At 49.7% G+C, this 41,262-nt stretch carries 36 protein-coding genes, 1 tRNA gene and 3 pseudogenes; 28 read left to right on the top strand and 12 right to left on the bottom strand.

The window, feature by feature from the left end:
- The 3 genes and pseudogenes from HMPREF2890_RS00605 to HMPREF2890_RS00595 all read right to left on the bottom strand — a co-directional run.
- Positions 1 to 1,240, bottom strand: a pseudogene (locus HMPREF2890_RS00605) (YWFCY domain-containing protein); the annotation flags it as partial.
- Positions 1,241 to 1,553: 313 nt separating this feature from the next.
- Entirely contained in the window at positions 1,554 to 2,837 is a 1,284-nt protein-coding gene (mobB, locus tag HMPREF2890_RS00600; protein WP_070463972.1) for a conjugal transfer protein MobB, read from the bottom strand.
- Complete coding sequence (locus HMPREF2890_RS00595; protein ID WP_025883348.1) at positions 2,837 to 3,214, bottom strand: plasmid mobilization protein; 378 nt, start codon at positions 3,212 to 3,214, stop codon at positions 2,837 to 2,839. Before HMPREF2890_RS00595 ends, mobB begins: the two co-directional genes overlap by 1 nt.
- A 584-nt stretch (positions 3,215 to 3,798) precedes the next feature.
- Here HMPREF2890_RS00595 and HMPREF2890_RS00590 point away from each other — a divergent pair.
- From HMPREF2890_RS00590 to HMPREF2890_RS00495, 20 genes and pseudogenes are all read left to right on the top strand, one after another.
- Complete coding sequence (locus HMPREF2890_RS00590; RefSeq protein WP_004330929.1) at positions 3,799 to 4,590, top strand: ParA family protein; 792 nt, start codon at positions 3,799 to 3,801, stop codon at positions 4,588 to 4,590.
- On the top strand, positions 4,587 to 5,114 hold the full coding sequence (locus HMPREF2890_RS00585; protein ID WP_004330935.1) for a DUF3408 domain-containing protein: 528 nt from the start codon (positions 4,587 to 4,589) through the stop codon (positions 5,112 to 5,114). Before HMPREF2890_RS00590 ends, HMPREF2890_RS00585 begins: the two co-directional genes overlap by 4 nt.
- Positions 5,111 to 5,866: a hypothetical protein gene (locus tag HMPREF2890_RS00580; protein ID WP_004330932.1), complete on the top strand. Its 756-nt coding sequence runs from the start codon at positions 5,111 to 5,113 to the stop codon at positions 5,864 to 5,866. The genes HMPREF2890_RS00585 and HMPREF2890_RS00580 overlap by 4 nt, the downstream gene beginning before the upstream one ends.
- A 66-nt stretch (positions 5,867 to 5,932) precedes the next feature.
- Positions 5,933 to 6,238: a DUF4134 domain-containing protein gene (locus tag HMPREF2890_RS00575; RefSeq protein ID WP_004330933.1), complete on the top strand. Its 306-nt coding sequence runs from the start codon at positions 5,933 to 5,935 to the stop codon at positions 6,236 to 6,238.
- Complete coding sequence (locus tag HMPREF2890_RS00570) at positions 6,238 to 6,564, top strand: DUF4133 domain-containing protein (RefSeq protein ID WP_013760809.1); 327 nt, start codon at positions 6,238 to 6,240, stop codon at positions 6,562 to 6,564. The genes HMPREF2890_RS00575 and HMPREF2890_RS00570 overlap by 1 nt, the downstream gene beginning before the upstream one ends.
- The gene (locus tag HMPREF2890_RS00565; protein ID WP_070464006.1) at positions 6,564 to 9,080 is read left to right on the top strand and encodes a TraG family conjugative transposon ATPase; all 2,517 of its coding nucleotides are present in this window, start codon (positions 6,564 to 6,566) and stop codon (positions 9,078 to 9,080) included. Before HMPREF2890_RS00570 ends, HMPREF2890_RS00565 begins: the two co-directional genes overlap by 1 nt.
- 26 nt (positions 9,081 to 9,106) lie before the next feature.
- On the top strand, positions 9,107 to 9,736 hold the full coding sequence (locus HMPREF2890_RS00560) for a DUF4141 domain-containing protein (protein ID WP_004330928.1): 630 nt from the start codon (positions 9,107 to 9,109) through the stop codon (positions 9,734 to 9,736).
- A 32-nt stretch (positions 9,737 to 9,768) separates the two neighbouring features.
- Positions 9,769 to 10,806 carry a conjugative transposon protein TraJ gene (gene traJ / locus HMPREF2890_RS00555; protein WP_025884381.1) on the top strand — a complete coding sequence of 346 codons (1,038 nt, stop codon included), beginning with the start codon at positions 9,769 to 9,771 and terminating at the stop codon, positions 10,804 to 10,806.
- 362 nt (positions 10,807 to 11,168) lie between these two features.
- A complete protein-coding gene (traK, locus tag HMPREF2890_RS00550) occupies positions 11,169 to 11,792 on the top strand; it encodes a conjugative transposon protein TraK (protein ID WP_004330615.1) in 624 nt (207 codons plus the stop codon).
- Positions 11,793 to 11,796: 4 nt separating this feature from the next.
- Positions 11,797 to 12,084, top strand: a complete 288-nt coding sequence (locus tag HMPREF2890_RS00545) for a hypothetical protein (protein ID WP_025884388.1) — start codon at positions 11,797 to 11,799, stop codon at positions 12,082 to 12,084.
- Complete coding sequence (gene traM, locus HMPREF2890_RS00540) at positions 12,074 to 13,321, top strand: conjugative transposon protein TraM (protein WP_070463970.1); 1,248 nt, start codon at positions 12,074 to 12,076, stop codon at positions 13,319 to 13,321. The genes HMPREF2890_RS00545 and traM overlap by 11 nt, the downstream gene beginning before the upstream one ends.
- Positions 13,322 to 13,411: 90 nt before the next feature.
- A pseudogene (locus HMPREF2890_RS00535) lies at positions 13,412 to 13,717 on the top strand (DUF4138 domain-containing protein); the annotation flags it as partial.
- Between the two features lie 561 nt (positions 13,718 to 14,278).
- Complete coding sequence (locus HMPREF2890_RS00530) at positions 14,279 to 16,090, top strand: reverse transcriptase/maturase family protein (protein ID WP_070463969.1); 1,812 nt, start codon at positions 14,279 to 14,281, stop codon at positions 16,088 to 16,090.
- Between the two features lie 106 nt (positions 16,091 to 16,196).
- Positions 16,197 to 16,787, top strand: a pseudogene (traN, locus tag HMPREF2890_RS00525) (conjugative transposon protein TraN); the annotation flags it as partial.
- Positions 16,787 to 17,368, top strand: a complete 582-nt coding sequence (locus HMPREF2890_RS00520; protein ID WP_070463967.1) for a conjugal transfer protein TraO — start codon at positions 16,787 to 16,789, stop codon at positions 17,366 to 17,368. The pseudogene traN and the gene HMPREF2890_RS00520, both read left to right, overlap by 1 nt.
- 12 nt (positions 17,369 to 17,380) lie before the next feature.
- The gene (locus tag HMPREF2890_RS00515) at positions 17,381 to 17,827 is read left to right on the top strand and encodes a DUF3872 domain-containing protein (protein ID WP_044244442.1); all 447 of its coding nucleotides are present in this window, start codon (positions 17,381 to 17,383) and stop codon (positions 17,825 to 17,827) included.
- A gap of 153 nt (positions 17,828 to 17,980) precedes the next feature.
- Positions 17,981 to 18,421 (top strand): hypothetical protein, encoded by a 441-nt coding sequence (locus HMPREF2890_RS00510; protein WP_070463965.1) that lies wholly within the window; start codon positions 17,981 to 17,983, stop codon positions 18,419 to 18,421.
- Between the two features lie 9 nt (positions 18,422 to 18,430).
- On the top strand, positions 18,431 to 18,880 hold the full coding sequence (locus HMPREF2890_RS09135) for a hypothetical protein (protein WP_070463963.1): 450 nt from the start codon (positions 18,431 to 18,433) through the stop codon (positions 18,878 to 18,880).
- 93 nt (positions 18,881 to 18,973) lie between these two features.
- The gene (locus HMPREF2890_RS00500) at positions 18,974 to 19,600 is read left to right on the top strand and encodes a TetR/AcrR family transcriptional regulator (protein WP_044244435.1); all 627 of its coding nucleotides are present in this window, start codon (positions 18,974 to 18,976) and stop codon (positions 19,598 to 19,600) included.
- Between the two features lie 374 nt (positions 19,601 to 19,974).
- A complete protein-coding gene (locus tag HMPREF2890_RS00495; protein ID WP_070463961.1) occupies positions 19,975 to 20,511 on the top strand; it encodes a ClbS/DfsB family four-helix bundle protein in 537 nt (178 codons plus the stop codon).
- 38 nt (positions 20,512 to 20,549) lie between these two features.
- Here the strand turns inward: HMPREF2890_RS00495 and HMPREF2890_RS00490 are convergent, their stop codons facing one another.
- The 9 genes from HMPREF2890_RS00490 to HMPREF2890_RS00450 all read right to left on the bottom strand — a co-directional run bounded on the left by HMPREF2890_RS00490 (position 20,550) and on the right by HMPREF2890_RS00450 (position 27,944).
- Positions 20,550 to 21,815, bottom strand: a complete 1,266-nt coding sequence (locus tag HMPREF2890_RS00490) for a PcfJ domain-containing protein (protein ID WP_070463959.1) — start codon at positions 21,813 to 21,815, stop codon at positions 20,550 to 20,552.
- A complete protein-coding gene (locus HMPREF2890_RS00485; protein WP_070463957.1) occupies positions 21,812 to 22,252 on the bottom strand; it encodes a PcfK-like family protein in 441 nt (146 codons plus the stop codon). The genes HMPREF2890_RS00490 and HMPREF2890_RS00485 overlap by 4 nt, the downstream gene beginning before the upstream one ends.
- A 22-nt stretch (positions 22,253 to 22,274) precedes the next feature.
- The gene (locus tag HMPREF2890_RS09395; protein WP_371325787.1) at positions 22,275 to 22,943 is read right to left on the bottom strand and encodes a hypothetical protein; all 669 of its coding nucleotides are present in this window, start codon (positions 22,941 to 22,943) and stop codon (positions 22,275 to 22,277) included.
- Positions 22,944 to 23,570: 627 nt separating this feature from the next.
- Entirely contained in the window at positions 23,571 to 24,044 is a 474-nt protein-coding gene (locus tag HMPREF2890_RS00470; protein WP_070463951.1) for a DUF1896 domain-containing protein, read from the bottom strand.
- A 27-nt stretch (positions 24,045 to 24,071) separates the two neighbouring features.
- Positions 24,072 to 25,313 carry a site-specific integrase gene (locus tag HMPREF2890_RS00465; protein WP_210394716.1) on the bottom strand — a complete coding sequence of 414 codons (1,242 nt, stop codon included), beginning with the start codon at positions 25,311 to 25,313 and terminating at the stop codon, positions 24,072 to 24,074.
- Positions 25,314 to 25,673: 360 nt separating this feature from the next.
- A tRNA-Ser gene (locus tag HMPREF2890_RS00460) sits at positions 25,674 to 25,758 on the bottom strand.
- Positions 25,759 to 25,836: 78 nt separating this feature from the next.
- Positions 25,837 to 26,709, bottom strand: a complete 873-nt coding sequence (locus tag HMPREF2890_RS00455) for a sigma-70 family RNA polymerase sigma factor (RefSeq protein WP_070463946.1) — start codon at positions 26,707 to 26,709, stop codon at positions 25,837 to 25,839.
- A complete protein-coding gene (locus tag HMPREF2890_RS08720) occupies positions 26,709 to 26,909 on the bottom strand; it encodes a sigma-70 factor domain-containing protein (protein WP_083289706.1) in 201 nt (66 codons plus the stop codon). The genes HMPREF2890_RS00455 and HMPREF2890_RS08720 overlap by 1 nt, the downstream gene beginning before the upstream one ends.
- 162 nt (positions 26,910 to 27,071) lie before the next feature.
- On the bottom strand, positions 27,072 to 27,944 hold the full coding sequence (locus HMPREF2890_RS00450; protein ID WP_070463944.1) for a sigma-70 family RNA polymerase sigma factor: 873 nt from the start codon (positions 27,942 to 27,944) through the stop codon (positions 27,072 to 27,074).
- A gap of 289 nt (positions 27,945 to 28,233) precedes the next feature.
- Between HMPREF2890_RS00450 and HMPREF2890_RS00445 the strand changes: the two genes are divergently transcribed.
- From HMPREF2890_RS00445 to HMPREF2890_RS09035, 8 genes are all read left to right on the top strand, one after another.
- Positions 28,234 to 28,710, top strand: coding sequence for an SPOR domain-containing protein (locus tag HMPREF2890_RS00445; protein WP_246825206.1), 477 nt, complete (start codon positions 28,234 to 28,236; stop codon positions 28,708 to 28,710).
- A gap of 132 nt (positions 28,711 to 28,842) precedes the next feature.
- Positions 28,843 to 31,887 carry a SusC/RagA family TonB-linked outer membrane protein gene (locus HMPREF2890_RS00440; RefSeq protein ID WP_083289705.1) on the top strand — a complete coding sequence of 1,015 codons (3,045 nt, stop codon included), beginning with the start codon at positions 28,843 to 28,845 and terminating at the stop codon, positions 31,885 to 31,887.
- A gap of 4 nt (positions 31,888 to 31,891) precedes the next feature.
- Positions 31,892 to 33,394 carry a RagB/SusD family nutrient uptake outer membrane protein gene (locus HMPREF2890_RS00435; protein ID WP_083289704.1) on the top strand — a complete coding sequence of 501 codons (1,503 nt, stop codon included), beginning with the start codon at positions 31,892 to 31,894 and terminating at the stop codon, positions 33,392 to 33,394.
- 17 nt (positions 33,395 to 33,411) lie between these two features.
- Positions 33,412 to 34,158, top strand: coding sequence for a DUF4843 domain-containing protein (locus HMPREF2890_RS00430; RefSeq protein ID WP_070463942.1), 747 nt, complete (start codon positions 33,412 to 33,414; stop codon positions 34,156 to 34,158).
- 9 nt (positions 34,159 to 34,167) lie between these two features.
- Entirely contained in the window at positions 34,168 to 35,646 is a 1,479-nt protein-coding gene (locus HMPREF2890_RS00425; protein ID WP_148130629.1) for a hypothetical protein, read from the top strand.
- A gap of 23 nt (positions 35,647 to 35,669) precedes the next feature.
- On the top strand, positions 35,670 to 38,180 hold the full coding sequence (locus HMPREF2890_RS00420) for a zinc-dependent metalloprotease (RefSeq protein ID WP_070463937.1): 2,511 nt from the start codon (positions 35,670 to 35,672) through the stop codon (positions 38,178 to 38,180).
- 3 nt (positions 38,181 to 38,183) lie between these two features.
- The gene (locus HMPREF2890_RS00415; RefSeq protein ID WP_083289702.1) at positions 38,184 to 40,784 is read left to right on the top strand and encodes a zinc-dependent metalloprotease; all 2,601 of its coding nucleotides are present in this window, start codon (positions 38,184 to 38,186) and stop codon (positions 40,782 to 40,784) included.
- Between the two features lie 67 nt (positions 40,785 to 40,851).
- Positions 40,852 to 41,019, top strand: coding sequence for a hypothetical protein (locus HMPREF2890_RS09035; protein WP_168160384.1), 168 nt, complete (start codon positions 40,852 to 40,854; stop codon positions 41,017 to 41,019).
- Positions 41,020 to 41,262 lie beyond the last annotated feature (243 nt).

Below are 41,262 nucleotides of genomic sequence, written 5' to 3'. Positions count from 1 at the left end.
TCTAGAGAGAAGTCATCGCCCGTCATCACCCAGTATAAGGCGGGAGAAATCATTCTTGACAAAGGAATCTTCGCTGATGCTATCTGCCCCTGTAACTGATCTTGAGCTCCACCCTCCCAAGCATCGAGAAAGGGAGAGAGATAGTTAGCAAGCTCGTCATATGAAGTCAGAATAGGGAATATTTGAGCGTAGGGACGATTGAGGAATTCAATAGCATGTGGAAAGGTGCAGTATTTTCCACCCTCATAGATTTTGAGAAACCAAATGATAGCTGCAAGCAAGATAATTGGAGACTCCACAAAGAAATCACCTTGCTTCTGAATCCACGAGCGGTTGAGATTAAGCATAATTGTATGTGCCGATTCGTACGCATCGGAGATGTCGCTCATAAAAGCAGGGTTAATCGGATTGCAACGATGACTCTTACGTGGGTCATCAAAGTTAATCACATAGAATTGGGGCTTCACCTCATAAGCATCAAGGTGATTTCGTAAGTGATTGTAAGCAATCTCCGATAGGTCTGGGAACTTGTAGTCATAGATGTACATCGCAAAGCCTTTCTCAATCTGCTGCTTGATGTAGTTATTCACGATGGCATACGACTTACCCGAACCGGGTGTGCCGAGTACCATTGAGGCACGGAAGGGATTGACTACGTTAATCCAACCCTTGTTCCATTTTTTCTTGTAGTAAAAGCGTGTCGGCAGATTGACCGAGTACTCGTTCTCCATCAGTCTCGTCTCTTGCATGAAACTCTCATTCTCTGTATTGAACACATCGTCCATAAGGTTGTTTTTCAGCAAGCGACTCATCCATACGCCAGCCATCAGCAGACAGATATACCCCACAGAGACTGTGAAGATGTAGAGCGAAGCTGCACCAACGACTCCAATCGGAAGTGCCAGCAGCCACCAATTGAGGAAGAATAGCACAAAGCCGATAGTCAGTACCGTCCAAATCTTAGCCCAAGTAATCTTCTCTTCCTTTACACCACGAGTTCCTAAGCAAGAAAGGGCAAGGAACAGCACACAAAAGAGCTTCGTCCAGAGAATTGAGGAGAAGAGCCCTGCTGTCCGTTGAAAGTTCATCAGAATCTTGTTGAGTACCGAGAGCGTCAAGCCCCAAGTGTGGAATGCTTCGTAGCAAACCAGTAGCAGTTGATGAGCAGGAACAGTACAGAGATCCCTCTCATAAAGTCCATAATCTTGCCCAATGCTCTCAAATCATCTTCTTGTGCCATAATTATCTGTTGTTTAATCGTTGTCTAATCACTATTTCATCAAAGTCAAATGCGTAGGCTTCGCTGCTTTCTCTTTTCACTGAACTGTATCTTCACAGAGAAAACAGTAGATACTTACGTGACCATTTTCTATTTTCCACGGAGGGGCGATCTATTTCCTCGGAAGTTTCATTCCATTCTTCCGAAGTTTGATTTCATTCTTCCGAACTATTACTCTGTCCTTCCGTGGAGATTTCTTTTTTCCTCCGTCTCTATTTCTGATTTCCTCCGTGAAGAGTGCGATGCCGTCTTATTTATCATACCCTGCCTTGACTTACCTCTTCCTTCGTCTGAGATGAACCTTGCTCTGCCTGCGAAGTTTCCGTTGCCAAGCCGCCTCTTTCCAATCATCATTGCTACTACCGAGTGGAAGGTCACCGACAATGTCATCTACCAGTTCATCAACAAGGTTGTCTCCCTCGTCCGCATCTGACTGTAACGGTTGAATAGTTGGGACTTCTTCTTTCAATTGAGAGGAAGAAATGCCATACAATGTTTCATCCATAAATGGATTGTAGGTCGGATTGGAGAGGTAGGCATTAAATGTATTGGCCGAGTAGCCCTTGCCTAGTCGGGAGCCATTGAGCGCAATGCCATTCGCATCGTCTATGAACGTAATACCATAGATACGCCCGCTCTCACTCTTTCGGATAACCATTCGCAAACCTTGCTCCTCCAATCGTTGTCGCAGTGCTTCCTCTGTCTGGGGAGAAGTACGCATTACTTGTAAAACTTTCTCCCTTACGGCTGGTATCAGTGGCTTGATAGCTTGCTTAGATTGTTGCATCCTATTCTGCACGGCTGTATAGCCCACACCACGACCTATCTCCGAGGCATGGATGGGTGTACTGACCTTATCGCCTTTATCATCAGTCGGTACATAGACCAGTCCATCGTACTTCTTCCCTCGAAACTCTGTTTTGACTTCTTCCACGGCAAGATTGTAGTGAGAAAGAATGGCATTGAGTTCTCCCAGCGAACAGAAGCGGTAATGCTTCAGAACAGAACGAGCTATAGATGCTACCTGCTCTTTGATATTTCCTTTTGCCATATCCACCTTTGAGAGCTCTTGTAGCGATTTATCTGTAATCTCTGTGCTGGGAATTAGATGGTACTTCTTCTCCAGCGCATCCGTAATTTTCTTGCTTCGTCTGCCTTCAAACTTGTCATTGATCTTTCGACCTTCACCATCTACCCTTAGCGATACGATGTGTATATGCTCACGGGCGATATCATTGTGCTTGAACACAATGTAGGGTTGCTTGCCATAGCCCAAAGCCTCCATATACTCCTTAGCTATCTGCGAGAGCGTTTCATCGGACAGCTTCTCATCTGGATGCGGATTGAGCGAGCAATGGAAGACCGTTTTCTTTGTTCGACACTTTTCGGGTATCAATGCTTGCATATCTGCAAGGACCTCCGACATCGTATATTCGCCGGCTCTGTTTTGGTACAAGCCATGTGCCAGTAGGAGTGTAGCTTCCTTCTTATTCACCTTCTTGAAGTTGTAGCCGAGTGCACCCCCGAGGTTCTCCGTTGCTGAAATCTTGGCAATCATTACTTGCGGTAATCAATGGTCAGAGAGATAGCCTGCTCCTGCAAAGCAATAATCTGAGCTGACAGTTGCTCTAGCTTCTCAAGCAGTATCTGAGCAGTCTTCACGCTATGATAGCTATTGATGGCTCGTACAGCTTGGTTATACAGCACGCCTATCTTATGTATCTGGGCAGTCAACTCGGAGAGCTTACGATAGTACTCTACAGCAGACTTATCTACCGTTATCACCTTGAAATGCTCTCCCAATATCCTTGCTCGCACGAAATCGGACTTCGTTTCCGCACCTGATTTATGGAACAAGTCAATCGCTCGTTGCTGGTCTTTCGGGTTGGGAAGACGCGTATCCCATCTGTCCCATCGTTCTATCTTTCCATTCATTGTTTTTATCCTTATCTAATTACGACTTTGGAGTAATTCTCTCCCCTTCGGGGCAAGGGTCTTTGTCGGCAGAAACGGAGTTTGTCGGACAAAGACACACCTTGCCAATATCAAGAAGTGATACGATGAAGTATCCACCCCACGGGGGTGTCTACTTCGGGGAGAAAAGCTCCACGACTTCTATCTGCCTGCAAAGTTACAGCGACCTTGTAACTAATTCACTATAAACGATATTCCTATGATTTCACTCCTTTTCCTCATACTTCACTAGAGGTTGAGACTTAGGTTAAGAGCTAGTTATTTTGCAACCAAAATCAGTCATGAGTTAAGTCAATCTTGAGTTAAGTCAAAACCTAACTCTTGAGCTAAGTCAATTTTGAGTTGAGTCAAGACCGAACTCTTGAGCTGAGTCAATTTTGAGTTAAGTCAAAACCCAACTCTTGAGCTAAGTCAATTTTGAGTTAAGTCAAAACCTAACTCTTGAGTTAAGTCAATAGTAAAGTTGAGCCCTAATTCTTGAGTCAGATTTAGAGTGAAACAATCGCCCCATAGGCTTATAACATAAGTAGTAACCAAAGAACGATATGGACAGACCAAACAACCGCCCGCTTTACTTAGGCTTCGCCTCTCAAAAGGGAGGAGTCGGTAAGAGTACGCTAGCCGAAGTGCTAGCATCTATTTTATACTACGAGAAGGATATCCCTCTTGTCGTAGTGGACTGCGATGGCACGCAGGAGTCATTTTTCAAGCTCCGAGAGCGTGACAGAGATCTTATTGGAACCTCCCCAGATATAGGGAAGGCACTCCACGAGCGACTTGCCCAATATGGGAAGAAGTCTTACCAGATTATCCGAAGTAATCTAGAGCAGGCAATAAGCAATACAGAGCAGTACTTGAGTAAAGCACCGATAGCTCCCCAACTCGTCATATTCGACTTCCCTGGTCATGTAGCTACCAGTGCTATGATGGAGCTATCCATTATGATGGACTATATCATCTCCCCCATAGAGGCGGACCCGCAATCGTTGGCATCAAGCTTTGCTTATGCCAAGACAATCCAAGAGCTAGGTGTAGGCTTTGCAGAGTCTCAAATCCAAGATCTCTTTTTGCTTTGGAACAAAGTAAATCGCAGTGCCAGCACTATGGTCATCGACCTGTTCAGTCAGCATGCCCAAGAGCAGGGCTTGAAGATCCTAGATGCTCGTATCTACCATTCCGTTCGCTTCAGTCGTGAGCTAGCTCAAGGGGGTGTCAAGGGAGTCTTTCGTTGCTCTTACCTACCTCCAGCTACCACGCTACGCCCTCAGACAGGTGTGGATGAATGGGTAGAAGAGGTGATGCAGAAACTAGGTCTACAAAAAGGTACAAGCGTATGAGCTCACTTAAAGAACAGCGAGAGCGACTGCTCCAAGCAAAGATGAGAGAGATGGCAAATATAGGGGTCACCAAGCGTACCGCAGATAATATCCCAGACTTTGATGAGCCGATAGATTTGGATGAAGAACCAACGCTTGAAGAGAATCCAACGCTTGAAGCGGAGTGTAATGCCGTCTCAGAGACCGAGGAGACAACAGCCTCTATTCCGACCACCTCTTCTCAAGCATCTCAGCGTCACAGCTCTAAAAAGAAGTCTACTCCTAGGAGTTGCTCATTGACATTAGAGTTTGCAGCGTACGAAGAGCGTTTCCTGACATCTGTACGAGACGGACGCAACAAGTCTGGCTTCAGCATTCATACAGAAGTGCTACAGCTACTTCGGAATGTGGTGAGTGACCTCCGTGTAGAGACCTCCATCACAAGCTATATTGAGAACATCATACTGGATCACTTGAAAACGCACCAGGAGCTATTGAACCAAATCGCCTCTCAGCGGAGACGAGATAAAACTATTGACCTATGATTGAAGAGACATTGAGATGCTTACTGCTCTTATTAGGGATTGTTTGGGTGATCTTTGGCATCACATATTGGCGGAGACTTTTGAACAGCTCCAAGCAAAACTCTATAAGAAAGGCTACAGCCAAGAAAGAGAAGACGGAAAAAGCAGACTCCAATCAAGAGCGTAAGGAGCTTGTGAGAGACGAATTAGTCGGCAAGAGCAAGCCTTTTGTTTCCTCATCTTTCCCAATGGTTCCTAAGAGTTCCTCGTCTGAAAAAGCGGTCGATAATCCCGCTACATTTGCAGAGTTAGATAGTGATAAATCAACTCCCAGAGATGACGCTACAGAGCCTTTAGAAGCGGAAAGCGAAACTATCCCTGAGGCAGAAAACGAGATACAAGTCGCTTACACAATGGAGGATCCAGATGAGGAGAGCATCCTGCGGGAGGAGTTACAGATTGCCAGCGAGGCACTGCCCGAACTCTCCCCGACCGCCATCCTAGCAAGAGATTTATCTCGTATTAGCCAATGGAGTAAGCAAGAGGATTCACTGACTAATGAAAATGAAGAGGAGGTGTGCCAGACGCTCCGCACCTTACGAGGAACGGAGCTTATGGATCGGCTCAAAGAGTATACGCTACAAGTGGAGGAAGCTCACCGCAATCTCTTTGCAGCCCTGCGGAAAGCTGAAGAGCTAGAAGAGGAACCCGCACCTTCCCAAGTAGAGGCAGAGGCGGGAGAAGAAGAAAAACCGCTCTCTTACTACTTGTAACCCAACAATAGAACAGCAAGATTATTCTTTAACAACTTGATATAACGACAGACAATGAACAGACGAATGATTAGCAAGGAACGCCTAGCGATGCTTGCCCTGACCTTGATGATGACAGGTGCGACAGCCTTTGCCCAAGGCAATGGTATGGCGGGCATCAACGAAGCGACCAAGATGGTCACTTCCTATTTTGACCCAGCCACCAAGCTCATCTATGCCATTGGGGCAGTGGTGGGCTTGATAGGCGGTGTCAAGGTGTACAATAAGTTTAGCTCAGGAGACCCCGATACGAGCAAGACAGCTGCAAGCTGGTTCGGAGCTTGTATCTTCCTCATCGTAGCTGCTACCATCCTGCGTAGCTTCTTCCTCTAATGGCTAGTTGGGAAGTAAATAAAGGAGTCGGTCGGACGGTGGAGTTCAAGGGCTTGAAGGCTCACTACCTCTTCTTATTTGCAGGAGGGTTACTGGGCATCTTCATCCTTGTAGTGATTCTCTATCTCTGTGGCATCAGTCAGATCATCTGCTTGGGCATAGGCGTAGTGGGTGCCACCGTTGTGGTGTGGCAAACGTTCGCCATGAATCGCAAGTATGGTCAATATGGATTGATGAAGCGAGGAGCTATAAGAAGACACCCGAGGTATCTCTTGAACCGCCGTTCGGTCTATCAGCTTTTTCACCAACTCAATAGCTCTAGATGATGAGAAACAGAAGCAAGATAACCACCTTAGAGTCAAAGTTCCCCTTGCTGAGTGTAGAGCATGGGTGCATTGTCAGTAAGGATGCTGATGTGACGGTTGCTTTTCGAGTGGAGCTACCCGAGCTTTTTACAGTCACATCTGCAGAGTATGAGACGATGCACTCTACTTGGCATAAAGCAATCAAGGTTCTACCCAACTTCACGATCGTCCACAAGCAAGATTGGTTCATCAAGGAGTGCTACCATACGACTTGCAAGCGTGGTCAAGAAAAGCCTTTGAGCTTTCTCGCTCGTGCCTCTGAGAGACACTTCAATGAGCGACCCTATCTAAACCATACCGTCTACCTCTTTATCACGAAGAGCAATAGACAGCGTATGGCACAGCAGAGTAACTTCTCAACGCTTTGTAGAGGTCATCTACTACCTAAAGAGATTACCAACGAGGAGGAGATGGTGAAGTTTATGGAGGCTGTGGATCAGTTCGAACGCATCATCAATGAATCCGAATTGATAAAGCTGGCTCGAATGAGCGAGGATGAGCTGGTTGGCTCTAGGGAGCAAGCTGCTCTATTAGATCGCTACTTCTCTCTATCAGATAGCAGGCACGGCACATTGGAGGATATACGTTTGGGAGCAGACCTTGTACGTGTGGGAGACAATATGCTGTGCCTACATACGCTCTCTGATACGGATGATCTACCCACTACGGTCAGTACCGATGGTCGCTATGAGCGATTATCAACAGACCGCTCAGACTGCCGCCTCTCCTTTGCCTCTCCAGTGGGGCTGATGCTCCCCTGCAACCATATCTACAATCAATACCTCTTCATTGAAGATAGCGAGGCTAACTTGCAGCGTTTTGAGAAGCAAGCTAGGAATATGCACTCTCTAGCACGCTACAGCCGTAGCAATCAAATCAACGAAGAGTGGATACAGGAGTATCTCAACACAGCACACTCTCAGGGACTCACCTCCATTAGAGCTCACTTTAATGTCTTGGCATGGAGTGACGATGAAGAGGAGCTACGACAAGTCAAGAATGATGTGGGTTCTGCCCTTGCCTTGATGGAGTGCCGTCCTAGACACAACACCATTGATACAGCGACCCTCTACTGGGCGGCTATCCCGGGTAATGCTGGTGACTTTCCCGCAGAAGAGTCTTTCTACGCTTTCATTGAGCCGGCTCTCTGTTTCTTCACGGCAGAGACCAACTACAAGGACTCGCTCTCACCCTTTGGGATTAAGATGGCAGACAGATTATCAGGAAAGCCGATACATCTTGACATATCTGATCTGCCGATGAAGCAAGGAATCATTACCAACCGCAACAAGTTTATCTTGGGACCTTCCGGCAGTGGTAAGAGTTTCTTTACGAACCATATGGTACGACAATATTACGAGCAGGGGGCACATGTCCTCTTGGTCGATACGGGTAACTCGTATCAAGGGTTGTGCGAACTAATCCATCGTAAGACAAAGGGGGAGGATGGAGTCTACTTCACCTACACCCATGACCATCCTATCTCCTTCAATCCTTTTTATACGGATGACAAGTTCTTTGATGTAGAGAAGCGGGAGAGTATCTGCACCCTACTAATGACGCTTTGGAAGAGTGCCGATGAGCGGGTCACCAAGACTGAGGCTGGAGAGCTGGGCTCTGCTGTCAATGCCTATATCGAACTCATCTGCTCAGATGCTAGTATTGTCCCGAACTTCAATAGCTTCTACGAATACCTTAGAGATGTCTATCGTAAGGATATGGAGCAACGAGATATCAAGGTGACGCTCTCAGACTTCAATATCAATAACCTTCTGACTACGCTCAAGCAGTACTACAAAGGTGGGCGTTACGACTTCCTACTGAACTCGGATAAGAACATAGACCTGCTCTCTAAACGGTTTATCGTCTTCGAGATTGACCAAGTGAAGGACAATAAAGACCTCTTCCCCGTGGTGACCATTATCATCATGGAAGCCTTTATCAATAAGATGCGCCGACTGAAAGGTATCCGCAAGATGATCCTCATCGAGGAGGCCTGGAAGGCGATTGCTTCGGAGAATATGGCGGACTACATTAAGTATCTCTACAAGACGGTCAGAAAGTATTTCGGAGAGGCTATTGTGGTGACGCAGGAGGTAGACGATATCATCTCTTCACCCGTAGTGAAGGAGAGTATCATCAACAACTCTGACTGCAAGATCCTACTAGACCAGCGTAAGTACATGACCAAGTTTGATGGCATCCAGGCGATGCTGGGTCTATCCGAAAAGGAGAAGAGCCAAATCCTCTCAATCAATCAGAACAACGATCCTCACCGACTTTACAAAGAGGTGTGGGTCGGGCTGGGAGGTATGCAGAGTGCCGTCTATGCTACAGAGGTGAGTATGGAGGAGTATCTCACCTATACGACAGAGGAGCGAGAGAAGCTGGAAGTCATGCAACGTGCGGAGCAGCTGGGAGGAGACATTGAGTCGGCCATCCGACAACTCGCCATAGAGAAAAGAGATAAGCAATAATAGTAACGATCAAATACCTAGTGACAATGAAAAAGTATCTGCTGATGGCTCTCTTTGCAATGAGCCTATTTATCCCTCAAGCTCACGCTCAGTGGGTGGTTACCGACCCTGGGAACTTTGCTGGCAACATAGCTAACTCCATTAAGGAGATTGCCACCGCCTCGAAGACGGTCAAAAACACGCTAAGTGGTTTTAAGGAGGTGGAGAAACTGTACAACGACACCAAGAAGTACTACGATGCACTCAAGCAGGTGAACAACCTTATAGGCGATGCTTACAAGGTGAAGGAGTGCATCCTAATGGTGGGAGACATATCAGAGATCTATGTAACCTCCTACAAGAAGATGCTAGCGGACCCAAACTTCCGCCCCACAGAGCTAGCTGCTATGGCTGCTGGCTATGCCAAGCTTTTGGAACTGAGTGGCGAGAGTCTTAAAGAGCTCAAGTCTGTAGCTAAGAGCAAGGTGTTCTCGATGAATGATAGCGAGCGTATGCAGATGATAGACCGCATCTATACGACACTACGTGAGTATCGATCGATTGTTTCTTACTACACCCGAAAGAATATCTCCGTGAGTTATGTACGTGCTCACGAGAAGAATGATCTGGCATCGGTCAAAGCGCTTTATGGAAATCCAGAGAGCCGATATTGGTAAGACCATCTACGTAAAGATAGCCGTTAGGATCTATGGACTTTGCATCACTACATGAATTACTCCGCTCCACCTATCAGGAGATGATGCCTCTCTGTGGAGAGATGACGGGCATTGCCAAAGGGATTGCGGGATTAGGAGCGCTCTTCTATGTAGCCGTCAGGGTGTGGTCTTCGTTGTCTCGTGCCGAGCCGATTGACCTTTTCCCCTTACTGAGACCTTTTGTGCTGGGCTTCTGTATTATGTTCTTCCCAACGATTGTGCTGGGTACGATGAATACGATTCTCTCTCCTGTAGTACAAGGTACAGAGCGAATGGTCAATAAGCAGACGGTACAACTAGACAAGTTGATCGCTAAGCGTGACAAACTACAAGAGGCTGCCTATCTCCGTAACCCCGAGACGGCTTACTTGGTTTCCAATGAAGCTTTTGACCAAAAGATAGAGGAGATGGGGATCATCGGGCCGAGCGATGCGGTGACCATCGCTGGAATGTATGCCGAGCGTGCTGCTTACAAAACAAAGCAGTGGCTGATGAAGCAACTCCATGACCTCATAGAGTTGCTATACCATGCAGCTGCTCTGATTATTGATACGCTCCGGACCTTCTTTCTTATTGTGCTGAGCATACTGGGACCAATCGTCTTTGGTATTGCGGTTTGGGATGGCTTGTCGGGGTCGCTTACAGCTTGGTTCTCACGCTACATATCGGTCTATCTGTGGCTACCCGTGAGCTCTGTCCTCTCTGCTCTCCTCACAAAGATACAGGTGTTGATGGTGCAGAAGGATATTGCAGCATTGAGTGACCCCAACTATCTGCCTGACTCGGGTAGCTGGTACTACATTGTCTTCTTTCTGATTGGTATCGTGGGGTACTTCTGTGTTCCTACGGTAGCGGGCTGGATTATAGAGGCTGGTGGTGGTATCGGGGCATACGGACGCAATGTCAATCAGACGGCGCAACGAGGTGCTCAGGGTGCCTATACGGGAGGTAAGGCAGTAGCTGGTGCCACTGGATCTATAGCTGGTAACGTAGGCGGACGTATCAAAGGGGCTCTTATCAAGGGCAAATAGCGTCCCTTCAGCCGAAGGGTGGCTATGACACGCTTGATGAGGATGCGATGACCACGTGACGGTCGTATGACGGTCAGGTGGGTAGGATTAGCTCCTCCTATGTGCGTCAATGTAGCAGCTGGGGAAGTAATCGTAGTGCCTGCCGTGTGGCACTACAGTTTCCTACCCATGGCACTGGAGTTTCCTGCCTATGAAACTAGAGTTTCTTACCTATGAAACGGCAGTTTCCTCCGTATGAAACTGCAGTGCCAAGTGGGGTTGGCACTAGAGTTTCACCCGTATGGCACTACAGTGCCAAGGCGCATTGGCACTAGACTACCCCTCAGAAGTTTTTAGATATAAGACAATTAGAATAATGGAATATGGAATTCAAATCACTCACAAACATAGAGACCTCTTTCAAGCAGATTAGGCTCTACGCTATCATCTTTGCGATAGTCTGTATAGCGGTCAGTAGCTATGCGGTCTATGCTTCGTACAGCTTTGCTAAGAAGCAGCGTGAGAAGGTGTACGTACTGGACCAAGGGAAGTCTCTGATGCTGGCTCTGAGCCAAGACGCTTCGATGAACCGCCCAGTGGAGGCTCGAGAGCATGTAAGACGCTTTCACGAGCTTTTCTTCACGATTGCGCCCGACAAGGATGCTATCGAGAAGAATATGGAGCGTGCTTTCCAACTATGCGACAAGTCCGCCTTTAACTACTACAAGGATCTAGCGGAGAAGGGGTACTACAATCGAGCTATCTCGGGCAATGTCAACCAACGTATAGAGATTGACTCCATACGGTGTGACTTTGACTCTTATCCCTACGAAGTAACCACCTTTGCTCGGCAGTTTATTATCCGACAGAGCAATGTCACGGAGCGGAGCTTGGTGACTAGTTGCTCGCTACAAAACTCAGTTCGCTCGGACAACAATCCGCAAGGGTTTCTGATGGAGCACTTCCTCGTACGAGAGAATCGTGACATCCAAACTTACAAGCGATAAGACTATGAAGCGGAGAAGTAGACCTACCCTCAGAAGAAGCTATTTGAGAGGGCAGGTACGGTTAAGAGAGCGGTGCAATATGCTAACGAACAGACAGCGACAGATTATTGTCTACGGACTAAGTTTCGTCTACCTAGTCTGCTCAATCTGGATGGTGGCACAGTTCTTCCTCCCGCACCGTGAGGAGATGCCACCTATCCCTATGGGAGAGCTGGTGGACAGCCCGATACAGAGGGATACAACCTACGTCAAGAGAATGGAACATTTAGTGATTAGTAACTATGGAGCATAAACAGAAAGAACAATTGAAGAAGGTGTTAGTCTTCGCAGGGCTTGGGATTATCTTTGCCCTTGCTATGTGGTTTATATTTGCACCCGCCACTAAGGAGCAAACGGACGCTGGTGAAGGGTTGAATGACAACATACCACAAGCTACGACCGAAAAGCTTACGGAGAATAAACTCAAAGCCTATGAACTAGTTGACCATACAACTCAAGAGGAGCAAGCTCGTGAGGAGGTGGGGAGACTGGCGGAGTACTTTCAGCAGGAGGGAAACTCGTCTGAGAGCGACCCGCAGGAGGCGGTCGTTGGCAATAAGATTGAGTCTTCGATGCAACGCTACGAGGAGAACAACCGTTTGCTAGCGGACTTCTACGGCTCTGACCCTTATGAGGAGGAGCGAGAAGCTATGCAACAGGAGATTGATGACCTCAGACGTGAACTGCACGAGCTTAGCCAACAAGACGATGACGAGGAAGCTAAGCAACTAGCTCTTATGGAGAAGAGCTACCAAATGGCGGCTAAGTACTTGCCCGCAGCTGGTGCCTCTTCTGCCCATGGAGCTATGCCTATGGGTGAGCAGTCTCAGATGGTCTCTCCGCCTAGCGATGGAGCTACCAAGGACGAGGCTCCCATGGAGATAATAGCTGACCACAAGCCGTTGGTCTCAGCACTGGACCAGCCAATGAGTGACGAGGAGTTTATGGAGATGTACGGAGCTAAGGAGCGGAATATGAGTTTTCATTCGCTCTCTAATAGCTCCGCACTCTCTGGCGAGCGCAATACCCTTTGCGTAGTGGTGGACAAAACAACGACCCTCAAAGAGGGTGACTACGTTGCTCTTCGCCTACTGGAGACCGCTCGCGTGCAGCAAACATCAATCCCGAAGCATAGTATCTTGATGGCACAAGCTAAGATAGATGGCAACCGAATGCAGCTACTGATTAAGAGCATAGAGGTGAATGGTCGCATTCTGCCGGTCAAACTATCTGCCTATGATACAGACGGACAGATGGGAGTCTATATTCCTGGCTCTGATGAGGTGTCAGCGCTCAAGGAGATGGGGGCAAATGTCGGGGGATCGATGGGAACCTCTTTCACCTTTTCCTCATCGGCTAAAGACCAAATCATCTCCGAGGTGACTAGAGGAGTAATGCAGGGAGCTGGACAACTACTACAGAAGAAGCTCCGCACGATTAAGGTGACGCTTAAAGGGGGATATAGACTATTCCTTGTACAGACGAAGTAAGCTTTTAGAACTCTAACAATAACAACTGATATACTTATGAAGAAATGGATTTTATCTATCGTAGTTTGTGCTACGATAACGCTCCCCGCTATGGCACAACAAGTGGAGGAAAACAATCAACTACTGAGTAGCGGAGACCTTTACCAAGGGATGAGTCGATCGATTCCGAATGGGCGGGTCGTATTGCCCTACGGGCTGGAGGTCACGTTTGAAAAGACGGTGCATCTCATCTTTCCTGCAGCTATACGTTATGTAGACCTCGGGTCGCAAAACATTATTGCTGGGAAAGCTGACGATGCGGAGAATGTGCTGCGTGTAAAGGCTGCCGTCCGTGAGTTTGAGACGGAGACCAATATGAGTGTCATCTGTGAGGATGGCTCATTCTACGCATTCAGTGCGCCCATAATAGGGGCTTGATAATAATCACTTTGGCAAGTGATTAGGTTAGTATTCCAATTTATAAACCTATCCCATACCGACTTATCCGAATGGGAAACCAAACGGGGAGTGAAGCATGTCGGTAATGCGATAAGTCAGTTAATTGCTAAACTGCGACTGAATTGCTATGGGAAAAGACAGACACAAGGATGAAGCCTGATTGGTTGAACAATAGTCCTATGACTAATGTAGAGGTGGCAACGGAAAGCAGTTACATACGTTGCCTCGCAGTACCCACGCTTATTGAATGGAGTGATGGGCAAGGAATTTACTGCGACATATCCGTCAGAGAACGGAAAAGGATGTACGTTGCATCCGACAGTCTGTCAAGCCAAGTTATCAAGACCACTAAATGGGGATTGCCTACACGGAGATGCCGAAAGGCTATGAGCATAGGCTCTGAAAACTCCGCATGGCAACGGAGTTCCCGTAGTAGTCTGAGCGTGGGAAAGCCACGTACATGGCAAAGGGGAACAGCTCGGTAATTTTAATATTGTCAAACGATAACGTGTGAGACGTATGAGAAATCCAGAGACCATATTAAACAGTTTATCTGCACATAGCAAAGATGTGCATTACAAGTACGAAAGGTTGTACCGCATCCTATTCAATGAACAAATGTTTTATGTAGCCTACCAGCGCATTTATGCGAAACCGGGCAACATGACACCTGGTTCAGACGGCAAGACCATTGACGGAATGAGTGTTGATAGAATAGGACATCTGATAGCTGCGCTAAAGGATGAAAGTTACATGCCAACGCCTGCCCGAAGAGTCTATATACCTAAAAAGAATGGGAAGAAAAGACCATTGGGCATCCCATCAATTGAAGACAAGATGGTGCAAGAGGTCGTTAGACTTATTCTTGAAGCTGTCTATGAGGGGCATTTTGAGAACACCTCGCATGGATTCAGACCAAGAAGAAGCTGTCATACGGCTTTGCGTTCCATCCAAACTCTTTTCACTGGTGCGAATTGGTTTATCGAAGGTGACATCAAAGGATTCTTCGACAATATTGACCACCATATTCTGATTGAAACTCTTCGTGAGCGCATATCAGATGAAAGATTTCTTCGACTGATATGGAAATTCCTAAAGGCAGGCTATATCGAAGATTTTACATTTCACAAGACGTATTCGGGAACTCCTCAAGGAGGGATAATAAGTCCTATCTTGGCTAATATATACCTTGATAAGTTCGACAAATACATGCGTGAATATGCGGAATCTTTTGACAAGGGTAAGAAAAGGCGGGAAAACCCACTCCACGCAAGTTATAGTCGAAAGGCTGTAAGATTACGCAAGGCTATCCGAAACGCCACTGATGAAGACACGAAACGTGAGTTGCTGACACAACTGAAAGAGATGGAAGCAAAGACACGGAGAGTGCCGGCATCTATGGCAATGGATAGTAACTACAAGAGACTTAAATATATCAGATATGCCGATGACTTTCTAATCGGTGTAATTGGTAGTAAAGCAGATTGCGCAAGAATGAAAGAGGACTTTACAAACTTCATGAGAGACAAGCTAAAACTTGAATTATCCGAAGAAAAGACCTTAATCACTAATGCACAGGATTCTGCAAAGTTTCTTGGGTATGAAATCTCTATCAGAAAATCCGAGGCCATGAAGCGAAATAAGCTGGGATGGTTGAAGAGACCGTTCAGCGGACGCATAATGCTGACTCTGCCTATTGCCACAGTCCAAAAGAAATTATTGGAACTGAAAGCAATGGAACTTAGGGTAATCAATGGAAAGGAAATTTGGTATGCCATGCCACGCAATTACCTGACCAAAGAAGACCCTGCTACAATCTGCGCACGCTATACAACTGAAATCAGAGGTTTGTACCAATATTATAGGATTGCGGACAACATCTCTTATGCAGGAAGTAAATTCGGTTACATAATGCGATATAGTTTCTGCAAAACTTTGGCAAAGAAACTAAATTCATCAACTGCCAAGGTTATACGAAAGTACAGAAGAGACCATGACTTGGCGATACCCTACCAAGCAAAGAAAGGAGAAACCAAGTTCCGAATATTCTATAATGATGGCTTTGCGAGGCAAGAGCCGGACAAAGACGCAACCTGCGATAATCTACCTAACACATTTGTACTTCCTTTCCCTACTCTTGCGGAGAGACTTATGGAGCGCAAATGTGAATTGTGTGGAGCAACCAATGTCAAGACCATAATGTATCAAGTCCGTAAACTCAGAGGTATAAATACCGATACTGAATGGCACCGACTGATGATTAAGAAATGGCGTAAGACATTGGCTGTATGCAAACATTGTAATGCAAAAATTCATGCCCATGACAAATAAACTGATATTACCAGTGGAGAGCCGTATGCAGGGAGACTTGCACGTACGGTTCGGGGGCAGGCCATGGGAAACCTACCACCGAAAGGTGGCAAGGCGCCCATTGCCGAGCCTACATGTGAAGTATGCGGATGAACCAGAGAAGCTCAGCATGGAGATGAAGGACTTTCTAGCTCCTACGGAGGGAAGACTGCCGAGCAATCGTGCGGACATCTACTTCAAAGAGCTGGGAAGTGAGTCGCCCATATTGGTTAAGCTGATTATGAAGAGCATTTACCAAAATGATAAGCGAATTATCAAGCATGTTGGGGCAAAGCAATTCGGGATGCGCTTCCTACTTCGTGGCTTATATGCCCACAATGGGTTGCTTTACTTCCACGTCCGTATGGATAATGAGTCTAATATGCCGTATGCGGTGGACTTTATCACGTTCAAGGTGGTGGACAAGAAGGTGGCGAAGCATACAGCTATACAGGAGCGAATACTACAACCACTACGTGCCTTTCATCAGGTAATGTGGATTGGGGCGGGACGCTCTGAGAGAATAGTCTTTGCTTTGGAGCAGTTCACACTATCGGAGGATAAGCAACTTGAAGTGACGCTTTACGAGCGAAACGGGAGTCGCACGCTCACTTTCTATGTGGAGCCTGAAGACCTTTTGCTCACTAAGAAGATTGACAACCTTAAACTGAAGTGGTGATGAAGAAATGGTTATCTATGATGGTCTGCGTGATGGTGGCTATGACTGCTGCTATGCCATCGTACGCACAGCGACTAATCCCTAGGCAAAATAGCGTTGAGCTGGTCGGCTCTATTCCGATTATCAAGGGGGAGAGACTATTCGCAAAGGAGAGCTTTGGGGTAGGTCTTGCATTCGCACACTACTTCAAGCGGGCGAACTACGCTTTTCTCTTGGCGGAGTATGAGCAGCAAGGGTTGACTTATCGCTCTTACAATGTTCCACTGCGTGATGCGCTACTGCATTTCGGCTATATGCACCCGATGCTCTCAGATCGGGGAAAGAATGTCTTTGGCTACTTGGGGCTATCCGCTCTCTGCGGTTATGAAGAGCTAAACGAGGATAAACGGTTGCTACCCGATGGGGCTACACTCCTGGATCGGTCTCGCTTTACTTATGGTGGAGCGATACATAGCTCGGTGGAACTGTTCCTTACTGACAATCTGCTCTTCGTCCTCAAAGCTCAAGGGCGACTGCTCTTCGGCTCTGACCTGCATCGTTTTCGGCCTGCTATCTCAGCAGGATTCAAGTTCAATATCTAACTACTAACAACAATGAAAAAGTTCCTAGTGAATACGATATGGGCTGTGGGAGGGATTGCCCTCGCCCTCTTTTGTCTATCTGCTTGTGCTCGTGAGCTGGATGTGCAGCAGGCTTACGACTTCTCGCTTGAAGTGATGCCTGTGCAGAACTCCATAGCTAAGGGGGAAACGGCTGAAATACGCTGTAGTCTCAAAAGAAGTGGTCGCTTTGCCAATACGCAATACACGATCCGTTACTTCCAGCCGGATGGCAAGGGTTGCTTGAAGATGGATGATGGCACTGTATTCAAACCGAATGACCGCTATCCGCTCACGAGAGATGCCTTCCGTCTCTATTATACCTCACGCTCTACCGACCGACAAACGATTGACATCTACGTGGAGGACAACTTCGGACAGCTTCAGCAACGGACTTTCAACTTCAACAATGAAGATACGAGCAAGCGTTTAAGTAGTTAAGAGGGTGTAAGTAATAGCATTGCGTTTAGTTTTGTGTAGTCGCAATATACTGAAATACATCAACATACAAAAACATAACATCAAAATGATAGTTATCAAAATGTTTTACGTACCTTTGTAGCCGACAAGTATTAATCATAACTAGAATAAGCAATGAAAGTAAGCAAACTATCTTTTGGCGCACTAGGCATTTTGGCTTGTTTGTTCTCAACGGTGTTCATACTCAGTTCTTGCAAGCCAGATTTGTCTGAAAGAGATTTTGTGTTGTCTCAAAAAAGAGACAATAGACTTATAGGCTCTTGGAAATACATATACTCCTCCCCCGAAGATAACGATATCCTAATTAAGGAATACACTTCAGCCGGAGAGGTAAGAAGGTATGACAATGGCGAATTGTTTTTCCTAAAGTACTATTTCTACACCAAGGATAATATCTTGTATGAGTTTGAATTGGGTGATGGATTCAAGAGATCTAATTGGACACGGGAGTATGAATATCGCTTCTCGGAGGATGAAAATATGCTCTATATTAAAGAACGAGATTGCTCAATAGAGTATAAATGGCAACGGGTTGTCAACTCGCAGCAGAAATAAAACTTCATAATGTACTGTGATATGGTTAGCAAACTATCTTTTGGTGCATTAGGCATTTTAGCTTGTTTATTCTCAACGGTTTTCATACTCAGTTCTTGCAAGCCAAATCTGTCTGAAAGAGATTTTGTCTTGTCTCAAAAAAGAGACAATAGACTTATAGGCTCTTGGAAATACATATACTCCTCCCCCGAAGATAACGATATCCTAATTAAGGAATACACTTCAGCCGGAGAGATTAAGCGGTATAACAATGGCAAATTGTTTTTCCTAAAGTACTATTTCTACACCAAGGATAATATCTTGTATGAGTTTGAATTGGGTGATGGATTCAAGAGATCTAATTGGACACGGGAGTATGAATATCGCTTCTCAGAGGATGAAAATATGCTCTATGTTAAAGAACGAGGTGGCTCAATAGAGAATAAATGGCAACGGATTGTCAACTCGCAGCAGAAATAAAACTTCAGATTGAAAGTTTTTCTCGCTAACTTTGTTGGGAGGAGTATGACATACTCCTCCCAACTGTGTATATGACCCATATAACAAGATAATATGTCAAGACGAACTAACAAAGAAATAGAACAAAGTATTTACCAAGCCGCAGGCAAAATTGCGGTAAAGAAAGGAGTCGAGCACATCTCTTTGAGATCTGTGGCTGAAGAAGCAGAGATGGATATAGGTGTCTTGAATAGGAGGTTTAAAGATGACGACGATTTAATTAGGGAATACACAAAACGCTATGACTTCTTTATTAATGACCTACTAGTATCGGTTAATCCAGATGAGTTTACATCTCCGCGTTCCTATTTTGAAAGTCTCGCAAACGTCTTTGTCAAGCAATTGCATCGAAATAAAGAGATGCAGGCAATAATGCGATGGGAGATGTCGTACGATACAGCTTTAACAAGAAGAAGTGCTAGAAAACGAGATGAACTCTTATCAGAAGTCTTACCTCAAATTTCCTCAAGGATTTCGCCTTCATATGGATGTGACCCAAACGCTATCCTTGCAGTTCTAGTCGCTGGAATGTACTACATAGTATTAAGAGAGAATAGGTCTTCTTTTTGCGGAATAGTATTTAACAGCAAAGAAGGTCGGAAGACCCTTTCAGAGGCACTAAGTATCATTATAGCCCCATTTTTAGAGGACAGCAGTACTTCATCGCGTTCTCTTGATTAAGCCGACAAGTATTTTGTGTACGGTGAGGAAGGAGTTTTGCGAAACTAGATAGGAGATTGTTCGTAGTAACCCGAAGACTTATCACACAGTCTCAATAGCCTTGAAAACGTCCGTCTGTGCGCAAAAAGAAAGACTGATAAAATGAGATGAGCTAGTAGCGTGGACGTTATCAAACGTACATCGGGACTTGCGACTTTCTTTTGCTTCTTTGCTTTGGTCGCCTGCTCGTACTCAAAGACAAAGAAAAGAAGCCCCCGAAAGGGTTGCCGTCTGTCGGTTACCTTTTGGGGGGCTTTTGTTATTGAATCTACGAACAAGGTTCCGAATCTTCATCCTTTTACTTACCTTTGAGACAAACAAAGAATAAAGAGGATATGGCAAGAGCTGCAACAAAGGCGGATTTGATGACATCTGCGAATCAACAATTTGTGAAGATGTGGGAGCTCATCGACAGTATGAGTGAGGAGCAACAAGCGACACCTTTTGCTGTGGAAATGACTACAAGCGGTAAGGAAACACATTGGAGAAGAGACAAGAACCTAAGGGATGTACTTGTACATCTGTACGAGTGGCATAATCTGCTATTGAATTGGGTTCAAGCCAATAGCAATGGGGTGCCTAAGCCTTTTCTTCCCGAACCTTACAATTGGAGAACTTACCCTGCACTGAATGTTGAGTTTTGGAAGAAGCACCAAAGCACATCGTTGGAGGAAGCAAAGGAAAACTTGAAAGCGTCTCATAATGCGGTAATGGCTTTGATAGGAAATTATTCCAATGATGAGCTTTTTGCCAAAGGCGCATTGCCTTGGACTGGGACATCTATACTCGGAGCATATTGTGTCTCGGTAACGGCAAGTCACTACGATTGGGCGATGAAGAAGATAAAGAAGCATATCAAATTCTTGAAATAAACTTGGCGGAAAAGAGCCGATAGCTCCTTTACCGACCTTCATCGTACAACTTCCCGTATCAGTTGGCTATGGGCATTGACAAGGCTCACGATTTGGTCGTGGTATGAGCTGTTTTGGTTGCACACACCACGGCTCTGTATCACTTGTAGTGTGTCCAAAGAGACCTCTATCGTCTCTATTCGTTTGCCCTCAATGGTAGCAGACAGAATGAGCGAGTTCTCTTTGAGATAGTACTCATTTGAAAATAGGCAGTGATGCAATTCAGCTCCTTCGTCTATATATTCCTGCACACTCTCCAGGACGTGTACTTGGATTGTGCCGTCTGTAAAACAGATGCCGAAGAACTTTGACTTGAGTTCACGAAAACGCGCTTCGTCCGCCATTGCCTTTTCCCGCTTTCGCTCCATCGCCTCCCGCTCACGCTGTCTGCGAAGCTCCACTTCTCGTTTATCATGCTCTCCTCTGAGGTCGGAGGGGCAGATGTATTTCGGATTGTGGATGTCCTTACCCAATCGTTTGAGCATATCTACATAGTCACACCATAAGGCAATGTCGCTTATTATGTAGTGGTGACGAAGTGTCAGCTTGTATGAGTTCCAATAGTTGTCAAGTCCTTTGCCCCTTGATAGGAGATGTCTTAAATCTTTATGTCGTCCTGCTTTCATCATTGTTTCTGCACGACTATCAGTAAGCAGAGCTGGGATGAGTTGAGTAGGTGCTATGCCGTGAAACTCTCCATTGAAGCCATTTCTATAAAGCGTGTTCGTGACCTTTAGCTTCGGATATATCTGCGAATAGGCGACATATCGGTAAGCTTCACTATCGTTACGGATAGCCATCGGAGAGTAAAAAGAGAAGCTATCAATGTAATGTCCAAAAGTCCGCTGTATGGCTACTAGTGCTTGTCTCCCCGCATCGTTCCACCAATAATGCCCAATCTCAATGACAGAACTCTGAGCTCTGCAACCTTTCTCCATACCTACAACAAGGAGAAACATCCGCAACACTTGATACTCACCACAAGTGGTTAGGAGCGTGAAGTACTGCTTCTGTTGTATCTTCCGCATTCTTGTTGTCTTGACTTGCAGACTTGCCCTACATTGAGGGCAAGTGCAAGTATCTATAGGCTGCTCTAAAGTCCAACTATAACCGCAATCCATACAAGTCGTACGACCTTTAGGTAAGCGGAAGGCAAAGTGGTCTATGCACTCTCGGAATGCCCACTGATGCTGCGCTTTTGTTATCGGGCATAGTCTCGTACTCAGTGCCATTACGGTTTTCTCAAACTTGTTCCTAGGTTTCATAGGGCAAGGGTGTCAAATAGTGTGGGTTGCGGTTGTGTAGAAGATGTTGTCTCGGGTCTTTCAGTTCTCTTGGGTCGCTCGTTTCGCTTCTGCAATTTAACAAGTTCCTCTTGTTGGTATTGCTTGATAGCTTCCTGCCGTGCTTGCTTTTTCTCTTCTTCGGAGAGCTCTACAACGTGATTGACCACAACTTTGCAACCAGATACTTTGTCCACCTCTATATCATCTTCATCATAGTAGTGAACTGCCATTGAGTATATCTCCTCATCGGCAAAACCATTACAACCACTTCTTTGCACCTCACTCAAGATATAGAGAATGCACTCCTCTATGTTCTTATGGGGCTTCTGTAGATTGGGTGCAAACAAAGGGTCTGTCATCGCACGTCCATTAAGGTATTCTGCTATCGTTCGGGTAAATTGTTCTGTTCCTTTCATTGTCTTATCGGTATTAGTGCTGTTACTGCTTGGGTATCTCTACGATTTGGTTGATAGGTCCATAGAGGTAGTTGCGTAGGCTGGTGCGGTCGGGAGCATAGTACTCTGCCCACTGTCCATATTGATTGACGAGGTACTTCTTCAATACATCGATGAAGTCAAATCGCCATCCTTGTAGCGGTACGGCAGAGCGAAAGTAGGTATTGTTATTCACCGCTTCACAGAGCCAATCCTTATCCTCGCGGCTCATTCGCTCGCCACGATTAAGCTTTGCTCTCAGCAGATATACAGAGCTGTCACAAAGGCTTTCCAATGGGGGGACGTCCCAATGGACGAACTTGGTAGCCAACGCCTGCTCACTTTGTTCAAACTCAGAACTTATGCGGTAATGAGAGGAGGAGCTATATCCTTTTTCTTTCATTGATGATGTCATGTTTACTTTCTGCTTATTCATAAGAGACCTTTTTTTTATGCGTTCAAAGATCGGAGTATGCTGATTCCTTTTTTCAAGCAAAAACAAGGTGGCGGGGCGAGACTTACACAAGGTTTTGGCGGAAAATACTACCCGAAGCAAATAGCATAGGTGTGGAGATTTTCCAGACAAACCGAATGGCCTGACCTTGGGAAAGTCTTTAAGCCCCGTACTACCTTTGCGATGAAAAAGAATCAGCTTCCGATTTGACCACTGCATAACTGGGGAGCTATGACTGAGAAGCAGAAGTGCAAAGCCTAAACAGAAGAAGCAAAAAGGGTGACCAGCCTCAGAAAAGAGCTAGTCACCCAAAGAGTCATTTCTCTGAAGTGATAGAGGTGCTATATCATAGCACGCAAAGCAGTATTACGACTAGTACAATAATCCAAAAGAGGTAGCGTAAAAGCGTAAATGTGATTTGCAGAACGGTACGAACGATGAATCGTAGTACCACAAAACCAATCAGGATCAATAGAGCCGTTACGACCTGTGCTGTGACTAACTTAGAGAGTAAGTACACTCCACCCGATAGGATACCTATAAGTAAGGTAAGTCGGATGATGCGAGACCATTTGATCTCGTTGCTTGGAGTAGTTTTGGACGCAACTTGTAATGGTTCCTCTTTATCTGCAGGAACACTTGCCCGTATGAAGGCTGGACTGTGCAGGTCTTTGTTCACGAGAGATCTATTCATATTCGGAGTCTTTTAGAGTTTTCAAGAGCAGAGCCAAGAGACTATGCGACATAAAGACAAGAGATAGAATATACTCTTGACGTATGGAGCAGAGAGACTATCTTGGCTCTTGAAGCTCAAAAGGCTCACGAGATAGGGATAAGCTACATTGTCTACTCTAATGCACTCACATTGCCTACCGTGGGAAGTTGATTAGCTTCGATAAGAAGTACAACTGTTCCTGTCAGTTCTGTGTAGAGCGTGTCATACTCAGGTGTTGCAACAAATTCATCCGTAAGATTGTATTTGTCAAAGGTCTCTTGGATCGCTCGATTCTTTAGCAATATCGGAGCAAGTCGTTCGGGGAGTGGGGAGGGGAGTTCTTTTTCAAACTCATTCTCCAAGACGGACACAAGCGTGTCGTATTTGGAGAAATGCAGGTCACGATACAGCACTTCACTTGCCATACTCTCTGCTTCGGGATATGAGAATCCTTCTTCTACAGCATCACAGTAGGTAGCAAGAGCTTCATCAGCTCGTGCCGTGATAAATGGCTTGTCTTCCACCTTCTCAGGGAAATGCTCACTAAGGTAGCTCTCCAGCTTTAAGCGGAAGTAGGATAGTTCTTTCTTATTCGTTGTATTCATCTTCTTATTTGGTTTTAATGGTTGCACTTATTGGCAGCTATTCTCCCCGATACCCATAGCCGTATTGAACTTGCCTAGCTTGTCAGCAAACTGCTCCATGTCATGTTCAATCTTCTTATTGGTAATCCGGGCATAGATTTGCGTTGTTCGGATATTGGTATGCCCCAGCATTTTAGAGACACTCTCTATTGGAACACCCTTGCTCAGTGACATTGTCGCAAAAGTATGTCGAGCTAGGTGGAAAGTCAAGTTCTTCTTGATACCACATATATCTGCAATCTCTTTGAGGTATGAATTGGTCTTCTGATTGCTAAGGATAGGAAAGAGCTTGCCATCACGATAAGTTTGGTGGCTATATTTACTGATGATGCGCTTAGGGATGTCGAGGAGCAGCACATTGGTCTCCACGCTTGTCTTCTGTCGCTTAGTCATAATCCACTCTTTGCCACCAAGCATCACGACATTGTCGGGTGTAAGATTAGCCACATCAATGTAAGCTAAACCTGTAAAGCAGGAAAAGATGAAGATGTCTCGTACCAGCTCCAATCTCGGGATATTCAACTCCTTGTTGACAATCTGTAAGACCTCTTCATCAGTCAAGAACCCCCGATTCACTGGCTCTAAGTGAAATCGGAAGTTGACAAATGGGTCGTGGTGTAGTACGCCCAACTTTTGCCCCAAAATGACGACAGTCTTGAAGGTCTTCATCGTCTTGGTGGCTGTATTAGGATTTTGCCCCACCACTGTGCGTAGGTATAGGTCAAAATCATGTATAATCATATAGGTTAGCTCCGTGAGCTTGAGGTCTCTACGTCTGAGTTTATCTTTTAGGAACTCAGAAAAGCGTCTTTTGCAGACCTTATACTTTTGAAGAGTGGGCGCAGAGACTGAGATGCCAACTCGAGCTGCAACATCTTCATTGTGTTTGTCGAAGAGTTGCATGAGGGTATCTATATCTTGTTTTTTGCCAAGATGTTCTGACTTGATACGCTCTAACGAAAGCTCATCAGTCATTTCTAACTTGCGAAAGATGGCTTGTAAACCACTTTGGATGTTATCCAATTGCAAGTTCGTATTCAGAGCTTCGGTGTGACGCCCTTTTACTCGCTCTTTTTCGCGATCCCATTGAGACTGCACGATGGTGATGCCAGTGGAGCCTAGAGACATCCGCTCATTGTTGAGATAGATGCGTAGCATTACTGGCGTTTTTCCTTCCTTGTTCACATAGTTGCTACGAAGGTAGAATGCTGTTCTGAAAATTGATTGCATACATTGTCTGTTTTTATTGTAGCCAAGCATAGAAAGTTTGCGACCGGAAAAGCTACACATTTACGGTGCTAATAACTCTCTACAACTCGCCTACAAAGTTGCACATAATTGTTTGAACTACAGCAATGTACAAGTACTCTAAACAGACTCTCTACGTACTCTTGGCTACAATTATTTTTTGCGAGAAAAAAGTGTAGCCAGATTGTAGCCATTGGAGAGTATTTTGGGCGTTTCGGCTATCTCTGTAACTACTCTGAAGAGGTAGAGGACTATAAAACAAAAGTATCGTAACTCGTTGGAATTACGATACTTATACTTTTTCAGTAGTGCTCTCTGGCGGTGCTGTCAGAGTACTTAAAGCGGAGAGAGAGGGATTCGAACCCCCGGAAGCTCGCACTTCAACGGTTTTCAAGACCGCCGCAATCGACCACTCTGCCACCTCTCCAGTATGTATCCCTCGCCCCCTCAAGCGTGGCGCAAAGGTACGAAATATTATCTATCCGGCAAGAAGATTTGCCGGCTGTCAGCCTAAGTAACTCCTGAGATTGGTCTTGTCGCAGTCAGTGCGGAGCTGACGGATGGCCTTCTCACGTATCTGGCGTACTCGCTCCCGGCTGAGGTCAATGGCTGCTCCGATCTCATCCAGGCTCATCTCCGGTTGCCCTCCGAGACCGAAGGTGTGCACCAGCACGAAGCGCTCACGCTCATTGAGACAATTCATCGCCACACTGATCTCATCGGAGAGTGACTCGTTGATGAGCCGATGATCAACCTCGGGGGCATCATCATCGGTCATCACATCGAGGAGGGTATTGGTCTCCCCCTCCTCAAAGGTCTTGTCCACACTGATCTCTCCCTTGTCTATCTGGATGATGTCGATCACCTTATCCAGGTCCATATCCAGCTCGTCAGCGAGCTCCTCGGGAGAGGGCTGACGCTGGTGGATCTGCTCAAATCGATCGCGGGCGTTCTTCAGCTTGGTGACATTGCCTACCTGGTTTTGGGGCAGTCGTACGATGCGCCCTTGGTCTCCGAGAGCCTTGAGGATGCTCTGGCGGATCCACCAGACAGCATAGGTGATGAACTTAAAGCCCCTCGACCCATCAAAGCCCTGTGCGGCGCGGATCATACCCAGGTTCCCTTCGTTGATTAGGTCAATGAGAGGCAAGCCAAGATCCTGGTATTGCTTAGCCACACTGATGACGAAGCGAAGGTTAGCCCGGACCAGCTTATCGACAGCCTCGTGAGAGTGCTCATCGTGGCGCTGAATCCGCATCGCGAGCTCAGCCTCCTCATCGGCAGTGATCATTTCTTCCTTGGCCACCTCCTTCATGTAACGATTCATGACCGCATCGTCACGGCTCGTTATGGACTTTTCTATCTTAAGCTGTCTCATTATCGACTCATTCTCCCAGTGTTATCTACATCCTTATCCACAGCCTCATGAGAGTGTTCATCGTGGCGCTGGATCCGCATTGCGAGCTCAGCCTCCTTGTCAGCGGTGATCATCTCCTCCTTAGCCACCTCCTTCATGTAACGATTTATGACCGCATCGTCACGGCTGGTTATGGGCTTTTGTATCTTAAGATGTCTCATTATCGACTCATTCTCCCGGTGTTATCTACATCTCTCCACACACTAAGTCTCGTCAAATAGTGCGCCAAAGCTCTTGTGCTGACATATTTTCTCACCATCCTAAGCCTTGAGGCAGGCTCACCGGAGTAGGCTCCGAAAGATTGGCAATGGTGCAGACAGGCTTCAACCCAAGTAGGTCTTAAGGTGAGTTTCCTCACTGGCCTCACGTAGGTGCCGGAGGCCTTTTTCCTTGATCTGCCGAGCACGCTCGCGTGAGACATTGAGCCTCATGCCGATCTCCTCGAGGGTCATCTCGGTCTGACCGGCAAGTCCGAAGAACATCTTCAGCACCTCAGCCTCCCTATCGGGGATCATGGTGAGGGCGCTCTCTATCTCTGTCGCCAGTGACTCATGCATCAGCGAGTGGTCGGCCACAGGTGAGTCATCATCCGGCAGCACGTCGAGCAGGCTGCTGGTCTCGCCCTGCTCAAAGGGGGCATCCACGCTGACATCGCGGCTATCCAGCTCCAGTACCTCCCGGATCTTATCCTCATCCATCCCGGTGGCGGCAGCCAGCTCAGAGACGGATGGCTTGCGCTGATTATCTGCCTCAAAGGCATTACGCGCTTTGATCACCTTGGAGAGGTTACCGACCTGATTCTGAGGGATGCGTACCATCCTCGACTGCTCGGCAAGAGCCGAGAGGATACTCTGGCGGATCCACCAGACGGCGTAGGAGATGAACTTGAAGCCCTTGGTCTCATCAAACTTCTCTGCAGCCTTGATGAGACCGATATTGCCCTCATTGATGAGGTCCGGCAGCTCCATCCCTTGATTTTGATACTGCTTAGCGACAGACACGACAAAGCGGAGGTTAGCCCTCACTAGCTTATCCAGTGCACGACTCCCCTCTCGCCCACCTCGATGAATAAGCTGGGCCAACTGCACCTCCTCGTCCGGGGTGATCAACTTCTCCCGACCGATTTCAGTAAGGTACCGCTCCAAAGAATCAGAGTTGCGGTTAGTGATAGACTTTTGGATCTTAAGCTGTCTCATGCGTAAGTAGTAGTGTGAAAGCAAGCCATGGCTCTGCCATTGGTAACGGCAAAGATACCAATTGTTTTAATTCCCAAATAAGCCAAAACAGCCCTCCCTCAGAGAAGCGCCCATAGGATCAGCCCTCGGACTAATATCGGTATTAGTGACGACTAATATCGGTATTAGATTTCTCTAATATCGGTATTAGAAAAGACCGAGTGAAGCTAAAATAATTGGTGAACTTTCCTAAGAATAGGTACATTTGTAGACAGCTTAAGGAACAAAGTAATAGAGAGAAATAAGAATTATGATGAAAAAGAATGTACTCGTAGCAGCCCTCGGACTCCTACTCGTCGGCAGTTGCATGACCTCCTGCAAGCCCAAGAAGAGCGCTTACCGCTCTATGTATGAGAAGGCGAAACAACGTGAGGTAGCCCAGCAGAGCACCTATCCTCAGGAGGAGCCGATCGTCGTAGCCGACAACTCGGACGTCCGGGAGGAGAGGCTCTCCGTCCCCGAGGGCGAGAGTGCCCCTAATGGCATCCGCACCTTCAGCGTCTGCATCGGCAGCTTCAAGAACATCACCAACGCCCGCTCACTCCGCGAGCGTATGATCAGTGAGGGATATAGCGAGGCGATCCTGGCTCAGAACGAGTCCGGTATGTATCGTGTCCTCGTCACCGGTCACGACACCAAGGAGGCCGCCGTCCGCTCGCGCGATGCGATCATGCGGAAGTATGCGCCCGCCTTCAGCGACGCCTGGATCGTCCGTCGCACCTACTGATCTGCTGCTTCAGTAGAGTAGGACCACAGCAATAGCGGGGAAGCGTCATAGGACCGACCTGAGACGCTTCCCCGCTTCGCTTACTCATCACCCGTCTACTCACACCCATACAGTCACCAACGTAATAGAGATATGACCCATTCACTCAGAGAGACAGCCCACTTAGCGCTGGCTCTATCAGTTCTCTGTGCCACCCTGATGCTCGGCAGCACTCCTCTGCGAGCGGAGGTGGCAGAGACCTCAGCGCCCGGCAGCGAGGTCCAGGCAGAGAAGTTTATCGTCACCGGTGTGGTAAAGGATGCCACCGGTGAGACACTGCCCGGCGTCGGGATCCACATCAAGGGACAGGAGGGAGCCTTCGGCACCAATGGAGAGGGAAAGTTTGAGATCAATATCAAGTCCCGCACTGCCACCCTGGTCTTCTCCTACATCAGCTTCAAGACCCAGGAAGTGAAGGTCAAGGCGGGGGACAACATCACCGTGGTGATGAAGGAAGACACCGAGCTCCTCGAGGAGGTGGTGGTGACCGGATTTCAGACCAAGAGCAAGAATAGCTTCACCGGCTCCTCCACCACGATCGATAAGGAGAAGATGATGGCTATGGGGACCCAGAGCATCATGCAGGGCATTGAGGCCTTCGTCCCCGGTGTCGTCTCGATAGACAACTCCCTGATGGGCTCCAACCCCAATGCCAAGCCGGAGCTGAATATCCGCGGGCGCGCCACCTTTGAGGGCAAGGCCAATATGCCGGTCTTCGTGGTCGATGGGTCGATCGTCACCTCGGACTTCGTCTTCGATATGGATATGAATGACATCCAGTCCGTCACCGTCCTCCGCGATGCCTCCGCCACCGCACTCTACGGAGCTAAGGGCTCTGCCGGTGTCGTCGTCATCACGACACGCCCGATGGAGGGCGGCAAGCTCAAGCTGAGGTACAATGGGACCATCCGCAGCTCCATACCGGACCTCTCCGACTACCACCTGCTGGATGCGGAGCAGAAGCTGGAGTATGAGCGCCTTGCGGGGGTCTTCTCGGACGACAATCCCGAGGAGCGGTACAGGAAGGAGCTGGAGTATGCCGCCATCCGAGAGCAGATCGCCCGCGGGGTCAATACCGACTGGATGGCCAAGCCACTTCGCATCGGGCTGTCTCAGAACCATAACATCAATATCGACGGAGGGGACAACTATGCCCGCTACAGCCTCGGACTTCGGTACGGCAAGGATCAGGGAGTCATGCGCGGCTCCGGTCGGGATCGCCTCAATACGACCTTCAAGCTCTCCTACAGCAAGGACGAGCTCTTCTTCATCTCCAACCTCGCTCGCGTGAGCTTCGTCAATGGTCAGGACTCTCCCTACGGAGACTTCAAGAGCTTCGTCGATGCCAATCCCTACGACAGCCCCTACGACAAGGACGGCAACCTCCGCCACCTGCTGACTCACAAGCTGATCAACCCGCTCTACGAGGCGACAGCAGGCAACGTTAGTCGGTCGAGCGACTTTGACTTCTTCGACACCCTCACCTTCCGTATGTGGCTGGCAGACTTCCGCATCGATGCCGACGCCACTCTCCAGAGAGGGAAGTCGGAGCGGATCAACTTCGTCTCCCCTCGCTCCGGTAAGGAGCTCGAGAAGGCTAAGCTAAGTCAGCGAGGAAGCCTCTCGGAGACCTTCTCCAAGTCGAGCGACTTCTCAGGCAAGCTGATGCTGTCGTACAATAAAAATGTCCTCGAGGACCTCTTCCTGAGCGCCATGGCGGGGAGCAACATCGAGTACCGCACCTACCAGATGTCACGCTACAGCTCTGTAGGGTACTACTCAGACAAACTGCCCAACCCCGGCTTCTCCTCCGGCTACCCTGCCGGTGGTCATCCGGTGAGTGAGGATAGGATCATCGCCGGAGTGGGCTTCTTTGCCAACCTCAATGCGATCTACAAGGAGAAGTACTTCCTCGACCTCATCTACCGCTACGAGGGATCCTCTCTCTTCGGGAAAAACTCCCGCTTCGCTCCCTTCTGGAGTGCCGGTATCGGATGGAACATCCACAAGGAGCCCTTTATGAAGGACCTAAATGTCAATCTCCTCAAGCTCCGATTCAGCACCGGTTACCTGGGCAATGTCTCCTTCTCCCCCTATCAGGCATTGACCACCTACCGCTACGGTGAGGACTTCACGTATATCAAGGGTGCCGGCGCCGTGCCGATCACGATCGGGAACCCTGACCTGCGCTGGGAGCGGACTCAGAATAATAACATCGGTCTCGACCTCAATGTCCTCGACAACCGATGGGACCTCTCGCTCGATCTCTACCTCAAGATCACCGACAACCTCCTCCTCGATGTCACCAAGGCACCCTCTGTCGGTGTCGCAACCGCTAAGGAGAACGTCGGAGAGATCGAGAATAAGGGTATCGAGCTCAGCACGCGGATCGTGCCGGTGAGGACCAAGGACTGGAACTGGACCGTCGCCATGACCTACTCCTATAATAAGAATAGGATCCGCAAGATCAGTGATGCGCTCAAGGCTCAGAATGAGAAGAGCCTCGCAGATAAGGACAGCCGTATGCCTCTGCCGATCTACGTGGAGGGAGAGTCGCTCACGACGCTGAAGGTGGTCCCCTCCGCCGGTATCGACCCGGCGACAGGTCGGGAGATCTATATCAAGCGTGACGGGAGCTATACCTTTGACTACGACCCGAGGGATAAGGTCACCTTTGGCGACACGAGCCCTCTCGCCTCCGGTATGGTCAGCTCTTACCTCACCTACAAGGGCTTTACCCTCACCACCGGTCTGCGCTACCAGCTCGGTGCCATGGACTACAACCTGACGCTCGCCAGTCGTGTTGAGGGAGCTGACCCGAGGAAAAATGCCGACCAGCGAGTCTTCTCCGACCGCTGGACTCAGCCTGGAAATCATGCTTCCTACAAGAACATCGCCGATGCCTCCGTGCCGATGCAGACGAGCCGCTTCGTGGCAGTCAATAACTTCCTCGACCTGAGCTCTGTCTCACTGGCGTACGACTTCAAGCCGATAGACCTGAAGTACTTTAGTCTGAAGAATATGAGGCTCGAGCTACTCGCCAACGACCTCTACCACTTCTCCACCATCCGTAGGGAGCGAGGGCTCTCCTACCCTTACGCGCGATCCATCGAGATGACCATCCGCTTTACACTCTGAAATTATGACGACACAGAATATCCTATCTAAGGCGCTGGCGACGATGCTCACCCTCGTGCCGGTGACACTCCTGATGACCAGCTGCGATAAATTCCTTGACATACAGCCCAAGGGCACGATGCCCAAGGAGGTGCTCTTCCGGGATGAGCAGGGATTTAAGGATGCGCTCTACGGCATCTACGCCTCCATGGCGGATGCGTCACTCTATGGGGGCAACCTCACCTACGGCTTTGTCGACAAGCTGGGGCAGATGTTTATGTACAATAATACCGAGAATGAGGACACCTATATCCTCCGGTATGACTACATGAATCTGAAGGTACGCCCTACCATCGACCAGATCTGGACCAATCAGTACGCAGTGATCGCCTATGTCAATGAGCTGATCGATGCCTATGAGACCACCGACCTCAAGGGCACCACCCTCGATATGATCGGGGGCGAAGCGTACGCACTGCGGGCATTCCTCCACTTTGACCTGCTCCGTCTCTATACAGCCGACTATGCTCAGCGCGCGGGACAGAGCGGCATCCCCTATGCCTACAAGGCCGACCTGCAGAATAAGCAGCTCTACTCCATTGAGGACAGCTATAAGAATATCCTTGCCGATCTCGACAAGGCAGAGAAGCTCCTCGCATCGGATGTCAGCCTCTACCTGCCGATGGGCACCTCCATTGATGTCTACTTAGACGAGCGGTATGCGCACCTCAATAAGTACGCTGTCTCGGCACTCAAGGCACGGATCTACTACACGATGGGAGACCTCACGGAGGCAGCCACCTACGCCCGTAAGGTCATCGATGCCACCGCCACCACTGCCGATGCACCGGAGGGGACGATGAAGCTCGGGCTGGTCGAGAAGGGGGACTTCGAGAGAGTAAAGCGCTACCCGGCTCAGGGAGAGCTGCTCTTCGGTCTCTACGCACCTCGCATAGCGAGGACCGTCTACGACACATTCCTCCAGAATACCGCTTCCGGTAGCTTTACCGAGGCGAGGACGGACCTCAAGGAGCTCTACGAGACGGACAAGTTTACCGCCACCAGCGTAGACCTGCGGTATGGGCTTTACTACAAGGAGCTCTCTGGTGGACTCACGGCATTTACCCGCCTGCTGTCCAATGAGGCTGAGCTGAATAAGGGAGACTTTGAGGGTCTGACCCTGATCCGCCTGCCGGAGATGTACTACATACTCTCCGAGTGTCTCTACGACAGCGACCGCACCCAGTCTATCGAGCTGCTCAATGCCGTCCGCAAGAGCCGCGGCCTCGCTGAGATCGATCCGGCTAAGGTGGACACCAAGGAGAAGTACATCAGCGAGATGATGCGGGAGCGGATGCGCGAGATGCCGGGCGAGGGACAGATCTTCTTTGCCTACAAGCACTACAACCTCCCTATCCTCGACCGTAGAGGCAAGGAGTCCATCCCGGCCTCTAATGAGATCTACATCCTCCCGTGGCCGGAGAAGGAGAGAGAATTTGGCTTCACCGCCGAGACCAATAAGAAATGAGACAAAAGGATTATCTTATGAGAAGCGCCATACGACTGCTCGCCCCACTCGCCCTCCTCGGGCTGCTTGGCACGAGCTGCAATAGGATCACATACGAGGGGGACTTCACCCCCGATGGTCAGTACATCGGCTCCTCAGCTATTTACTTTGACCACAAGCAGCAGGCTGACACGCTTACTAATTACTCCTTTGGGATCCTCCCTCCGGAGGTAGAGGTCCACGAGGTTGCCATCCCTCTACGAATACTGGGAGACATCCCTGATAAGCCCCTTACCTTCCACGTCGTAGCCGACCCTGCAGAGTCGACTGCCGAGGCAGGGGTACACTACGCCCCACTGGCAGAGTCCTATCAATTCCGGTCGGGAGCGGTCACGGACACCCTACGTGTCAAGCTACTCCGTAGTAAGATCTCAGCAGATGTGGAGAAGGCACTTCGTCTTGTCTTGATGCTTCGACCGAGCGATCAGCTGAAGGTCGCTTTTGAGCGGGACAATAAGCAGATCATTACCTTCGACAACTATGTCGCTGAGCCCTTCTTCTTTCAGTACTTGCCCTTAGGTACTTATCACCGACTGAAGTATCTCAAGCTACTGGAGTATTACCACAGTGACCCGGATGAGTTGCTTGACTCCTACTGGAATAAGGGCGAAGCAAATAGATTTTTTATTAGTTGCAAAAAGGTCTACGACTACTTCGCAGCACACCCGGAGCTTGGTGTGCCACTGGACTTTGACCCATCGGCTTATATTCCCTTTGAAGAGTAACACACTGCCATGAAACATACGATATACCGGATACTGCCGGTCATGCTTACGGGGCTACTCAGTTGCATCCTTCTGACCGGCTGCTTTAAGGATCACTCCACTGACCCCGATCGTCCCGTCACAGAAATAACGACCACAGAAGAGCTTCGTGAGATCTACACCTCCGAGGAGGGACGAATACTCGAGATCCCTGCGCCCAAGCTTACCCTCAATGGTCCCTCCAAAGAGGTGAAGTACTCATGGGAAGTAGATTATAAGGAAGTATCCACCAGTCAAGTGCTTAAGTATAGGTGTCCCAAGCCGGGGGTATATGCTCTTCGTCTGCTGATTACCAACGGAGAGACCACCATAGCACAGAGAGCAAAGATCAACGTCCAATACCGCTATCGTCAGGGACTGTACTTCCTCGGGCAGGAGGACAAGCAGGCTACGATAGGCTTTGTGGAGCCGTCGCAGCCCGACAAGGAAGTGGACTACGACGTGCTGACGCTCAATAATCCTGCCGGTACGTTTGTTGGAACACCCCACGATCTCGCCTTTGTGACCAATGTCGCTTATAAGGTTAAGGGCTTCTTACTTGCGTGTGGTACTACCCTGTACAATATTGAGCCGGATCAGATGATTATGACGAAGACCCTACCGCTTAAGTCAGAGATCACCTCGATAGAGGGTACTTGGGCGGACTCCAAGGGACGCTTCTTCTATAATGGTAGATTTGGAGACTTCCTTATCAAGACGGTAGAGGCCACTAATAGTGATCTGAATACATTTGGGACACCACTCGGCACCACTCGGGATAAGCTCAACTTAGCTCCGGTCACAGTCTCCTGGCTCACGGATAAAAACGATGCCAAAAAGACAGATGGCTATCTGGCCTATGACAATGGGACCGAAAGGATGGTCGCTCGCTTTTCACAGCTGGGCAGTCGGAAGACTATGTCATGGTTCCCCGACGAGACAAAGGGCTACAGCCTGACCCATATGGTCCTTACCGGGGACCGGCTGCGGGTGGCACTCTTCCTCAAGAGCAAGAGCGACGGGACGATCAAGCATCTGCTGATCAATCCGGGAACTCACAATGTAGCAAAGGCTAAGCGAGTCCCGGAGGAGGTGCTCCTCTCCCAGGAGGTCCCTGCTACGGCTCAGCTCGATGCCTCATCTGTGATGACCTCCGCCCCGACGCGGAGCTTAGTCTTCTACAGCGGTGCTGATGGTAGCGGCATCTATGCCTACAATACGATGTCGGGGGGCAACTTCCCCACCAAACCCCTCGTCGCACTCAGCAAGGACGAGGAGGTAGCCGATATGGTGGTGGACAAGGATGACCACTTCCTCTACATTGCCCTGAATAGTCAGTCGGGCTCCACCTCGAGCATCCGGCAGATAGACCTAACTAAGGACGGTTACCCCATCGTACATGAGTGGAAGGACCTTCGCCTCCCCATCACAGCCATCGCACTCCGCGAGGATTACCCGATCAATAACTAATACAAGCCTGCAAAGGAACAAACATGCACTCAACCCCTAAGATCCCGGTGGAGGGATGGATGCGGAGACTACTACTACTCACGCTCCTACCGATGCTGGGACTGGCACCCATCCACGAGTCTTACGCCAAGACAAGCAAGGATAAGTATAATCAGCTCTTCAGAGACAAGAAGGTCGAGACCGTCAAGGGTGGCCTCGTCACGCTCCACAAGGTGGAGGACAAGCTCTATATGGAGCTGCCCATCTCGGAGATCGGGCGGGATATGCTCCTCGGAGCCACGCTCTCCAGTGTCTCTGACGGATCGATCCTCACGATAGGCGACCGCAGCGAGGAGCCCCTGCTGATGCGCTTCGAGCTGCAAGACAGCACCGTGGTGGTCAAGAAAAATAACACGATCGTCTACTCCAAGGAGGCTGACGAGCCGATGAAGCAGGCGCTCGCCCTCAGCTACCGCGACCCCTCCGTAGCAGCCTACTCCGTCCTCGCCTTCACACCGGACAGTAGCGCGGTGGTCTTTGACGCCACCTCCCTGATGGCGCGCGAGAGTACACTCGTGCGGGTGATCCCGAAGGAGTCCGGCGACCTCAAGCTGAGCGCCTCGCCGGTCTCCTCTCTATCCTTCATCAAGGGGATGAAGTCCTATGAGGACAATGCTCAGGTGCGTGTGGAGCTCAATTACAAGCTCTCCGCCACCTTCCTCGGCATGGTCTCCGTGGCGAGCGATGTGCCGACGACGGTCGAGGCGACCTTTACCCTGCTCCGACTGCCGGAGGAGACGATGCCGATACGCATCGCCGACACCCGCGTCGGGACCTTCACCACCGGGCGGCTTAATTTCTCCCCCCTCAAGGATAAGACCGACAACATCTACATTGCCCACCGACAGCGCCTCGAGCCGGCAGACTCCGCCGCCTACGCCTCCGGTGGACTCTCCAAGCCCAAGGAGCCGATCGTCCTCTATCTCGATCCCGCATTCCCCGAGGAGTGGAAGCAGCCGATCCGAGATGGTATCCTGGCGTGGAATACATCCTTTGAGAAGATCGGATTTAAGGACGCCATCGAGGTAAGGGACTTCCCCGACGCCTCCACCGGCTTCGATCCGGACAATCTGAAGTACTCCTGCATCCGCTACATCCCCAATCAGGGAGAGAATGCCTACGCCCCCTCGTGGGTCGATCCGAGGACGGGAGAGATCATCAGCTCGACACTCTTTATCTTCAATAACATCGAGCAGCTCTTCTACAAGTGGTACTTCACCCAGAGCGCCCTCGTAGACCCCTCGATCCGCAACTTCCCTCTCCCTAAGGAGAAGCGGGATGCGATGCTCACCTTCTCCGTCAAGCACGAGATGGGGCACATCCTCGGTCTGTCGCACAATATGATCGCCACGGCGGCTGTCCCGACAGACTCCCTCCGGAGCGCCTCCTACGTGCGAGCTCACGGCGTCACCCCGAGTATTATGGACTATGTCCGACTCAATTATGTGGCACAGCCGGGAGACAACGTCCCGATGACCCTCCCCGAGATCGGTCCTTACGATGACTACGTGGTCGAGTGGCTCTACCGCTACTTCCCCCTCTTCTCTCAGGACATTTACGCTCAGGCAGAGGTGCTGGAGAAGTTTGTCGACTCCAAGGCAAATGACCCAATCTACCGCTACCTCCCGGAGCAGACCAATGTCTACGATCCGCGGGTCATCTCCGGCGACCTGGGCGATGACCCGATCAAGAGCAGCGACTATGGGATGAAAAATCTCGCCCGTATCTCTCACGACTTCCCCAAGTGGATCACCGATGACGAGGACACCCGCAAGAAGGATAAGCTGGACCTCGCCATCTCGCAGACCTTCCACTCCCTCGTGAAGAATGTGATGCACCAGATCGGCGGCATCTACGTCAATCCCTCGATCCCCGATGCGGAGCACCCCATCTACACCGTGCTCCCCCGCGAGACGCAGAGAGCCTCGCTCAAGTGGGTGGTGGACCAGATCAAGGACTTTGACAAGTATGCCAATCGAGAGCTCGAGTGCAGGAGTCAGATCCGCATCAGCTACTACGATCAGCTCTACGAGTTTCTGATCAATGACCTCTACAACACCCGTATGCGCGTCCTCACAGCCGAGCACCTCGTCCCCGGCAGCTACTCTCAGCAGGAGTACTTTGAGGACCTGACGAAGGAGGTCTTTGCCTCGCTCACCGAGCATCGCGACCCCACCCGAGCAGAGATCCTGCTGCAGAGAGGGTTCATCAACCTCGGTCGGGCGGTAGTCACCGACACCAAGGTCCCCACAGTGATGGTCCCCACAGCACTCAAGGGGTACCGCTCCGAGGTCTCCTTCGGTGACCCGACCCGCAGCCCCTACCCTCAGATCCGTCTGGAGGACATCGACCGGTCGAGCATCTACTTCTTCGCTGCACTCGAGAGACTGCGTCCCGAGCTGGAGAAAGCGGAGAAGTGGGCCAAGAGCCCCGAGGCCAAAGCCCACTACAGCGTGCTGCTCTTCAAGACCAATAAAGCACTGAAAGGAGAGTAACCCATGAGACGACATCATCCCATCCTAATACTACTCCTCACGCTCATCGGCGTGCTGAGCGGCCCTACGACCGAGGCGCAGATCCTCCGGTCCAAGCGCGCTGTGGCTCGCGAGCGACAGGAGCAGCGTATGCGGGAGCAGAGCAAGTCCCCCTACGAGCGTTTCTTCACGACGGACACCACCTCGATGAGGTCCGCTCAGGGACCCTTCTTATCCCTTCACCTCAAGGAGAAGCAGCTCTATATGGAGCTCCCGAGTGAGTCCTTCGGTGAGGAGATGCTGATCGCCGCCACGGTATCGGACATCTCCAACCCCCAGCTCGGACTCCCGGGCTTCAAGAATAGCGGACCGATCCCGATCCGCTTCATACAGAAAGACAGTGTCGTCGTCATGGAGGTGGTAAATAATGACCTCCTCTATGACCCGACCGACAAGTCGGCATTGGTCAAGAATATCCGGAAGAGCTACACCAACGTGTCGCTGCACAAGTTCCCCATCACGGGACTCAGCAGCGACGGCAAGTCTGTCCTCTTCGATGTCACCGACTTCTTCCTCAATGAGCAGCGCTTCTTCAATGCATTAGTCTCCGAGGTGGGCTCATACCGACTCTCCAGCAGCCCGCGACCCGACCTCTCGAGCTTCACCTCAGTGAAGTCCTTTGAGACCAATGCCACCGTAGGCGTCGAGCGCACCTCTTACGTCACTCTCACCAATAGTAGGGGCAAGGGGCTCGAGGACTACCCGACCACATACAGAGTCACCTACTCCCTCCTCCGCCTGCCGGCCGTGCCGATGACACCGAGACTGAGCGACACGAGGGTCAATTTCTTCCTCACGGAGAAGGACATCCTCCGGAGCGACAATCACCAGATAGAGACGGTCAATTTCATCCGTCGCTGGCGACTCGAGCCGGTCGATATGGAGGCTCTCAAGAGGGGCGAACTGACAGAGGTCAAGAAGCCCATCGTCTACTACATCGACGACAACTTCCCCGAGCGCTGGAGAGCCGGGATCAAGGCCGGTGTGCTGAGGTGGAATAAGGCCTTTGAGCGCATCGGGCTCAAGGACGTCGTGCAGGTGAGGGACTTCCCCAAGGACGACCCGGAGTTTGACCCCGATAACCTGAGGTACTCCTGCATCCGCTACGTCCCTGTCGGCATCGAGAATGCCATGGGTCCCTCCTGGTACGATCCCCGCACGGGCGAGATCATCAATGCCTCAGTCATGGTCTACAGCAATGTGATCAAGACGCTCAATAACTGGCGCTTCGTCCAGACAGCACAGCTCGACCCCGCAGTCCGCAGCAAGGTGCTCTCCGACTCCCTCCTCACCGAGTCGCTGGAGTATGTGATCGCCCACGAGGTGGGTCACACCCTCGGGCTGATGCACAATATGGCCGCCTCAGCCGCCTACTCCGTCGACTCGCTCCGGTCGCCCTCCTTTACCCATAAGTACGGCACCACGCCCAGTATTATGGACTATGCGCGATGGAATTATGTGGCACAGCGGGAGGACAAAGGGGTCTCCCTCGACCCGCCCTTCCTTGGCGCCTTTGACTACTACGCCATCGAGTGGGGGTATAAGGTCTTCCCGGAGCTGGAGGACAATTTCTTTGCCGAGAGCAAGGAGCTCCAGGAGTTTGTCTCCCACCATGAGGGCAACCCGATCTACCGCTATGGCGTGCAGCAGGTGGAGAGCCGCCTCGACCCGACCGCCATCGAGGAGGACCTGAGCGATGACCCGATACGTGCCGGTGAGCTGGGGATGCGCAACCTCATGTACATCACCGAGCACCTCGATGAGTGGATCACCGACGACCCCGGAGCTGAGCACCGGGGCGAGCTCTACGAGCAGATCCTGGCGCAGGCCTACGGGTACTACCACAATATCTTTATGATGGTCCCCGGCATCATCCTCCGGCAGACGAGCGAGTCCTCTGGGATACCGAGGCATCAGGTGCTCCCCAAGGAGCGGCAGCGCGAGGCAGCTCTCTGGCTCATAGAGCATGCAGAGGACTTCCGTAAGCTTGGGCTTGAGAAGCTGGTGGGACACATCCCCTACGCGTCCCTTCGCCCCTTTGACCTCGTGCAGCAGGATCTCCTCAAGATGACGATGCTCAATACCGGTAAGCTCGCCATCTCCTACTACCTCGACCCCGACTCCTACTCCCCTATGGAGTATCTGGAGGATGTCTATAGCCATATCTTTGGCCCTACCCTCCGTCGTGCTTCGAGCCTCAGCGAGACTGAAATCGCCCTGCAGGAGGCCTTTGTCCGCTACCTCAATGCCTCACTCCAGTATGGGCTGCAGAATGTCTATCCTGTCGGGCTTAAGTCTGACGCCCTCAGCCTGAGCTATAAGGCTGACAAGACCGTCTGCAGTCACGCCGGAGAGGAGAATGGGCTGCTCGGCTTCGGCAACGGCAACGGCTTCCCGGAGCACCTCTGGGCGCAGACCGTCAATATGACCAGCGACTACACCCTGAGCTATGCTCTGAAGGTACGAGACCTGCTCAAGCGGACCATCCCTCGGACGAGGGATGCCAACCTCCGCGCTCACTACCGACTCCTCCTCGGCCGGCTTGACAAGTCCATCGACAAGTGATGAGGAAAGAGCAGGTAAATGGCTAACTTTGCTGAGAACCTTAGTAACCAAGTAGAAACAAACCATTATGAGAGCAAATGAAATCAGTAGCGGCCTCTGCCGCCTGGGAAGATACATCGGTGATGAGTCCATGGAGGGAGGCTGTAAGGCCCTCGTCCTCATGGGCGCCCTTGGCGGGGCTGCCATCACCTCCATCGCCTTTGTCGTCGGAGGTCTGCTTAGCAACAAGGACTAAGTAGACCTCTGTCAAGAGGTTGTCCCTACCTGAGGGCAGCGACCGATCCACAGCGATCCGTCGCTGCCCTCTGACGTATATCCGGTAGTAGTGGCGGCACCACTTCTCTAAGACCTTTGCAAAATGGTCTTTCACCGAAAATGTGACGCCGCAGATGGGGTATTATGCAAAGGTCTCTCTATGGGATGCCAGCCAGGATAGACAGGCTGGGGGTGACGCATTTGAGCTTTACAACTAAGAAGA

Source organism: Porphyromonas sp. HMSC065F10, from assembly GCF_001808555.1.
In the GTDB taxonomy this organism is placed as follows: domain Bacteria; phylum Bacteroidota; class Bacteroidia; order Bacteroidales; family Porphyromonadaceae; genus Porphyromonas_A.
The sequence above is the reverse complement of the archived record's forward strand: the minus strand, read 5'-3'. Positions and strand labels throughout refer to the sequence as shown.

What these genes read in the sequence shown, in the direction of transcription:
- mobB (WP_070463972.1), bottom strand. Translation starts at nt 2,837, where the DNA reads ATGATTGCCAAGATTTCAGCAACGGAGAACCTCGGGGGTGCACTCGGC.
- HMPREF2890_RS00595 (WP_025883348.1), bottom strand. Translation starts at nt 3,214, where the DNA reads ATGAATGGAAAGATAGAACGATGGGACAGATGGGATACGCGTCTTCCC.
- HMPREF2890_RS00590 (WP_004330929.1), top strand. Translation starts at nt 3,799, where the DNA reads ATGGACAGACCAAACAACCGCCCGCTTTACTTAGGCTTCGCCTCTCAA.
- HMPREF2890_RS00585 (WP_004330935.1), top strand. Translation starts at nt 4,587, where the DNA reads ATGAGCTCACTTAAAGAACAGCGAGAGCGACTGCTCCAAGCAAAGATG.
- HMPREF2890_RS00580 (WP_004330932.1), top strand. Translation starts at nt 5,111, where the DNA reads ATGATTGAAGAGACATTGAGATGCTTACTGCTCTTATTAGGGATTGTT.
- HMPREF2890_RS00575 (WP_004330933.1), top strand. Translation starts at nt 5,933, where the DNA reads ATGATTAGCAAGGAACGCCTAGCGATGCTTGCCCTGACCTTGATGATG.
- HMPREF2890_RS00570 (WP_013760809.1), top strand. Translation starts at nt 6,238, where the DNA reads ATGGCTAGTTGGGAAGTAAATAAAGGAGTCGGTCGGACGGTGGAGTTC.
- HMPREF2890_RS00565 (WP_070464006.1), top strand. Translation starts at nt 6,564, where the DNA reads ATGAGAAACAGAAGCAAGATAACCACCTTAGAGTCAAAGTTCCCCTTG.
- HMPREF2890_RS00560 (WP_004330928.1), top strand. Translation starts at nt 9,107, where the DNA reads ATGAAAAAGTATCTGCTGATGGCTCTCTTTGCAATGAGCCTATTTATC.
- traJ (WP_025884381.1), top strand. Translation starts at nt 9,769, where the DNA reads ATGGACTTTGCATCACTACATGAATTACTCCGCTCCACCTATCAGGAG.
- traK (WP_004330615.1), top strand. Translation starts at nt 11,169, where the DNA reads ATGGAATTCAAATCACTCACAAACATAGAGACCTCTTTCAAGCAGATT.
- HMPREF2890_RS00545 (WP_025884388.1), top strand. Translation starts at nt 11,797, where the DNA reads ATGAAGCGGAGAAGTAGACCTACCCTCAGAAGAAGCTATTTGAGAGGG.
- traM (WP_070463970.1), top strand. Translation starts at nt 12,074, where the DNA reads ATGGAGCATAAACAGAAAGAACAATTGAAGAAGGTGTTAGTCTTCGCA.
- HMPREF2890_RS00530 (WP_070463969.1), top strand. Translation starts at nt 14,279, where the DNA reads ATGAGAAATCCAGAGACCATATTAAACAGTTTATCTGCACATAGCAAA.
- HMPREF2890_RS00520 (WP_070463967.1), top strand. Translation starts at nt 16,787, where the DNA reads ATGAAGAAATGGTTATCTATGATGGTCTGCGTGATGGTGGCTATGACT.
- HMPREF2890_RS00515 (WP_044244442.1), top strand. Translation starts at nt 17,381, where the DNA reads ATGAAAAAGTTCCTAGTGAATACGATATGGGCTGTGGGAGGGATTGCC.
- HMPREF2890_RS00510 (WP_070463965.1), top strand. Translation starts at nt 17,981, where the DNA reads ATGAAAGTAAGCAAACTATCTTTTGGCGCACTAGGCATTTTGGCTTGT.
- HMPREF2890_RS09135 (WP_070463963.1), top strand. Translation starts at nt 18,431, where the DNA reads ATGTACTGTGATATGGTTAGCAAACTATCTTTTGGTGCATTAGGCATT.
- HMPREF2890_RS00500 (WP_044244435.1), top strand. Translation starts at nt 18,974, where the DNA reads ATGTCAAGACGAACTAACAAAGAAATAGAACAAAGTATTTACCAAGCC.
- HMPREF2890_RS00495 (WP_070463961.1), top strand. Translation starts at nt 19,975, where the DNA reads ATGGCAAGAGCTGCAACAAAGGCGGATTTGATGACATCTGCGAATCAA.
- HMPREF2890_RS00490 (WP_070463959.1), bottom strand. Translation starts at nt 21,815, where the DNA reads ATGAAACCTAGGAACAAGTTTGAGAAAACCGTAATGGCACTGAGTACG.
- HMPREF2890_RS00485 (WP_070463957.1), bottom strand. Translation starts at nt 22,252, where the DNA reads ATGAAAGGAACAGAACAATTTACCCGAACGATAGCAGAATACCTTAAT.
- HMPREF2890_RS09395 (WP_371325787.1), bottom strand. Translation starts at nt 22,943, where the DNA reads ATGCAGTGGTCAAATCGGAAGCTGATTCTTTTTCATCGCAAAGGTAGT.
- HMPREF2890_RS00470 (WP_070463951.1), bottom strand. Translation starts at nt 24,044, where the DNA reads ATGAATACAACGAATAAGAAAGAACTATCCTACTTCCGCTTAAAGCTG.
- HMPREF2890_RS00465 (WP_210394716.1), bottom strand. Translation starts at nt 25,313, where the DNA reads ATGCAATCAATTTTCAGAACAGCATTCTACCTTCGTAGCAACTATGTG.
- HMPREF2890_RS00455 (WP_070463946.1), bottom strand. Translation starts at nt 26,709, where the DNA reads ATGAGACAGCTTAAGATAGAAAAGTCCATAACGAGCCGTGACGATGCG.
- HMPREF2890_RS08720 (WP_083289706.1), bottom strand. Translation starts at nt 26,909, where the DNA reads ATGAGACATCTTAAGATACAAAAGCCCATAACCAGCCGTGACGATGCG.
- HMPREF2890_RS00450 (WP_070463944.1), bottom strand. Translation starts at nt 27,944, where the DNA reads ATGAGACAGCTTAAGATCCAAAAGTCTATCACTAACCGCAACTCTGAT.
- HMPREF2890_RS00445 (WP_246825206.1), top strand. Translation starts at nt 28,234, where the DNA reads ATGATGAAAAAGAATGTACTCGTAGCAGCCCTCGGACTCCTACTCGTC.
- HMPREF2890_RS00440 (WP_083289705.1), top strand. Translation starts at nt 28,843, where the DNA reads ATGACCCATTCACTCAGAGAGACAGCCCACTTAGCGCTGGCTCTATCA.
- HMPREF2890_RS00435 (WP_083289704.1), top strand. Translation starts at nt 31,892, where the DNA reads ATGACGACACAGAATATCCTATCTAAGGCGCTGGCGACGATGCTCACC.
- HMPREF2890_RS00430 (WP_070463942.1), top strand. Translation starts at nt 33,412, where the DNA reads ATGAGAAGCGCCATACGACTGCTCGCCCCACTCGCCCTCCTCGGGCTG.
- HMPREF2890_RS00425 (WP_148130629.1), top strand. Translation starts at nt 34,168, where the DNA reads ATGAAACATACGATATACCGGATACTGCCGGTCATGCTTACGGGGCTA.
- HMPREF2890_RS00420 (WP_070463937.1), top strand. Translation starts at nt 35,670, where the DNA reads ATGCACTCAACCCCTAAGATCCCGGTGGAGGGATGGATGCGGAGACTA.
- HMPREF2890_RS00415 (WP_083289702.1), top strand. Translation starts at nt 38,184, where the DNA reads ATGAGACGACATCATCCCATCCTAATACTACTCCTCACGCTCATCGGC.
- HMPREF2890_RS09035 (WP_168160384.1), top strand. Translation starts at nt 40,852, where the DNA reads ATGAGAGCAAATGAAATCAGTAGCGGCCTCTGCCGCCTGGGAAGATAC.